Origin of the sequence: Fluviispira multicolorata (assembly GCF_009208585.1) — a bacterium.
Classification (GTDB): domain Bacteria; phylum Bdellovibrionota_B; class Oligoflexia; order Silvanigrellales; family Silvanigrellaceae; genus Silvanigrella; species Silvanigrella multicolorata.
Map to the genome: position 1 here is coordinate 346,029 of NZ_WFLN01000007.1, position 57,671 is coordinate 403,699.

54 protein-coding genes (2 of these 54 cut by a window edge) are annotated in these 57,671 nt (G+C 32.5%); 28 read left to right on the plus strand and 26 right to left on the minus strand.

Features of this window, described 5'->3' with window-relative positions:
* From GCL57_RS10540 to GCL57_RS10550, 4 genes are all read left to right on the plus strand, one after another.
* Window positions 1-293: the 3' portion of a cupin domain-containing protein gene (locus tag GCL57_RS10540; RefSeq protein WP_152213307.1), read on the plus strand. 22 nt of this gene lie to the left of the window's left edge; 293 of the gene's 315 nt are visible here — the last part of the coding sequence; the start codon falls outside the window, past its left edge; the stop codon is at window positions 291-293.
* A 309-nt stretch (window positions 294-602) separates the two neighbouring features.
* Entirely contained in the window at window positions 603-2,744 is a 2,142-nt protein-coding gene (gene ccoN / locus GCL57_RS10545; RefSeq protein ID WP_152213308.1) for a cytochrome-c oxidase, cbb3-type subunit I, read from the plus strand.
* A complete protein-coding gene (locus tag GCL57_RS14815) occupies window positions 2,741-2,899 on the plus strand; it encodes a hypothetical protein (RefSeq protein ID WP_161597706.1) in 159 nt (52 codons plus the stop codon). Before ccoN ends, GCL57_RS14815 begins: the two co-directional genes overlap by 4 nt.
* The gene (locus tag GCL57_RS10550; protein ID WP_152213309.1) at window positions 2,889-3,467 is read left to right on the plus strand and encodes a cytochrome c; all 579 of its coding nucleotides are present in this window, start codon (window positions 2,889-2,891) and stop codon (window positions 3,465-3,467) included. The genes GCL57_RS14815 and GCL57_RS10550 overlap by 11 nt, the downstream gene beginning before the upstream one ends.
* Here the strand turns inward: GCL57_RS10550 and GCL57_RS10555 are convergent.
* A complete protein-coding gene (locus tag GCL57_RS10555) occupies window positions 3,464-4,141 on the minus strand; it encodes a sulfite exporter TauE/SafE family protein (RefSeq protein ID WP_152213310.1) in 678 nt (225 codons plus the stop codon). The two genes, GCL57_RS10550 and GCL57_RS10555, sit on opposite strands and share 4 nt — an antisense overlap.
* Between GCL57_RS10555 and GCL57_RS10560 the strand changes: the two genes are divergently transcribed.
* From GCL57_RS10560 to GCL57_RS10570, 3 genes are read left to right on the plus strand one after another with little or no spacing between them, the layout of a single operon-like run.
* The gene (locus GCL57_RS10560; protein WP_161597707.1) at window positions 4,122-6,584 is read left to right on the plus strand and encodes a heavy metal translocating P-type ATPase; all 2,463 of its coding nucleotides are present in this window, start codon (window positions 4,122-4,124) and stop codon (window positions 6,582-6,584) included. The two genes, GCL57_RS10555 and GCL57_RS10560, sit on opposite strands and share 20 nt — an antisense overlap.
* The gene (gene ccoS / locus GCL57_RS10565) at window positions 6,572-6,823 is read left to right on the plus strand and encodes a cbb3-type cytochrome oxidase assembly protein CcoS (protein WP_152213312.1); all 252 of its coding nucleotides are present in this window, start codon (window positions 6,572-6,574) and stop codon (window positions 6,821-6,823) included. Before GCL57_RS10560 ends, ccoS begins: the two co-directional genes overlap by 13 nt.
* A gap of 11 nt (window positions 6,824-6,834) precedes the next feature.
* The gene (locus GCL57_RS10570) at window positions 6,835-7,200 is read left to right on the plus strand and encodes a response regulator (RefSeq protein ID WP_152213313.1); all 366 of its coding nucleotides are present in this window, start codon (window positions 6,835-6,837) and stop codon (window positions 7,198-7,200) included.
* A gap of 7 nt (window positions 7,201-7,207) precedes the next feature.
* Here the strand turns inward: GCL57_RS10570 and GCL57_RS10575 are convergent, their stop codons facing one another.
* Window positions 7,208-7,510, minus strand: coding sequence for a rhodanese-like domain-containing protein (locus GCL57_RS10575; protein WP_152213314.1), 303 nt, complete (start codon window positions 7,508-7,510; stop codon window positions 7,208-7,210).
* Between the two features lie 148 nt (window positions 7,511-7,658).
* On the opposite strand from GCL57_RS10575, the gene GCL57_RS10580 reads away from it, so the two are divergent.
* The 4 genes from GCL57_RS10580 to GCL57_RS10595 all read left to right on the plus strand — a co-directional run bounded on the left by GCL57_RS10580 (window position 7,659) and on the right by GCL57_RS10595 (window position 10,683).
* Complete coding sequence (locus GCL57_RS10580) at window positions 7,659-9,332, plus strand: ABC1 kinase family protein (protein ID WP_152213315.1); 1,674 nt, start codon at window positions 7,659-7,661, stop codon at window positions 9,330-9,332.
* 6 nt (window positions 9,333-9,338) lie between these two features.
* Window positions 9,339-9,758 (plus strand): hypothetical protein, encoded by a 420-nt coding sequence (locus tag GCL57_RS10585; RefSeq protein ID WP_152213316.1) that lies wholly within the window; start codon window positions 9,339-9,341, stop codon window positions 9,756-9,758.
* A gap of 61 nt (window positions 9,759-9,819) precedes the next feature.
* On the plus strand, window positions 9,820-10,314 hold the full coding sequence (locus GCL57_RS10590) for a hypothetical protein (protein ID WP_152213317.1): 495 nt from the start codon (window positions 9,820-9,822) through the stop codon (window positions 10,312-10,314).
* Window positions 10,315-10,335: 21 nt separating this feature from the next.
* The gene (locus GCL57_RS10595) at window positions 10,336-10,683 is read left to right on the plus strand and encodes a histidine triad nucleotide-binding protein (protein WP_152213318.1); all 348 of its coding nucleotides are present in this window, start codon (window positions 10,336-10,338) and stop codon (window positions 10,681-10,683) included.
* 6 nt (window positions 10,684-10,689) lie between these two features.
* Here the strand turns inward: GCL57_RS10595 and GCL57_RS10600 are convergent, their stop codons facing one another.
* From GCL57_RS10600 to GCL57_RS10610, 3 genes are read right to left on the minus strand one after another with little or no spacing between them, the layout of a single operon-like run.
* A complete protein-coding gene (locus GCL57_RS10600) occupies window positions 10,690-11,982 on the minus strand; it encodes a vitamin K epoxide reductase family protein (RefSeq protein ID WP_161597708.1) in 1,293 nt (430 codons plus the stop codon).
* A gap of 20 nt (window positions 11,983-12,002) precedes the next feature.
* On the minus strand, window positions 12,003-12,791 hold the full coding sequence (gene deoC / locus GCL57_RS10605) for a deoxyribose-phosphate aldolase (RefSeq protein ID WP_152213320.1): 789 nt from the start codon (window positions 12,789-12,791) through the stop codon (window positions 12,003-12,005).
* The gene (locus tag GCL57_RS10610) at window positions 12,788-14,698 is read right to left on the minus strand and encodes a hypothetical protein (RefSeq protein WP_152213321.1); all 1,911 of its coding nucleotides are present in this window, start codon (window positions 14,696-14,698) and stop codon (window positions 12,788-12,790) included. The genes deoC and GCL57_RS10610 overlap by 4 nt, the downstream gene beginning before the upstream one ends.
* Window positions 14,699-14,823: 125 nt before the next feature.
* On the opposite strand from GCL57_RS10610, the gene GCL57_RS10615 reads away from it, so the two are divergent.
* A complete protein-coding gene (locus GCL57_RS10615; RefSeq protein ID WP_152213322.1) occupies window positions 14,824-15,147 on the plus strand; it encodes a hypothetical protein in 324 nt (107 codons plus the stop codon).
* A gap of 6 nt (window positions 15,148-15,153) precedes the next feature.
* Here the strand turns inward: GCL57_RS10615 and GCL57_RS10620 are convergent, their stop codons facing one another.
* Window positions 15,154-16,122 carry a lysophospholipid acyltransferase family protein gene (locus tag GCL57_RS10620; RefSeq protein ID WP_152213323.1) on the minus strand — a complete coding sequence of 323 codons (969 nt, stop codon included), beginning with the start codon at window positions 16,120-16,122 and terminating at the stop codon, window positions 15,154-15,156.
* Between the two features lie 67 nt (window positions 16,123-16,189).
* Between GCL57_RS10620 and GCL57_RS10625 the strand changes: the two genes are divergently transcribed.
* Complete coding sequence (locus GCL57_RS10625) at window positions 16,190-16,531, plus strand: hypothetical protein (protein WP_152213324.1); 342 nt, start codon at window positions 16,190-16,192, stop codon at window positions 16,529-16,531.
* Here the strand turns inward: GCL57_RS10625 and GCL57_RS10630 are convergent.
* The 4 genes from GCL57_RS10630 to GCL57_RS10645 form a co-directional block, all read right to left on the minus strand.
* Window positions 16,528-17,397: a fatty acid desaturase family protein gene (locus GCL57_RS10630; RefSeq protein ID WP_152213325.1), complete on the minus strand. Its 870-nt coding sequence runs from the start codon at window positions 17,395-17,397 to the stop codon at window positions 16,528-16,530. The genes GCL57_RS10625 and GCL57_RS10630 overlap by 4 nt on opposite strands.
* Window positions 17,398-17,633: 236 nt before the next feature.
* Window positions 17,634-19,010, minus strand: coding sequence for a flagellar hook protein FlgE (locus GCL57_RS10635; RefSeq protein ID WP_152213326.1), 1,377 nt, complete (start codon window positions 19,008-19,010; stop codon window positions 17,634-17,636).
* Window positions 19,011-19,038: 28 nt separating this feature from the next.
* A complete protein-coding gene (locus GCL57_RS10640) occupies window positions 19,039-20,517 on the minus strand; it encodes a flagellar hook assembly protein FlgD (RefSeq protein WP_152213327.1) in 1,479 nt (492 codons plus the stop codon).
* Between the two features lie 38 nt (window positions 20,518-20,555).
* Window positions 20,556-22,766, minus strand: a complete 2,211-nt coding sequence (locus GCL57_RS10645; protein ID WP_152213328.1) for a flagellar hook-length control protein FliK — start codon at window positions 22,764-22,766, stop codon at window positions 20,556-20,558.
* 414 nt (window positions 22,767-23,180) lie between these two features.
* Here GCL57_RS10645 and rpsL point away from each other — a divergent pair, with 414 nt between their 5' ends.
* The 7 genes from rpsL to GCL57_RS10680 all read left to right on the plus strand — a co-directional run bounded on the left by rpsL (window position 23,181) and on the right by GCL57_RS10680 (window position 28,250).
* Complete coding sequence (gene rpsL / locus GCL57_RS10650; protein WP_130609868.1) at window positions 23,181-23,594, plus strand: 30S ribosomal protein S12; 414 nt, start codon at window positions 23,181-23,183, stop codon at window positions 23,592-23,594.
* 147 nt (window positions 23,595-23,741) lie between these two features.
* A complete protein-coding gene (gene rpsG, locus GCL57_RS10655) occupies window positions 23,742-24,215 on the plus strand; it encodes a 30S ribosomal protein S7 (RefSeq protein WP_152213329.1) in 474 nt (157 codons plus the stop codon).
* Between the two features lie 374 nt (window positions 24,216-24,589).
* Window positions 24,590-24,937, plus strand: coding sequence for a hypothetical protein (locus GCL57_RS10660; RefSeq protein ID WP_152213330.1), 348 nt, complete (start codon window positions 24,590-24,592; stop codon window positions 24,935-24,937).
* Window positions 24,938-24,955: 18 nt separating this feature from the next.
* Entirely contained in the window at window positions 24,956-26,290 is a 1,335-nt protein-coding gene (locus tag GCL57_RS10665) for a hypothetical protein (protein ID WP_152213331.1), read from the plus strand.
* A 51-nt stretch (window positions 26,291-26,341) separates the two neighbouring features.
* Window positions 26,342-27,175, plus strand: a complete 834-nt coding sequence (locus GCL57_RS10670; protein WP_152213332.1) for a hypothetical protein — start codon at window positions 26,342-26,344, stop codon at window positions 27,173-27,175.
* Between the two features lie 7 nt (window positions 27,176-27,182).
* Entirely contained in the window at window positions 27,183-27,686 is a 504-nt protein-coding gene (locus GCL57_RS10675) for a hypothetical protein (RefSeq protein WP_152213333.1), read from the plus strand.
* Window positions 27,687-27,854: 168 nt separating this feature from the next.
* The gene (locus tag GCL57_RS10680; protein ID WP_152213334.1) at window positions 27,855-28,250 is read left to right on the plus strand and encodes a VOC family protein; all 396 of its coding nucleotides are present in this window, start codon (window positions 27,855-27,857) and stop codon (window positions 28,248-28,250) included.
* Between the two features lie 298 nt (window positions 28,251-28,548).
* Here the strand turns inward: GCL57_RS10680 and GCL57_RS10685 are convergent, their stop codons facing one another.
* Window positions 28,549-29,793 carry a dicarboxylate/amino acid:cation symporter gene (locus tag GCL57_RS10685; RefSeq protein ID WP_161597709.1) on the minus strand — a complete coding sequence of 415 codons (1,245 nt, stop codon included), beginning with the start codon at window positions 29,791-29,793 and terminating at the stop codon, window positions 28,549-28,551.
* A 773-nt stretch (window positions 29,794-30,566) separates the two neighbouring features.
* Here GCL57_RS10685 and GCL57_RS10690 point away from each other — a divergent pair.
* Entirely contained in the window at window positions 30,567-31,850 is a 1,284-nt protein-coding gene (locus tag GCL57_RS10690) for a GAF domain-containing protein (RefSeq protein ID WP_152213336.1), read from the plus strand.
* A gap of 27 nt (window positions 31,851-31,877) precedes the next feature.
* Here GCL57_RS10690 and secA read toward each other — a convergent pair whose 3' ends face one another.
* Window positions 31,878-34,412, minus strand: coding sequence for a preprotein translocase subunit SecA (gene secA, locus GCL57_RS10695; protein WP_152213337.1), 2,535 nt, complete (start codon window positions 34,410-34,412; stop codon window positions 31,878-31,880).
* 189 nt (window positions 34,413-34,601) lie between these two features.
* Here secA and GCL57_RS10700 point away from each other — a divergent pair, with 189 nt between their 5' ends.
* Window positions 34,602-34,970 carry a hypothetical protein gene (locus tag GCL57_RS10700; protein ID WP_152213338.1) on the plus strand — a complete coding sequence of 123 codons (369 nt, stop codon included), beginning with the start codon at window positions 34,602-34,604 and terminating at the stop codon, window positions 34,968-34,970.
* Window positions 34,971-34,979: 9 nt separating this feature from the next.
* On the opposite strand, the gene GCL57_RS10705 is transcribed toward GCL57_RS10700, so the two are convergent.
* A complete protein-coding gene (locus tag GCL57_RS10705; RefSeq protein ID WP_152213339.1) occupies window positions 34,980-35,720 on the minus strand; it encodes an ABC transporter ATP-binding protein in 741 nt (246 codons plus the stop codon).
* A gap of 20 nt (window positions 35,721-35,740) precedes the next feature.
* The gene (locus tag GCL57_RS10710) at window positions 35,741-36,496 is read right to left on the minus strand and encodes an ABC transporter permease (protein ID WP_152213340.1); all 756 of its coding nucleotides are present in this window, start codon (window positions 36,494-36,496) and stop codon (window positions 35,741-35,743) included.
* Between the two features lie 69 nt (window positions 36,497-36,565).
* Between GCL57_RS10710 and GCL57_RS10715 the strand changes: the two genes are divergently transcribed.
* The 3 genes from GCL57_RS10715 to GCL57_RS10725 are packed head-to-tail and all read left to right on the plus strand — an operon-like array spanning window position 36,566 to window position 39,778.
* The gene (locus GCL57_RS10715) at window positions 36,566-37,882 is read left to right on the plus strand and encodes a lytic transglycosylase domain-containing protein (protein ID WP_152213341.1); all 1,317 of its coding nucleotides are present in this window, start codon (window positions 36,566-36,568) and stop codon (window positions 37,880-37,882) included.
* Window positions 37,879-39,441 carry a M17 family metallopeptidase gene (locus tag GCL57_RS10720; RefSeq protein WP_152213342.1) on the plus strand — a complete coding sequence of 521 codons (1,563 nt, stop codon included), beginning with the start codon at window positions 37,879-37,881 and terminating at the stop codon, window positions 39,439-39,441. Before GCL57_RS10715 ends, GCL57_RS10720 begins: the two co-directional genes overlap by 4 nt.
* Before the next feature lie 46 nt (window positions 39,442-39,487).
* Window positions 39,488-39,778 (plus strand): hypothetical protein, encoded by a 291-nt coding sequence (locus GCL57_RS10725; RefSeq protein ID WP_152213343.1) that lies wholly within the window; start codon window positions 39,488-39,490, stop codon window positions 39,776-39,778.
* Between the two features lie 423 nt (window positions 39,779-40,201).
* On the opposite strand, the gene GCL57_RS10730 is transcribed toward GCL57_RS10725, so the two are convergent.
* Both GCL57_RS10730 and GCL57_RS10735 read right to left on the minus strand, forming a co-directional pair.
* Window positions 40,202-41,182 (minus strand): tetratricopeptide repeat protein, encoded by a 981-nt coding sequence (locus GCL57_RS10730; protein WP_152213344.1) that lies wholly within the window; start codon window positions 41,180-41,182, stop codon window positions 40,202-40,204.
* Between the two features lie 120 nt (window positions 41,183-41,302).
* Entirely contained in the window at window positions 41,303-42,292 is a 990-nt protein-coding gene (locus GCL57_RS10735; RefSeq protein ID WP_152213345.1) for a polyprenyl synthetase family protein, read from the minus strand.
* A gap of 159 nt (window positions 42,293-42,451) precedes the next feature.
* Between GCL57_RS10735 and rpmG the strand changes: the two genes are divergently transcribed.
* Window positions 42,452-42,619, plus strand: coding sequence for a 50S ribosomal protein L33 (gene rpmG / locus GCL57_RS10740; RefSeq protein WP_152213346.1), 168 nt, complete (start codon window positions 42,452-42,454; stop codon window positions 42,617-42,619).
* 50 nt (window positions 42,620-42,669) lie between these two features.
* Here rpmG and GCL57_RS10745 read toward each other — a convergent pair whose 3' ends face one another.
* The 3 genes from GCL57_RS10745 to GCL57_RS10755 form a co-directional block, all read right to left on the minus strand.
* Complete coding sequence (locus GCL57_RS10745; RefSeq protein WP_152213347.1) at window positions 42,670-43,779, minus strand: sensor histidine kinase; 1,110 nt, start codon at window positions 43,777-43,779, stop codon at window positions 42,670-42,672.
* 18 nt (window positions 43,780-43,797) lie between these two features.
* Window positions 43,798-46,467, minus strand: coding sequence for an endopeptidase La (gene lon / locus GCL57_RS10750; protein WP_152213348.1), 2,670 nt, complete (start codon window positions 46,465-46,467; stop codon window positions 43,798-43,800).
* Window positions 46,468-46,563: 96 nt separating this feature from the next.
* Window positions 46,564-48,270, minus strand: coding sequence for an aminotransferase class V-fold PLP-dependent enzyme (locus tag GCL57_RS10755; RefSeq protein ID WP_161597710.1), 1,707 nt, complete (start codon window positions 48,268-48,270; stop codon window positions 46,564-46,566).
* Window positions 48,271-48,487: 217 nt separating this feature from the next.
* On the opposite strand from GCL57_RS10755, the gene GCL57_RS10760 reads away from it, so the two are divergent.
* The gene (locus GCL57_RS10760) at window positions 48,488-48,823 is read left to right on the plus strand and encodes an HU family DNA-binding protein (RefSeq protein ID WP_152213350.1); all 336 of its coding nucleotides are present in this window, start codon (window positions 48,488-48,490) and stop codon (window positions 48,821-48,823) included.
* An 8-nt stretch (window positions 48,824-48,831) separates the two neighbouring features.
* Here the strand turns inward: GCL57_RS10760 and GCL57_RS10765 are convergent, their stop codons facing one another.
* A complete protein-coding gene (locus GCL57_RS10765; RefSeq protein ID WP_484489479.1) occupies window positions 48,832-49,317 on the minus strand; it encodes an integration host factor subunit alpha in 486 nt (161 codons plus the stop codon).
* Window positions 49,318-49,426: 109 nt separating this feature from the next.
* Between GCL57_RS10765 and trpS the strand changes: the two genes are divergently transcribed.
* Window positions 49,427-50,479 carry a tryptophan--tRNA ligase gene (gene trpS, locus GCL57_RS10770; RefSeq protein WP_161597711.1) on the plus strand — a complete coding sequence of 351 codons (1,053 nt, stop codon included), beginning with the start codon at window positions 49,427-49,429 and terminating at the stop codon, window positions 50,477-50,479.
* A gap of 64 nt (window positions 50,480-50,543) precedes the next feature.
* On the opposite strand, the gene pyk is transcribed toward trpS, so the two are convergent.
* The 6 genes in view from pyk to GCL57_RS10800 are tightly spaced (at most 41 nt apart) and all read right to left on the minus strand, a layout consistent with a single transcriptional unit that may run on beyond the window.
* Window positions 50,544-51,992, minus strand: coding sequence for a pyruvate kinase (gene pyk, locus GCL57_RS10775; RefSeq protein ID WP_152213353.1), 1,449 nt, complete (start codon window positions 51,990-51,992; stop codon window positions 50,544-50,546).
* Window positions 51,979-52,209, minus strand: coding sequence for an exodeoxyribonuclease VII small subunit (locus tag GCL57_RS10780; protein WP_161597712.1), 231 nt, complete (start codon window positions 52,207-52,209; stop codon window positions 51,979-51,981). Before GCL57_RS10780 ends, pyk begins: the two co-directional genes overlap by 14 nt.
* A gap of 41 nt (window positions 52,210-52,250) precedes the next feature.
* On the minus strand, window positions 52,251-53,702 hold the full coding sequence (gene xseA, locus GCL57_RS10785; RefSeq protein ID WP_152213355.1) for an exodeoxyribonuclease VII large subunit: 1,452 nt from the start codon (window positions 53,700-53,702) through the stop codon (window positions 52,251-52,253).
* The gene (locus tag GCL57_RS10790; protein ID WP_152213356.1) at window positions 53,699-55,729 is read right to left on the minus strand and encodes a hypothetical protein; all 2,031 of its coding nucleotides are present in this window, start codon (window positions 55,727-55,729) and stop codon (window positions 53,699-53,701) included. The genes xseA and GCL57_RS10790 overlap by 4 nt, the downstream gene beginning before the upstream one ends.
* On the minus strand, window positions 55,726-57,462 hold the full coding sequence (locus GCL57_RS10795; RefSeq protein ID WP_152213357.1) for a hypothetical protein: 1,737 nt from the start codon (window positions 57,460-57,462) through the stop codon (window positions 55,726-55,728). The genes GCL57_RS10790 and GCL57_RS10795 overlap by 4 nt, the downstream gene beginning before the upstream one ends.
* Before the next feature lie 6 nt (window positions 57,463-57,468).
* Window positions 57,469-57,671: the end of a DUF1343 domain-containing protein gene (locus GCL57_RS10800; RefSeq protein ID WP_152213358.1), read on the minus strand. Its footprint extends 1,063 nt past the window's final position; only the last 203 of its 1,266 coding nucleotides appear in the window; the start codon falls outside the window, past its right edge; it ends in the stop codon at window positions 57,469-57,471.

Consider the following 57,671-nt stretch of genomic DNA (forward strand, 5'->3'; position numbering starts at 1 on the left):
TAAGAAAAGATAAAAACATATTTGTTGTCAAACTTAATTTACAAGAAGGTGATTTTATTCCTGAGCATAATTCTAAAGCAGTGGTTACAGCAATTGTAGTGAGTGGTGAAGGCGAATTTAAGATTGAAGAAAAAACTGTAAAATTGACTTCCGGTGTTTATTTAGAAATGATGCCTTTTGAAAATCACTCCATACGTGCAAGCAAGCCCCTTGAATTGGTTGTGCATCATATTCTTCTTGATGAAATTCATTCCCATAATGATGAAAAATTATGCAGTATGCAAAATGCTTAGTTATTTGTTATTTTAAAAATACATAAGTAATAATTTAAAATAACATGATAAATTAAAATTAATTTATATATTTATGAAAATTTTTATTTATCATATTAAATTAAATTTTAAAAATTATATTATAAAAAATAGAATGTAGTTATTAATGAGAACCATTCTCATTAATAATGTCATAATTTCGTCAGTAATGACAATAATAAATCAAAATTAATCCCGATACATCCTTGAAATAGGGATCCAAATAAATAAATATAAAAAAGTAATTATAATTTTCTTTTTATTTTTTAAAAAGAATTGTGGGAGAGTCCGATGAGTTTAGAACGGTTTCGATACGATGATGATATTGTTAAAAAATTTATAATTGCAACAATTATTTGGGGAATTGTTGGAATGTTTGTTGGAGTTATAATTGCTATACAGCTTTTTTTTCGACCATTTAATTTTGACACTCCTTGGTTAACTTTTGGAAGATTGCGTCCATTGCATACGAGTGCAGTCATTTTTGCTTTTTGTTTAAATGGGGTTTTTGCAGGTATTTATCATTCATCACAGCGTCTTTTAAAAACAAGAATGTACAGTGATTTCTTATCAAAGGTACACTTTTGGGGATGGCAATTTATAATTGTCTTAGCGGCTATCACTCTTCCTCTCGGACTAAGCACATCAAAAGAATATGCAGAGCTTGAATGGCCAATTGCTCTTTTAATTGCTCTTGTATGGGTGATTTTTGCATTTAATTATTTTATGACCATAGCCGTGCGTAGAGAAAAAGTTTTATATGTTTCTATCTGGTTCTATATTGCAACTATTATTTCAATAGCACTTCTACATATTGTAAATCATATCTCTTTACCTGTTTCATTATTTAAAAGTTACAGTGCATATTCTGGTGTTCGTGATGCACTTGTTCAATGGTGGTATGGACATAATGCAGTTGCTTTTGTTCTAACCACACCGTTTTTAGGATTAGGTTATTATTATATTCCCAAGCTTGTGAATCGTCCTATTTATTCGTATCGTCTCTCAATTGTACATTTTTGGTCACTCATTTTTATTTATATGTGGGCTGGTCCTCATCATCTCCAATACACAGCTTTGCCTGAATGGTTGCAGACAGTGGGAGTTGTCTTTTCTGTTATGTTATTAGCTCCTTCTTGGGGAGGAGCAATTAACTTTATTTTAACTATTAAAAGTGCTTGGAAAGAAATGAAGGATCACCCTTCTACCAAATTCTTTTTTGCATCTACAATTTTTTATCTTATTGCCACATTTGAAGGTCCTCTCTTATCTTTTAAAGATGTTAATAGAGTCGCTCACTATACGGATTGGATTATTGCACATGTGCATGGTGGTGCACTTGGATGGAATGGTTACCTTATTTTTGCAATGTTCTATTGGTTAGTTCCAAAAATATACAAGACAGATCTCTACAGTAATAAATTAGCAAATATACATTTTTGGATCTCACTTGTTGGTATTCTTGTTTATATAATTCCAATGTGGATTGCTGGTATATATTTAGGAATTGTACGTGAAAGTATTACAGACGGTGTGCTAACATATCCTAATTATATGGAAATGGTAAAGAGCATTTTACCTTATCATTATTTAAGAGCTATTGGCGGATCCTTATATCTCGTAGGATTTATTATTGGATCCTATATGCTTTATAAAACCATTAAAAAAGCTGGTAAGGTACCAGACACAGAGGTTGAAGCCGTCCCATTTTCTAATATCGAACATAACAAAAATGCTTTTGGATCCTTACAAAAAGCCGCCGAGAATTTAGGACTTGTTATGGGAATGCTTTCATTGGTAGCAGTTTCAATCGGTGGAATTATACAAATACTACCTCTTTTAATCACTCACTCTACCGAAGAGCGAATTCCAACTCTTAAACCTTACTCTCCTCTCGAACTTGAAGGCCGCGATATTTATATCCGTGAAGGCTGTAATAACTGTCACACTCAAATGGTCAGAACCTTTAAAGAAGAAGTTATGCGTTATGGACCATATTCTAAAGCAGGTGAATTTGAATATGACTTTCCACATCTTTGGGGGTCCAAACAGACAGGTCCTGATTTGCACAGACTGGGGAAAAAATACGGAGACCTTTGGCACTATAATCATATGATGGATCCCACCACAATGACTCCAAATAGCACCATGCCTAAATATGATTGGCTCGCAAAAGATCTTCTCGATACCTCGTATACAAGCGATAAAATGAAAGTCATGGCAAAATTAGGTGTGCCCTATTCAATGGAAGAAATAGAAAATGCACTTGAATCATTAAATAAACAAGCGAGCAAAATTAAAAATGGTCTTTCTACGCAGGGCGTAAATATCAGTTCGCACTCTGAAATAATTGCTCTTATAGCTTATTTACAAAGACTTGGAATTGATGGCAAAGAAGCTGAAGAGGCACATAAAGAAGGGAATAAAAAATGATTCGTGAATTAGCAACGGATCATTCAGATATTTTGCTTACGGGAATAGTTTTTGTGGGAACATTCCTGCTTTATATTATTTGGATGATTTGGACATCTATTATCAGTAAAAAGTATATAAAACATTGTGAGGATTTGCCAAAAAATGACGACTGAAAATGAAGATAAAAATAAGAAAAAAGAGGTAAAATTTATCGATCATGATTTTGATGGTATTAAAGAGCTAGATAATCCCATTCCTTTATGGTTTCATTGTTTATTTTATGGAACTATAATTTTAGGTGCAGCTTATTTATTATATTATCAAATTTATAAAGGAGGCAACACTCTTAAAAAAGACTATTTAGCTTCTATGGAGCAAAACTCAGGTGAAAGTCCAAAAGGAGAGAATGTTCCATTTGATTATAAAAATTTCTTGCAAGATAAAGATAAAATTAAGAGTGGAAAACAAATATATGCTTCGAACTGTGGTTCATGTCACGGAATGAGTGGTCAAGGTGGAGTAGGTCCTAACTTAACAGATGATTTTTGGATTGCAGGTGACACGTATGCAGATGTGCAAAAAATTATTGAAGAAGGTGAGCCTGCGAAAGGAATGCCTGGCTGGAAAAGTATATTGGGTGATAAAAAGATTCAAGATCTTGTTATTTATATAGCATCTATACAGGGGACAAATCCACCAGGAGCTAAAAAGGCCGAAGGAAAAGCGGGTAAGTTACATTAATGACAATTTACTTTGTGTTCTGTAACGTGTTCATGTGAATGAGAAAACAAATCTCTAAAAACACCAGCACGCATTAATGCAAAAAAAGCGACCATTAAAAGTAACAAAATTGAAATATATTTTGCAAGGGAAGCATTTTTCTGAGCAAGAAATACAAAAACACCTTTTCCTCCAAGTAAAACTGGGGATGTTACTAATGAAAAAGTGAGCATTCCAAGTCCGCTGATAATGGGGTTGGAATACGAAGCACACATAAGAATTGCTGCATATAAAAAACCACAAGGTAACAATGCGGTGATTATTCCAAGTGTAGCTGCTTGAGATAAAGGAGAATATCTCATTATTTTATGAATGATTTTTTGAGTCATTACAGATTGATTGTTAGAAGATTTTCTTAATAGGTAAAGAATTTGGAGCAAAGCTAATACTGCAACTATCCAAGCAATTTTACTTGCAGATAAACCTAAAAATTTTTCAAAAAAGACTAAGCCAAAAAATCCTGATAAAACACCGATAGTTGTGTAAGATATTGACCGAAAAGTAAAATATTGCCAGGTCTTTTTATGACAAGCGGCAACCATCGGAGAACACATCCCAAGGCAATGAAGAGATCCTGAAAAGCCAAAGATGGCAACCGATGATAAAGGAACTATAATGTTTAAAAAATCACTCATAAAAAACGACTCCCAATATGAACAAAACAATTCATTAATAGCACAGAATATGAATGATCATGAAGTAGATATCGGAAATAAATTACCTGAGCTTTGCTTACACTGCCAAAATTCTCTTATAACAAAAAGAGTAAAAAATTCTTTTTGCTGTAAAGGTTGTTACTCGGTATATTATTTTTTAAAATCTCATGACTTAAATAAATATTATGAAATAATGAAATTAGTAGGAAAACATCCTACGCAAGTTGATGAAGTAAATGATTCTCATTTTCTAATCTTTCGAGATGAAAGTCTTAATTCTATTTTTAAAATTAAAGATGAAAAATGGGGCTTTTTTGTTCCTGAAGTTAAGTGTGCAGCCTGTATCTGGTTAATAGAAAAAATACTTTCTAGAGATTCAAATATTTATGGAGTTTCGGTGAGTTTACTTGAAAGAACGGTGAGTTTTTCGTTTAAAAATGAAAATGAAAAATCATTAGAACAAACAGCTCGTTTGCTTATTTCTGCAGGTTATGATGTTTTACCGCTCCCCTTTTTATCTTCTAAAGAATTTCGTTCAAAATATGAAAAAGAAAGAATTAAAGACATTGCTGTTGCTGGTTTTGCTTTTGGCAATGTAATGATATTTGCGGCAAGTTCATATTTTGGTCTGTATTTTGGTATTGAAACTCATATTAATAAACTTTTTATTATCTTAAGTATGATTATAACGGTACCAACGGTAGTATATGCAGGAAGAAGCTTTTTTATAAATTCAGTAAGAGCACTTAAAAATAAAATTGTGCATATTGATATGACAATTTCTTTTGCGCTCATTGTTTCTTTAATTGTGAGTATTTATGAAACTATAATGAACTCTGGTAAGGTTTATTATGATACAATTACAGGTCTTATTTTTTTATTACTTGTTGGCCGGTACTTTCATGAGAAGTCAATAAATAAAGCTAAAGAACTTGGTGAGTCTATAAAAAATATTTTACCCACTGAAGCTTATACCATTAAAAAAGGGGATATTCTTATAGTTCCAATTGGAAAAGAATTTCTTGCAGATGGTCGTATTATTGAGGGAGAAACAGAAGTAAATGAAGCTTCATTGAGTGGTGAAGAGTATCCAGTGGTGAAAAAAGTTTCAGATTTTGTTTTAGCTGGTTCTCAAAATATTTTAAAACCCGTAAAAATTATTGCTGAAAAAACAGGAACAGAAACTTGGATTTCATCTCTCGAAAATTTAATTGGAGCTGCAAAATCAAGAAAGTCGCATATTGAATCTGTGATGGAAAAAATCCTTCCCCATTTTACTTATTTTACGATTTTTTCTTCTTTTATCGCATCTTTTGTCTGGTATTTTATTGATAAAACACAAGCACTTGATGTTTTTGTTGCGATTCTTATTATTTCTTGCCCCTGTGCCTTAGCCTTAGCGACTCCGCTCGCCATGTCCTCCGCCCTTAAAAAATTATGGGAAAATGGAGTTATTGTTAAAAGTTCTGAAACAATAGAGACAATTTCTAAAATTAACACACTTATTTTTGATAAGACTGGAACTTTAACTGAAGGAAATTTAAATATAATAAATCATATTTGTTTAAATAAAGATAAATTCGCTTTAAAAAGTCCTGAAGAAGAAGAAATTTTAAATGCTATTGCGCAAATAACTAAACATTCTTTACATTTAGTATCTAAAGCGATAACAAAAAAGTATTTAAAGTCAGAGTTAAATATATCACTCACAGATATAGAAGAATATGCTGGAAAAGGAATGCTTGCATTCTTAAATGGAATTGAAATTCGTATTGGAAAAGCAAGTTTTGTTGGTTTAAAAGAAGATAATTCTTCCAGCGAATTTTGTACATATGCTAAGTACGAGCAATTTTTCTTTAAATTTATTTTATCTGAAACAATTAGAGTGGATGCTAAAGAGTTTATTCAATATTTGGATAAAAGAAATATTGAATCTTATATTTTATCAGGTGATAGAAAAGAATCAGTGAGAAAGATTGCCGAAGCTTTAAATGTAAAAGCTGAAAATTGTTTTTCCTCTTTATTACCATTTGAAAAACTTGAGTACCTCGAAAGTCTACAAAAATCAGGCCGGTATGTCATGGCTATAGGAGATGGTGTAAATGATGCCGCCATGCTTGCTAAAGCTCACGTTGGAATTGCTGCGCATGGAGGGGTGGATATTGCTTTACATTCATCGGATCTTTTTTTGCGAAAACATGAGATGAGTCTTTTAAAAAAGACATTTGAATACAGTAAATATGTTAAAAGAACTCTTATTATCTTATTTTCAGTAAGTTTATTTTATAATGGAATCGTTGTTATTTTGGCTTCGTTAGGCTTTGTCAATCCATTATTTGCAGCACTTTTTATGCCTTTTTCTTCATTAACTGTTTATTTCATAGTTTTATTTCGTAAAGGAAATAAAATATGGCGATTATAATGTATTTAGCAATTTTTATGCTTATTGTGGGTGGAGTCTTTTTAATTGTTTTTTTACTTGCAGTAAAAAATGGACAATTTGAAGATCTCGAAACTCCTGCACATAAAATTCTCCTCGATGATGATGTTTTAGATGATGATCCTTGCGCAGACTCCCCTGACGTATCTGACTCGAGAAAGGGGAAAGCTAAAGTAGAAGCAAATAAATCCGATATTTACAATCGGATGTCTAAAGGTTAGAGGTTTTCTTCATGGCAAAAACTATTTTGATTGTAGATGATGCAATAACCGTGCGTAATCTTGCAAAATATGCTCTATCTAGAGGTGGTTACAATATTTTAGAAGCTGAAGATGGATCTGTTGGCTTGGCAGTGACACGGTCAAATAACGTTGATCTTATAATTTCTGACTTAAATATGCCTAAAATGAACGGACTTGAACTTGCAAAAGCAATAAAATCCGATCCTAAAACACAAAATATCCCAATTTTTATGCTTTCAACGGTCGCAAGCCAAGAGGTGGCTCAACAAGGCAAAGAAATTGGTATTATGGTATGGATTGTTAAGCCTTTTGTCCCTGATAAACTTCTTGCAGCAGTTAAAAGAGTCTTAGATTGAATCAGTGTTAGAATAGATCTTTTAATTCTTCATATCCCCCTGGATTTGCATATCGCGTCTTTTTTAAACCCTTATGAGTCAAAAACATTTCAGCTTTTTCAGCTCTTCCACCTGCTTTACAATAAATAAAAACCTCGCTTTCTGAAGGTATTTCAAGGTATCTAAATTCTAAATCAGGTAAAGGTATGTGAAGACATCCAGGAAGTGAGCCTTTTTGCACTTCATCATCATTGCGTATATCAAGTAAAACTCGTTTATTTTTATCCGCGTTTTTATACATTTGAGCAAATTCTGTGCAATTTATTTTCATAAAAACCTCATTTGTGAATTATTCTAAAGCAGTATTATTTTTATTTCTTTAAATGAATTCCTTAGAAATAAAATAACCAGTGTATTATAGATGAATCGAGGTGCGTAAGCGATAAAAATACCTCACTTTGAAAATAGAAGAGGTTCGTATGCCTTCAAGTATTTTACAAAAATTTAGAAATATTGGACGACTCACACATATAGTGAATATTCTCGCACGTTATGGCTTTAAAAGAGAAATACAACGTACGGAACTTGGCGATCTTATACAGCCTGTTGCGGGTGAAAATTCCCTAAATGATAATATCAACAACGCTTCTCATTCTATTGCAAAAAGGCTTGCGTTGGCCTTTGAAGAATTGGGACCTACCTTTGTAAAATTAGCGCAAATTCTGTCAGCAAGGGAAGATCTTCTTCCTAAAAACTATATTGATGAGTTTAAAAGATTGCATGATAGAGTAAAACCTATCCCTAAAGAAATTGTTGAGAAATGCCTTACCGATGAGTTTTCTGAAGAAATGTTATCTGAAATTGAGCATTTTGATTACTTGCCTATAGGTTCAGCAAGTATAGGGCAGGTTCATCGGGCTACCCTTAAAGATGGTCGGAATGTGGTTTTTAAAATTCAGCGTCCTGATATAAATTTGGTCATTTCAAATGATATTGCAATACTTATGACAATTGCTTCTTTATTAGAGACCGCTATGCCTGAATTGCGACTTCTCCGCCCAACTATTATTATTGAAGAACTGCGGCGTTCTTTATTAAATGAATTAGATTATTTGCGAGAAGCATCAAATACAGAAAGAATGAGAGTCTTTTTTAAAGATCATAAGGATATTGAAATACCGCAAATATTTTATAAATATTGTACCTCAAAAATACTTTGTATGAGCGAAATAAAAGGTACCAAATTAACTGGTAAACTAGAAATTAAAAATACAAAGGCACTTGCTCGTATTGGTGTTGAAGCTTTTCTGGATATGACTTTTAAACTCGGTGTTTTTCACGGAGATTTGCATCCTGGTAATTTTATTTTAATGGATAATGGAAAATTAGCTATCCTTGACTTTGGACTGACAGTCAGGCTCAAACGCGATATTAGAAATACAATGGCATTTATGTTTTATTCTTTATCAAAGCAGGATATCGAAACCTGTGCGCGACTTTTTATTGATTTAACTGAGAGTGATGATTATACTTCAAGCGATCATCTTGAAACAGAAATAACAGAAATTCTCGATAATATTATCACTCTTCCTGCGCATGAAATCCATTTAGGAAAAGTGCTTATGCGTATTGCAAAAATAGCCGCAAGCAAAGGCGCTCCCATGGAAAGAGATTTAATCCTCTTTTTTAGAGCTCTTATTGTACTTGAAAATTTTGGGCGCAGTATGAATGCTAAATTTCAAATTCTTGAATTTTCAACTGAATATGCAGAAAAAAACTCTTTGTTTCATTTTGATAAAAAGTGGTTTGAACGCAATATTGGGCTTGCAATGCATGATTCAGGGGCATTTATCAAAGATTTACCAATAACGCTCAGAGTTTTGGCGAAAAAACTTCAAAGCGGATCCCTCGCCTTTCAGTTTAAAAGCGAGGATATTATATACTTAACCCGAGAAATCGATAGAGCATCAAATAGATTAAGTTTAGCAATTTTAATTGGTTCCATAGTATTGGGAAGCAGTATTGCTACTTACGGAAAACAAGGTAGACTGTACGACTCTCTAGCCACATTTGGATTGGTTGGCTTTGGAATTGCAGTGGTGCTTGGTCTTTGGCTTATTCTGGGAATTATTCGTTCAGGACGTTTTAAGTAGAGTTATATGCTTCAAGAATTTTGTGTTGACATATGGTTTTGTTATGGAAGTTTCTCCTATGGATTTGAAAGTGAAATCCATGCTTATGGAGAAAACGAATTGGCATTGTCTTTGCAAACACAGAATGAGGAGCAAGGTGAACAAATTGACTCGTTTTTTGAACAGGTCGTAGATAAACCCAAAGGTCTTTTAAGAGTTGAGCTGCGTATATTTGGCCCTGAAAAAGTGTTTAAAAGGCATAAAATTTTGGGTCCTATCCACTTATTCACTGATATTGTGCCAAAACAGATTCCATTTGAAGGAAAATCTCCTCTCTTAAAATTTGTTTCGGTTAAAGGCATTTCTCCTACCAACACAGAATACTGGCATAAACTTGTCCGTCAAATTTGGAATCAAGGGCAACAAAAGGCTTCGCAAAAAAGATAGAATGTAAATACAATTATGCTTTTTTTATAATTGCATTCTTTCTTTGCTCGGAGGTTATGCCTTGCGACAGAAAAAACTTATTTTAAGTGTACTATTCATTTTCGTATTTGTTACATTTTTTATTTTTGCAAAAATAAATGCAGAATCCGCACATGAAGTTAAAAAAGTGAATGGTGAAGAAGTTTATGTGCCAAAAGATGAAGATAAAACTTTAAAGAAAATGACTCTTCCTGCAGGAAAAAAGTCAGAAATGCATTCCGAAAAAAAGACTGCTGAGGAAGACAAAAAAGATCCACATGGAACGATGGTCAATACCCAATCTATGTCGAGTCTTGAGAAAGCTAAAGAAGAAGCAGGACACATGGAAAAAGATAAGCATGAAGAAATGCATGGTGCTGCAGCTGAAAAAAAAGAAATGAACGGAAAAGATATGTCTAAAAGTAACAAACTAACGCAATTTGATGAAGAACCATTCGATATTTATAGACCTAAAGGTTATATTTGGTTTGCAGCAGTTTTTGTGGTACTCCTCTTTGTGATATTTGTTTTTACTTAAATTTTTTAGAGAGATATCATAATGAGCCAAAAGACAATTTTTGAAAAAATTTTGCAAGGTGAAATTCCTTGCAAACCAGTTTATGAAGATGAATATACATATGCATTTAATGATATTAATCCTCAAGCTCCTATTCATGTTTTAGTTATACCTAAAACAAAAATAGTAAATGTTGCTTTATCAAATGAAAACGATATCGAGCAGATGGGGCGCGTGTTATATGCGGCAAAAAAAGTTGCTGAACTCACCGGAATTGCCCAATCTGGATATCGCCTTGTTATGAATAATGGTGAAAACGGTGGGCAAACTGTTTATTATATGCATTGCCATGTCTTGGGAGGAAGATCACTTGCATGGCCTCCAGGTTAAATTCTTTTAATTTTTTAGCATTTGATTAAATGAATTTGCAAATGCATCAATTGAATGTGCTCCTGTATATTCTTCGCCGTTAATGAAAATCATTGGCGTACCTTGAATATTTAATTGATTTGCAATATGCGCATCATCTTTAATTTTTTGTAATTCAACGTTACCTTGAACGCATTGAGTGAATTGATCTGAATTGATTCCAAGTAATGCAGCTTCTTTTGTCAGTCCATTGATAGAAAAATTTTCAGCTCTTTGTGCATCTGACCAAAATTGTCCTGAAAATGCCCAAGATTTAAATTCCCAAAATTTACCCTGTTGTCCCGCACAACGAGTTGCTTCGGTTAAAGTACAAGTGTATTCAAATACTCCTGCCGATGGGATATAAGGATTGCATTTATTACTGATTGGAAAAAAACGATAAATATATAAGACTTTATTAATTCCCACAATGTCTTGTGCTTTCATAATAGCCTCAGTTGCTATGCGGCAATGAGGGCAGCCATAATCAGAAAACATTTGGACAATAACCTTAGCAGAATCACTCCCTCTTCTATAATCTTCACCATTGCCAACAAAATTAGTTTTATTAAATGTTAAAAGTGATCTTTTAAGATCATTTAAAGTAGCTGTTTGAGTGTCAGTTTGGGATGAACTATTTGCTGTACTTTGAGTTTCTGCTTTTACCTTTGAGGCTTCTTGAGGTTTAAAATAGTCAACAAGTAAAGGAGCTAATAAACCTGATGCAAGTGGAGGAATCCCTAAACATAAACAAACAGCCATCAATCTTGTCAATGCATCGTGTTGTGATTTTTTTGTTTCATTTTTTAATTTAATATACTGTAAAAGTTTAGTTACGAAATAAACAACAATGAGAGCATGGATAACACTACAGGTTGGACAAGTAATTTGTAAAACAGTGTATGAAATATAAGCTAAGATAATTACGACAGTAATACCAATAGAAGCAAGAAATAATTCAACTGTAGCAAGCCATTTTTTATTAATATTTGCTATGCGAGGCATAATAGATGCTGATAAAAGAATTGCAAAATATGTCATTCCGTAAGCTCCTAACGGAATCGAAGCAAATTCGCCATAAGAGCTACCAATAACAACGGAACAGCTTACTTTTGCATTAAAGTCACACATAGCAGCGCCTGAAGAGTTCATTAAAAGTTGTATATGAACTATGAGTGCATAAAGAGAAACTCCAAATCCAATAATTGATATTATTATTGAAATGGGATTTAGTTTTTTTATAAAATGAGAATCAGTTTCTTTTTTTATAACATTTTCCATTACAAATTCCTGTTGCATAATTAATAATTATTTGAATTAAGTTTATCTTGTAGAATCTCTACTGCGCCGCTTGTGCCTAGACGTGTTGCTCCCGCTTTTACAAGATTTTTTGCATTTTTAAGGGTGCGAATACCACCACTTGCTTTAATTCCAAGTAGAATTCCTGTTTCTTTTTGGTGATTTTCAATTGCGCTTTTAATTATTGATATGTCTTCTATTGTCGCACCTCTTTTTGAAAAACCTGTTGAAGTTTTGATAATATGAATACCGCACTTTGCAGCTAAATATGAACATTTATAAATTTCTTCATTATTTAGTAGAGCTGTTTCAAGGATTACTTTTACAACTTTTGATTTAGCAATTTTTACAATTTCAAGAAATTCTTTTTCTAAATCAATAAAATTATTATTTTTTACAAAAGTAACATTCTGAACAAAATCAATTTCATCAACATGATTTGCTACAGCATGTTCAACTTCATTGATTTTGCTTTCTGTTGTTGAATAACCTAGAGGAAAAGAAATCACCGTGCAGATTTTTGTTTTGTTTTGAGTATTACTAAATATTTTTTCATGTGAATTATGAATAAATTTATAAACAAATGGGACATAATTAGGTGGAATACAAATGGCCCTTAAATTAAAATCAAGAGCTTCTTTACATAGACTTTCCACTTGAAATTGCGCAAGGTCTTGCTTGAGCAGTGTAGAATCGATCATATCTGAAAGTAAATGACCTTCTTTTTGAGTAAGATAATTTTCTCTAGATATATAGTCTTTTTCAACTTCAATATGACTGTATTTTATCATTTTTGTTGCTCCAAATGGCAAATCCCATCTCCAATTGTATCAATACAATAATCTCGAGTGATCACAAGAGGTAATGTATTATTAGAAGCATTTAAAAAATCTGGCAAGAAATCTTCGCCCCATGCGATCCATCTCACTGTAAATGCACCTTTTTCACTGGTCGTTTCTTCAATGCTTTGAGAATAAGCTTTTGAAATATCACCTCGATCAAGAATCCAACGACGGTGTATTTTACCATTAATATACATTTCTACAATGTTTGTCGAATTCCATGCAGGAATTACAATTCTAATACGAAATCTTTGTTGAATAAAACTTGATAAAATTCCTCCATTTCGAGTTAAGGGTATGGGCTCAAATATCTTAAATAAAGTACCATTTGATGCCTGTATATTTGACATTGATAAAAAATCTTCTTCAAGATTTTTATTTGTAAATTTTGTAAAAACGGAAAACGGAACAGCACCTAGTGCAAGACTTTGTTCTCCGACAGCACCAAGTGGTATGCCAAAGTATTCAAAGTCTTGTGATAAATTTCGGATTGATGTGATATAATCAGAAATAATTAAGGAATTTACTCCCAAATAATAATCATCAAGTGAAGTTTTTTTTATTTTATTTAATTGATTAATAGAGTATTTTCTTCCTAAAATACTTGTGAGATTATTATTTGAATTTTGAAATAAAAATTGAAATTCTTTCAATTTTTCGGATTTGAGTTCTTCATTAAAATAATCATCTCTTATATTAATAGGGGATGTAACTAAAAAATTATTAGGAAATGAAAACGCCCAACTTTGAAAATCTTTTGAATCTAAAATTGAAAAGGGATAAAAAGTAGGATCAAAATAATAATTTTGTGCTTCATTTTCAAAAATATCATCTTCAGTTTGTCCTTCATTTGGAAAACATGTGAAATCATATACCTCATCTGGTTTTAATTCAATTGTTTTGAGACAGACCATTTTGTTCTTGCGAAAAACGGCAACTTGATACGATGAAGTTTCTAATTTAATTTTAAAAGGCATTTTTCCAATAAGTATTGAGCTTTTCATATACTCGTCCACACCCATTTTTTTTGATTGGAAGTTTCCTGCGATAAAAAGATCGTTATTAATTTTAGAGGGAATTAAAAAACCACTTTCATTAAACTTATCTTTTAAATTAGTCCAAACATTTGCAGAAAGACTTCTTCCAATGCGAAGAAGGTCACCTTCGTAAATTCCATCTACTCTAAGTGGTTCAATTGCAATAAATGAGTTTTCTGAAAATGCCACGGTTTGCTCTGAAGAGTTAGGAATAGACTCTTTTTCATTGCGCAGTTGACCAAAACCACTGGAAATTCGAAATGTCTTTTGTGAGACAAAGCATTTCGCTTGGCCATAAACATTGAGTTTTAACATTGCAAAAGGTCGTAAGGTTTCGGAGTTTAGGAGAAAAAAAACCTCTCCGGCGTCTTTGCTTGGATCCACGCTATCAGAATTAAAAGTAACAAGTTTGAGGGGGCCTTTGTTAGCGGCACTGCTCGTTTCATTTATTGAATCATTGATAAAGCGGCAGGATCCTTCAAGAGGAGGCAAAACAGGATCGTCTCTTTCTTGCCAATATGCCACAAGAAAGTCTGAGGGTTGAATTTGAATGTGAGATTCAGTGGGTAAGATGATAGGGGTCCAGCCAAGGCCATTGACGACATAGGGGTTTAAATCTTGATAAGAAAATTGAAGTGTTGAGCTTGGGGTGTTGATCATATAAAAGGGAGTGGAAATTGAGTTGAGTATTTTTTTTGAATTATCTTTAGTGGCTACACAGCTATTTATAAATAATATTAAAATAAAATAGCTCATAAAATGTGGAACGAAATTTCGCAATAAAAGCAAGTGTTTGTGGAATTTTTTAATTAAAATCATATAATTTAATGATCCATATCAAAGAATATTTTCTGTATCTCGTTTAGCTTGCAAGACTTCAAGGTGGAGTATTCCATCCAAGATCCTCTCTTACAAGATTTTTCTCAAATATTTATGAGGTTACTATGTTAATACGCAATAATTCTAAATTTTTACTTACAAATGAGCAAGAAAGCGCAGGGGCAAAAGAAACTGTACAGACTCCCGTTTCTGACCTTGCAAATGGTGAGAGAATTGAAAATGGTATGCGTATCAAGACTTTACCTCCTAGCGTGATTAAAGATATTGAACAAAAAAATATTGCGCGTCGCCTTGCTGGTCTTTCGCCTATTCATGTCAGAGTTCGCCGTTGTTTAACCTGCGGCTCAATGTTTGAATCGGCTGGAAATCGCACCTGTGGGTGCTCGAGTCGTGCTGCAGGAACAATTGCTGGACGTGAAATCATATAACTTTTGTTAATTGCTGCTGGGTTCTCTTGACCATTTCTTGTAATCCCAGCACCATTGACTTGGATTCTGACGGATTTCGTTTTCAATCCAGTTAACAAAATAAGACATTTCAATAGCCGTGTTCTTTTCTCTTTCCTTTATCTTTTCAAAATTAAAAATTTCTGCAGGTATTAATTCATCCATATTTATTTCTTGAGATGAACTTTCATTTTTTAAATGAGCGTTTATGCCAGCACGAAATTTTAAAATTAAAAAGCCAGGTATTATTCTTTTTGCGACCACATAAATGACTGCCATATTTTGATTGAGGCACATTCTTAAGCCTGATGAAGGAAAAGCAGAATATTTACCAAAAAAATTAATAAATAATCCTCCTTTTTTTGGTTTTTGATCGATGAGCATACAGATGGATGCTTTATTTTTTACAATAATATTTTCCATATGTGTGAAGAGCTTGTTATCAGTCCAAATAACGTCTAATCCAGGACTTTTTCTATACCAATATAATATCTTATTTATAAACTTAAAATGAGAGGGTTGCGCTAAAGCATAGACTTTTGTTTTTTGATTTTCGGAATAAATTTTAATAACGGGTAATGAATACATTTCAACGTTTGCCATATGTGGCAATATAAAAACACATCCTCTGTCTTGGCTTAACGGATGTGTTTTTAATATTAAGGATAAGGCTTCATTAAGATATTTATCTTGCGTTACAATGCATATATTTATACTTAAAATATTAAAAATAAAAGCTTCGATAAAGTAAAATACATAATTTATATATATAAGCGCAATATAATAATTTGCTTTAATTCCATTAATATTTAATCTTTCCGACAGGTTTTGCTTTGCAATACGGGTGGGAAAGATTGGAATAATCGATAAAATGCCGCAAAAAATAAATAATATTATATAAATAGGGCTTAGTAATAGGTTAGCTAAAATTAGAATTGTAAATTTCAATTTATTCATTTCTTAAAGCCTTAGGCAAAAAATACCGATTCATTGAGGGCAAAAATACCCATTGCGGGAGCAGTCAATGATTCCTCCGATCTTTGATCGCACACCTTATAATGTTGAATACTATAAAGATGGCGAGAAACAAACTATTCGTAGGGTTCCTCCTGCAAAACTTCATGATATGGTGGCAGGGGATGAAGTGACTATAAATCGGAAAAAGGGGGATGATTGGGATGCGGGAGATAATGTTGAAATCAAAGCTATTAATCCAAAGCAACCTAATACTTTAACTCTCCAAAAAGAAAATGAGGATTATACTTTTTTAACATATGATGATGTTGATTTAAAAACAAAATCTATGCAGCATTTAATCAATGAAGGCAAAGATCCCTATGGAAGTCAATATTTGCTTTGGCCTTAACAAATATGATGTCTTCTCCGCTGATATTCGTTATCATTTTTCATAATTTCGGCATGCTTTTTTGCCAATTGAGTGGTTGGAACAGATGGGTGTAAATGATGAACTAGGTGATAGCAGTCGGATCTTGGAAAAAAAATCCAATTTAAGAACGAAATTGAAAAGATATGATTTCGTGATTTAAATTCTACTTTCTCTTTGAAATATATAGCACCATGATCAAGATAATCAGATAAAAGTTTTAACATTTGATAACTAGAAAGAAAGGGTATGATAAGAAAGAAGATTAAATTTATGAATCCAATTATAAAGCCTAAAAATAATAAGAAAAAAGAATAATAGAAGATTTTATAGAGTTTTGAATAATTAATATCTTTAAAAATATTATTTACTTTTGATAATAAAAACCAGCTTTTTGGTGAAAATATAATAGAAAAAATATTTATCAATTTAAGATTGTCTTTTTTAAAAAGACCTATCTTTTGTCTTTCCTTAAAATCTTCATCTCTTAGAGGATCGCCTAAAAATCGATGGTGCGAAAAGTGATCTTTTTTATAGGAATTAAAGTCTGAAAAATCAAGAAAACATAAGAATTTCCCTATTTTTATGTTATCTTTTCTTTTGGGAACAAATGTGTTATGTGAGCATTCATGAATAATGTTTCCAAGGGCACGCATGCGTGTGCCTATGAAAAATATGCTAAAAATTGCAATTATTATTTTAAAGATCCAGTGCCCATTATAATTATTAAAAATGTAAATTGGGAAGAGAATTAAAAATAATTGCCATGTAATTACAAATAATCCAATATATAGATTTACGCATGCTGAGTGTGAATGTGAATGAGTGAAATTTTCTTTTGTAATCATAAAAAAACCAATAATAATAGACCTAAAATAATTGTAATAGCGATTCTTTTATAAAGAAAAGATAGCTACCCAAAAAACAATTTATACCTAATAAAAAAAAATCAAAATGTCAGCATTTTCTATTTTGTTTTCTAAATTAAGCATAAGTGTTAGGAATTATTATTACAAGATAAATTCTTTGACCCTGTCTTCTGATTTCTTAATGAATACATGACCAAAGAATCATATTAATTTAATTATCTCTTAAGATTAATAATTTCTTCTAACATCGTATCTGTCGTCGTAATAGCTTTTGAGTTCGCCTGAAAACCACGTTGAGTTAAAATCATATCCACGAATTGTTGAGCAAGATCTACGTTTGATTCCTCTAAGCTCGCTGAATAAATACTTCCTCGAGATGATGTTTGCGGTAGACCTATACGCGCTTCTCCGGCTTTAGGTGTAGTTATCCAATTGTTACGTCCGACTTTTTGTAAACCATGATTGTTTGGAAAAGTAGCAAGCGCCATGGCTCCAAGGCGTCTTTCCAAACCATTTGTGTAAGTTCCACGTATCATGCCATCCAAATCAATTTTAATGGTTTTCAAATAACCCGCTTCATAGCCATCTTGAGAGTGGAAGGAAATACCTGATCTTGCAGCAATACTTGTAGACCCTTGTGCTCCAAGGACATAATCTTCTTCAATAGTTGGGCCAAAGTTAAATTGAAGTTTTTGAGGGCGTGCTCCATTGACGAATTGCACGTCAAATGCGTCTGTTTTACTCACTATATCAATGCCAACGGGAATTCCTGCTTTTGTTAAAAAGGGTAAAATAGGTTTGCCATCTTCGTCGAATTCGACACGTCCATTTGCAATAACTGCCGGTAAAACTTTTCCTCTATCATTGCGCTGTGGATCTGTTGAGACTTCCTGGCCATCCACAGTGGCATACCAATCCCAAGCATTTTTATCTTGATCTGGAGATTTAACGTAATAAATAACTGCTTGGCGCCCATAGCCAAAGTTGTCAAAAATTGTCACTGCACTGGCAAAATTTGAGGTGTCCAGTGGGCGTGAAAGATCAAATTCATCGAGAGGTGTTCTATCTCTCACATCTAGATTTGCCACTACATTTACTATTGAAGTTGCTCTAGGAGGGAGCACGTTGCTAATAATTTGCAGGTCTGACATTTTTACACTTAACCGATTGTTGCTATCAGGGTCAGGCATGAATCCCTGTACTCGACTGCCCGTTGGATCTGTTAATTTACCATCTCGGTCAAAGCGAAAGCTCCCTTGGCGCGTGAAAAACATTCCATTTGATTCTTTCACTTCAGCCATTTCATTTTTTATAATGAAGAAACCCTCACCTTGGACACTTAAGTCAGTAATTTGACCCGTATTTGTCAGAGCGCCTTGATTAAAGAGCGTTGTAATATTTCTGAGTCGAGAACCACGGCCTAATTGCGAACGCTCATTTAAAGTAACGGCAAACATATCTTCAAATTCAGCTCTGTCTGTTTTAAATGATTTTGTGTTAGCGTTGGCGATGTTGTTGGCAACAACTGACATTCCGTCTGCGTTGGAGCCTAATCCCGAAACTGCACTAAATAAGGCATAATTTATTGGCATGACACATGTCCTCTTTCAATAAATGAATTCAGTAAGCTCGACCGTTGATTCCTGCCACCGGGGGAGGTCCTCCATATTTTTGCGGAGAAATTTGTGGAGGCATATCCGCTGATTTCTTTTGCATGTCTGATCTTGGAACAGGATTATTTGGAGATGTAAAAACCTCTTTTGCTCCTGCATTGTCAACGGATTTTGGTGCTTGACGTGGCATAAGTCTTTGCGGCTCCCCATTTGGTGGAGAATTTAAATTAGTCATTTGCGGAGGCATTTTTAGAGGAGGCGGAAAGCTTTGTGGATTGGGTGCATTCTGCATTTGTGGAGGCATCATGCGTTGCTGTTCAGCCATATTTTGTGGACTGGGTGCATTCTGCATTTGTGGAGGCATCATGCGTTGTTGTTCAGCTATATTTTGTGGATTGGGTGCATTCTGCATTTGTGGAGGTATCATGCGTTGCTGTTCAGCTATATTTTGTGGATTGGGTGCATTTTGATTTTCAGGCATTCCATTTAAAGTTGGGATTTGTCCTTTATTTTGTTGAGGGTTTTTATTTAAAGGATCGTCTGCTTTTTGAATACCTTGTTCATTATATAATTTCTGTCCAATTGGATTCGTTGGTTTTGTTACCTTAGTTAATTCTTCTGGGTTTCTAATAGCAACTATTTTGCTTGGATCAGCTGTACCTAAATTCGTATCTAATTTCCCGCCGCTTAAAATATCTGTAATTCCTTCAACCTTAGCGACATAAGAAAGTTTTGTGGTCATTGGCTTACCTTCATCAGTCGAAGCAAGCACATTAAATTTATAATTTCCTGGCACCACAGGAGTTCCTTTGTCATTCAATCCATTCCATGTAATTTTATGTGCGCCCGCTTGTTTTGGACCAAGTGGAATACTTCTAACTAATTTTGCCTGTTCATCTCTAATTTCAACCACAGTATTTCCTGCAGGTGAATCAAGTTCAAATTTTGCACTTGATATTTTACCATCTTCAGTTATTTTTAATTGATCACCTTGCAGTTCAATGTCTTTTCCTAAATATTGAGATAATTTCTCTGCTTTAGAGTCATTTTGCATTTTCTTCATTTCTGTTAAAACTTTATTAACTCCCATAAGCTGTTCAACGGTATTAAATTGTGCCATTTGGGAAGCCATTTCAAAGTGTTCCATTGGCTTACTTGGATCTTGGTACTTTAATTGAGTCACAAGTAAATTTAAATAGTCATCTCTTTCAAGTTTATTTTTTGCTTTATCTTGTTTTTTCCCAGTTACTTTTTCGAGTTGCTGTCTAAATTCTCGATCATTTTTTGTTTCACCGAGGCGAAAGTCACCACTTGCAGCCGCTTTTTCTTTTTCAAGTTCAGCTTGTTTTTCAAAGTTTGACTCTACAATCATTTTTTCAAAATTTGGTGAGTCTTCTCCTTTTTCAACTTTTAGTCCACTTTCTTTTGGTGGCTCTGCATTTCTATCAGGTACTTTAACTGGTCCTCTTGTTTCTCCAAGTATCATATTTCACTCCATTTGTAATATTAATCATAATAAAACATTTAAGCTAAAACTTTAATAGATCCATTTGCACCACGTTGAATATTTGTTAATGAATTTTTTTCCACTTTTTTAAAGTTATCAGTCTTATTGCTGCTACTAGTATTTTGATAAGGATTTATTTTTAAATCATTTTCTTGATTCTGGAAAAATTTTTGATTGTTTTGATTTGTAAATGAATTTGTGAAACCTTGGTTTGCATTTTGATTGTTTGAGTTATTATCTGAATTATGATTTGATTGTTGTTGAGAGCTAAAATGACCGCCCGAATTTAGGTTTGATTGAGAAGATTTTTCTGTAATAGATACCTTTATATCTGTAAGTGTAATATTTTGCACTTCAAGAGATTTTTTTAGAGTGTCCGTTCCGTTTTCAATTATATTTTTTAATTCTCTATTTGAAGTTTTAATTTCCATAGACACTGAATTGTCTTTTTTCATTTGGATATTGAGTTCAATTTGACCAAGCTTATCATCCTGAATTTGAACTTTTGCAGTTCCACCACCTCTTGCTTGTAATTGTTCTGAAAGATCAATTGCTTTTCTAGTTGCAACGCTCACAATGGGTGCTGAAAAGTCAGCCTTGCTTTTTTCAGAAACAACGATAGGTGTTTTTTCTTGACTTGAAATATTCTTTTCTAAAGAAAATGTTTTGTCATCAAGATTCTTTTTATCTTCTGAAAATTTCTCTTCTTTTTTAAATGAATTATCAGAATGAGACATTTGCATTGAAGACTCGTTGCGCTTAAAATTATTTTCTTTCGGCAGTTCTATTTTACTTTTTTCAGTGAGTGTGTCTTTGTTATCTTTTAAGTTATTGTCAAAAATTTTCTTTGTCACTTCTTTTACTTCGGGTATTTCTTTATCAGATTTTATTTCTTTCTTTGAATCTTTTTCTATAGTTGTTATGCTCTGATTTTTCTCGTCATTTTTAAGAGTTTCATTTTCACCTAATTTGGGTAATTCAAGTTTTTTTTCTTGCGCTTTATTTTCTTGTGGTAAAATTTGTATTGTAACAACTTCTTCAATATCATATGTTGCAACGTCTGCTTTTACTTTTTTTGGATTAATTGTTATAACTTGTAAGTTATTGTCAATTTTAGGAAGTATTTCTTCGCTTGTAAAATCTATATTTTTATTTTGAAAATTATCTTTTAATATACTGAATAAATTTGGTTTTTCAGGTGAGGTCTCTGCTTTAATCAATTGGGGTTGAACGATCACTTCCTCTTGTTCAAATAAAGCTTTTTTAATATATAAACTTTCAGATTTATTTGGATCTTTATTGTTTTGAATAAGACTTAAAGATTGAATATCTTCAGTTTTACTGTTTATATGATTTTCAATTATCTGATTTTTTTGAACATCATTTTTTGATTCAAGTACGGATTCTTTTTTACTAAGAGGAAGGATTTTTTCATTTTTATTTATTATAAATTTGCTGCTTTCATTATCTTTATTTATTTCATATTCTTCAATATTTTCTATTTCAATTTTAGTATCAGGAAAAAAATCTTTAACTGCATCTTTTAATTTTTCTAAATTACTTGTGCTTTTTATAATAACGTTAAGCTCTTCATTTTCAACTATACTTAGATTGATGCTATTGCTTTGTGGTAAAATATTTTTTTCTACATTTACGACTCTATTCTGATTTTCTTCTAAATAAATATTTTCATTTTTTAGCAAAGGTAGGATTAAATTTTTATTATCAAATAAACTTGTTTCATTGAGATCTAATTTGTTTTCATCTTTTTTTAAAATAGGTATAGCTTCATTAAAAAGTGAAAAATTTGGTTTTTGAAACAATTCTTCTATCATATTGCTTGCAACTCGAACCCCATCTGATTTTGGAGTGACCATTTGAAAATTTTCATATTTTTGGGTGGATGAAAAGAAAAAATTTGGAAAATAAGAATAATTTGGGATGATTTCGTCTTCTTTCTTTTCTTTTATATCACCTTGTTTGGTTAAATTTTGTTTTTGGGGGGAAGATGTATTTTCTTTATCTCTGTCTTTATCTTTATCATTCACTTCTGTTTTTTCGTTTTCTTGGCATGACTTATCGAAAAACTTTTTAAAGGATGAGGTTTCTTTATCTGAGTGAGGAGCATCCATTTTAGGCTTTTTGAGTTCGTTCGTTTCTGCTTGATTTGTTTGAGGCGGACTGGGATCTGGAATAAAAACATCTGTACGTACAAGTCCTGAAAGCATGAAGCCGCTCCTTTTTATTTTCTCTTGAGTTTTGCTTCTTCTTATGAACTTTAGCGCATTATTTTTATAAACTTGAGCTTAAATCTTGCATGATTTTACTTTTCTGGCTTGGGAACTTCAGTTTAAATATGTCAATAATTCCTGAGGCTAAAATGTAGTTTAAAAATCAGTAGATTTTAAATACCCTTTGTAAATTAAACTATTGGGGTCAAGAGACGGCTTTTCTAGCGCACTTTTGCAGTGTAAATGTTTAACTTTATAAGGACTTTTGACCTATAAAAAAAGGTTGACTTTGACAGGGAAGCTCACTAATGTGTGGAGCTTGCAAAAAGGCGACTTTATGCACACTTTTTCTTGTGCCAAATAGAATAAGTGTAAGGAAAACAGACGGATACATACAAGGAAAGGTTTCGTATGCCAACTATTAACCAGCTTGTCGCGAGTGGTCGTACACCTAAGGCTTATCGCAGCAAGTCCCCAGCACTTAAAGAGTGCCCACAACGTCGTGGCGTTTGTACACGCGTTTATACAACAACACCTAAAAAGCCGAACTCTGCAATTCGTAAAGTTGCAAAAGTCCGTCTTACAACAGGTATTGAAGTTATTTCTTATATCCCAGGTGAAGGCCACAACCTTCAAGAACACTCCGTAGTTCTTGTTCGTGGCGGTCGTGTAAAAGACTTACCTGGTGTGCGTTACCACATTGTTCGTGGTGCACTTGACACAACCGGCGTTGCAAAACGTCGTCAATCTCGCTCACTTTATGGCGCAAAACGTCCTAAGGGAGGCGCTGCGGCTGCTGAACCTGCTAAAAAAGGTAAAAAGTAAGTAACAGTTTACATTATAGGTGAGATTTGTTGCTCCCTGCCTGCAATATGGCCAACACGACAAACAGAAGCAAACAGTGTGTTCTGCTTTTGAGTAAAGGTTTCAAAGAAACTTTGAAGTTTCTCTTTTTTAGAAGGAATTTAAACTATGGCACGCAGACGCCGCCCGATAAAACGCGAAGTACTTCCAGATCCAGTATTTAGTGACACACTTGTTACTAAATTTATCAACTGTATGATGGAAGATGGCAAAAAAAGCGCAGCTGAGAAAATTTTCTACGGCGCAATCGAAATCGTAACTCAAAAAGCACAAGATGAAGAAGCAATTGCTGTATTCAAACGTGCTCTTGAAAACCTCAAACCACAAGTTGAAGTTCGCACACGCCGTGTTGGTGGTTCAAACTATCAAATTCCTGTAGAAGTCCGTCCAGAACGCAGACAAGCTCTTGCACTTCGTTGGCTTATTTCTTACTCACGCTTACGCAATGAAAAATCCATGCGCGATAAGCTTGCTGCTGAAATCCTCGATGCTGCAAACCGTCGTGGTGCTGCTATCAAGAAACGTGAAGACGTTCATAAAATGGCAGAAGCAAATAAAGCATTTGCACACTACCGCTTCTAATTTTAAACATCTGCAACCAGTTTGTTTTTCCTTGCAGTTTTTATTTGGCAAAAAAGGCTCCGCTTTGGCGGGGCTTTTTTTTATTCTTTTTCAGAATCACTATTTTAAAAATTCTCTATTACAAATAATAAAATGACAAGGATGTAAAATAATTACTTTTTGTAAATTTATAAAAGTCTATATTTTAGTTATTTATTTTACAAAAATATTATTAGTAATATTATATAAAATAAACAATAAATATGTCTTATAATAAATTAATTTTGTAATAATTTATTATTTTTTACTTGAATTTTAAAACACAATATTTTAAAGAATACATAATTTAGTTTTGTTTCAGAGTAATAACGCTGTTTAATGTAGGAGTTGTCACAATGACTAAAAATGCTAAATTGACATTGCTTTTTTCTTCTCTTTTTCTCTCAAGTTCAGCTTTTGCGGGTGGACCTAATATTGTAAATAAATGTGCTTTTAAAGGAATAAATCATCCAGAAAACTCTAATGCCGTTATGTTTGATGAAGAGTGTGCAAATGCTTATGTGCTTCCGCCTGAAGTCGGTAAGGTCACTGTGAGTGCTGTTCAACAGAATTTAAATTTAGGCTTTTGCTCTACATTAAAAATTGATCAAAACTCAGTTAGACAGAGTGCTTTAATTAGAGAAAGCATACGTTTAAAAATAAATAATATGAGAAAAGAACTCGATCCTTTGGAGAAGGAATAAGAAAATCTTTTTAAAATATTGTCCACTAAAAAATTTGAAAATGAAGAAGCTTATAACAAATTTGAAGCGATAAAAATTAAAAAAGCAATACTTGGTATAGAGTTGGATACAGCAAGAAATAAGTATGAAGATTTGCTACGGTCTGAGCCAAACTCTCCTAAAACGGCTGAAGCTAAAAAACTTTTAGATACCCTTGTAGAAGATTATAGAACATTATTAGATTTTGAATACTATCCCGCAGAAAAAGAATTTAATAGAACATACAGAGAAGTTAAATTAGCTTCAGAGCAATACGACTATATTTTTAATAGATTTGAGGAATTATTAAAACCGTTGCAGAGCTTGCAAACAACAGCAGACAATATTGCAGCTGCTGCTCAAAATTCATATCAAAGATATGCTGTGCTTGAAGGTCTTTCAGCAAATCTCTTATTCAACGCAGATACAACAAATTTGGTGCAAAAATATCAAGAAATGAATAAGAATTTAAATATAGCGTGGCAGCCTATGCTCATAAAAAATGCGTTCTTTAATGCTTTCCTAAAAGAAAGTGATACTACGCCTGATACTACTTTTTCAGTCCTTATTGATGCTTCTATCCCCGGAGTGAGCTATCAAATGCTTAAAAATATAGATCCAAAAACTCCTTTACCTTTATTAAACGAAAAAGAGAGTAAACAAGATGAATTTTTCGGAAGTGCATCTGGTAGAGTAAAACTCAACCTTTTAGGAGGATGCACATATTATGACAATATCAATCAACCAGTGAAAGAAAATGATATAAATAATATTTCTGCAAATATGACTTTGAATGTAAATTATACGTATCAAGTGAAAGGGAGAAGATCTTTTTCAGCAAAATATCATTTGTCTAACTTATACAGCAAAATCGAAAGTAAAACGAGTTCAAGAGGGTGGTTTTCTACTTCATCCGCTCATTCCATAGTAGAAAATAACGAAACTTCTGATTGGTTTGAAATTAAATTTGATGGAGACAATGGAGAGTTTCAATACACGCCAAGAGAACAAAGTGATATTACGTTAGAACAAAAGAAACTCTTGTTTGATCGAGTTCTTATACTTTCTGCCAAGCAAAATGCAGGCTCTACTCCTCCAAGTATAATTCAACCACCCATTTCTGGGATTTTATATGCTGCTGGTAGGCTTGATAGATGTAATTATTATTACTGTCAGGTAGGTTCCTTTTTTATAGGCACAATTGGCTCAATTTTTGGCGGATCAAATGCGTCTTCTTATTTTAGATCTCAAGCAAACTTTTGGGCTGAAGATAGAGTAAGTGGTTACCAAATTTTAGATCGCTCAAATAAAGTAACATTTACAAGTAAATTATAATCTGTTATTGTGCTTAGAATAAAATCTAAGCACTCTTAAAAAGGTTAAACTATGTCAGTAATAAAAATAATGGTTTTTATCTTTCTCTTAGTTCAAACAGTGTCTTGTGGAACAAAAAATTCTGAGAAAAAAACAGATATACAAGATGCACCAGATGACTCTGTGCAAAAACCTGATCCCACAGAAAATATTTCAAAGAGTTATAAATTTGAAATGAATATACCTAATGCCAATGAACCTGTGCTATTAAAAGTTAAAACGCATAAATACGGTGCCGATGTCACAGTCGAATCTTTTCCAAAACAATTTATAGGTTCTTTAGGTTTTAAAATAGATATTATAAATTTTTTCTTTGATAGAAAAAAAGGTGTTAATCGTAATGATTGTGATGATGTAAGAAAATTCGCTCTTATAGCTAAAAATCGTGCTAATGAAACAAATAGGAAATATGTAAGAGGAGCTAACGTTACGATTGATTTGGATTCACAGATGAATTTTCTCAAAGCAGGATTTGACACTGCTGTGAAAAAATTTATAGCAGTTAAACTCGGAATTGATTGGAGTAAAGTCTATTACAATAATAAGTTCACAATAACTGATCTTACTTATGATATACAATATAATATAGATGCATTATCTAATATTATTGATGAAAAAAATGAATTCAAAAAAAGTACTGATAATTTTATCAATAATACAATGAAGTATGATGGGGCTACTTCTGTGAACAATAGATTTGCAGATCTTGTCTGTGATTTATATTTAGGAAATGCCAAGCTGAGTATGCAATTTATAGGAAGATATAATGAAGAAAATAAAGGAGATAATGATTATGCAGCGCAAGTTAGTTTTGATAATATTAAATCAATAAGTGAAAGTGAATGAGATGAAAGTGTTTAATAAATATACTGCGATATTTGGGATTGTCTTTGTTTTATTATTTTTATTTATAAATAAATTTTTCTTTAGTAGTGAAAAAAGTTCTGAAATAAATGTATCTCAATCAGAAAAAAATAAAATAGTTAGTATTAAAAACTCAGTTGAACCTAGCATTAAAGATAATAAAACAAAGGAAAGGCAAAATATAGCTGAAAATAACAATGTGTTCGAAGATCAAGTCAATAACTCAATGCCTAGCGGTATTTTAGAAGCAGAACAAGAAGTGAAATTTTTAGAAAAGAAGCTTAAAGATGAAAATGCAGTAGAAAGACTCAATAGCAATTCTATCAGCGATTCGGATAGACAGAATTATCAACAAATATACAAACGGCTGAGTTTGCTTTCTAAATATATTATGGAAAAAAAATACGAAGATTTATCTTTAAAAGTCACTGAATATGAAAGGGAGCATGATAAAAATCTTGAAGAATTAGGTTTAAAAAAAGAAATTAATTAAAATTTCTATTAAATAAAGACTCACTCTTTAGTCAGCTCTTAGCAAAGAATCATATTCATTCCTGAAAAAGGATATAAAATTTAAAAATGAGTATTGCCTGTTAGTTTTATGACATAAGATTTCTCTTTTTATGATATGATAAAAGCAAAATTTTAAGAGCGGTGTCATATGCATAAATCTTTCTTTGTCAATCTTCCAGTAACTGATTTGGATAAATCAAAAGAGTATTTTAAAAAAATAGGTTTTTCATTTGAAGCAAGTTATACCTATGAAAATGCTCTTTGTTTGGTTATTGGAAAAAATTGTTATGTTATGCTTTTTAGTCAAACTGTCTTTAAAAAATACATAGTCAATGATCTTTGCAATACAGCTACACATAGAGAAAGTTTTATTTGTATTTCAAAGACAAAGCAAAGTGAAGTTGATGATTTTGTCGATAAAGCAATTGAGGCGGGTGGATCGGAACACAGTCTCATACTTGATAAACAAGACTATAATTTTGTTTATTCCAGAGGGTTTTGTGATTTAGATGGCCATTTGTGGATGGTTGTCCATTTTAAATAATTTTAAAAATCTTTATTTTTTTAGTAAAAATTAATAATTTCTTTTTTTAAAGAAATTTTTTTGGCGACGGTTTATTTACAATTAAAAGTGTAATCAATACTTAGGACAAACTCACTCATCCAAAGAACTTGATCTGCGACTTGCACCGTTTGGTGCTGCGGTCTTTTCAGCTCACTTATATCCCCGACTTTAGAAGTCGGGGTTTTACGCTCGTTTCTGATAAAAAGGAATATTAAATAATTTTGCAACAGCCTTTTTAAAAGAAGACTCAAAAAATAATTGTAATTGTGTTCCGTAGTCATCTTTTTTTTGTTAAATAAATTTGTATTATTTTTGTGCAAACAAGGTGTCCCCAAATATTAACGGAAGTTCTTACTCTTCCTAGTATTGCATCAATTGGAAATAAAATTGCAACTGAGGTCGAGGGTACAGATATTGTTTTTAATACTGTAACAGTGGCAATAAAGCCTGCATTGGGTATTCCTGTTGTGCCAAGGCCTGTAATAACGGTTGTTATATATATTATGAAAATATTAAAACCAGATATTTCAATTCCTAAAACTTGAGACACAAATAAAGTTGCAGTGGCAACATAAAGCGCTGATGATCCGAGATTAAAAACAACAGTTAAGGGAAGAGCAAATTTAGCAGTGGCTTCATCTATTTTTTGTGATTCAGCCGCAATCAACATGACTGGTAGAGTTGCTAAGGAACTTGCAGTAGCAAAGCCAGTTGAAACAGAGCCTATGGATTGCATTAAAAACGAATTTGCATTTTTTCCATATATGATTCTTAAAATGAGAAATTGAAGGACGCATAAAATAAGACAGCCAGCTAAAAAGATAATAAGAAATTTTAAAATACCAAGCATATCTTCAGATAAATTTCCTTTTAAAAGCGATGATGCCACAGAACTGCCAATAAGAGAAAACATAGCAATAGGTGTGACTTTCATAACGACAGAGATCATTCCCATAAGAATATCTTTAAAACCAGCACAAACTTTAAGAGCGATTGCAACAGAGTTCTGTTTAAGAAGATGGAGAGCTACAATAGAAAAAAAGATACCAAAAACGACAATGGGTAGAATTTGTGAACGAATTGCGACTTCACCTAAATTGGCTGGAAACATGCTTAGGATAAACTCAGAAAAACCTAAATTTTCAGAGGTGCTTTTTAAGAGATCTTGGACATCGTGTCCCATGAGGCTTGGATTTACACCTAAGCCAGGTTTTAAAAAGAAAGCTAAGAGCATTCCGATGAGAGCTGCAGAACTTACGTTTATAATAATAACGAGAATGGTAACTTTACCAAGAGTGCCTAATTTGGTGATGTCTCCCATAGAAGTTATTGCGCTTACAAGTGCTAAAAAAATAAGTGGTAGAACGAGCATCATGAGAGTGTTCATAAATATTTTGCCAATCCACTCGATTGACGTTATAAAGTTAGGAAAATAATAACCGCAAAGGCCGCCTAACAAAATAGAAAATAAAAGAATAATTAAATTCCAGTCTAATTTACTCTTAAATAACTTTTTGACCATATGTTTTCCTAGATCTAATGAAAATAGATGAAAGTTTATTAAGTTTTTAATTTTAATAAACTTAGCATAAACTCTCAAATATATAATTGACCTATTTTTATAAAATGTCAAACACATCAAACTAACAATTATTATTTTTTAAGAATTCCTTCATAAAGTATAATAAATACTTCTTTGTATTTGATAATTAAAGTGAATTTTAAGATTTTAAGTATTTTTTAAAATAAAATCAGACTTAACAAGATTCTAAAATAATTATTGCGAAATGAAATTTTGAAATAAATAATTTATTTTAGAAAAGTAAATATTTTTAGTGTTATAAGTTATGGGTATATCTGCTGAGGAAGATTTTTTAATTTAATATCTCAATAAGGTTGTCAAAATATGAATATGCTATTATAATAGCTTTAAGCAAGATTGTTAAATAGGATAACTTTCCTAACTGCAATTCTTTCTTAGTAAAAATATATGGTTTCAAGTGTAATATAATTTTTTTTAATTATCCTTATTTTTAACAATGTTATGAACATATCTAAAATATTGATGCTATTTATAATATTATATCCTTTAAATCATTGCTCTTAGGTCATATTAATTTTAGAAAGTGAATATTGTGAGAGTTAATTTATTTTTTTACAATAAAGGCTTGTGCCTACACTAAATTATGTTTAATGGGATTAGTTTAAAAAAATAATTAAATTTAAAGCGCAATGTGGCTATTAATTTTATAATTTTTAATAAAATAATAGCAATTTCATTTTCAGGACAAAAAAATGAATAAAAATTTTCCTAAGAAAGAAAAGGCTCATTTAATTCCTATAGATGAAAAAGAACGCCTTGAAGTCCTTAAGAATTATAATTTAATCCAAGAAGTTTTTGGATCCGAATTTAGAGAAATTATCTTTTTAGCCAGTGAAATCTTCAAATGCCCGATATCTGCAGTTACTATTGTCACTGAAGACAGTGTGCAATTGAAGTCAAGTATCGGATATTCTATCAAAGAAGTTCCTAGAAATCTTTCCTTTTGCAACTATACTATATTGAGTGACGATATTTTTTGTATTCAAGACACTGCTAAAGATCCACGTTTTTCAGAATGTCCTGCTACCAAAGAAGGTGGAATTCGTTTTTATATTGGAGCACCCTTAATCTCTCAGTCTGGTCATAGAATTGGAGCTCTTTGTGTTCTAGGGTATAAGCCAAAAAAAGTAAATAAATATCAAAAGATTTCGCTTAAATACTTATCTAATTGTGTTGTGCGTCTCTTTGAACAAAAGCAAAATAGTCTAATAGCAAAAGTTTCAGAGCTTAAAGTATTAAAAGAAAAAAAAGAACTTTTTTTTAAAAATGAAAAATTATTTTTGTACGAGCAAAACTTGTTTTGTAATATTCTTTCTGTTCAAGTTCTAAATGAAGTAAATCGTTCTTTAGCCGATATTTATATAAAATCAATTAAAGTATCTTCTATGATTAATAAAGAAGATTTTAATAGAATTGTAACAATGAATGATGTTGAAATGATTTCTGAAAAGAGTTTTAATACTGCTAAAAAAATTAATTCTATTAAGCTATTTTTTAGAGATTTAAATCAAAATACAATGCAATATTCAAATGTTAATAAAATATTAGAGACAATTAACATATTTTTCATAGATAAAATTAAAAATCACGATATCCAGTTTAATATTACTTTAGACATTGATCCCCAATTTGAGTTTGAATGCAGACCTGCTTCAATTGTCTATGTACTCTTATATTTGCTAAATAATTCTATTAAAATTCTTAAATACAAAAAAAATAAATGGATTCAGCTTTCCTTAACCGAGTTTGCTGATAGTATTGAATTTTGTTTTGCCGATAGCAGTGATCGTATGGAACGTGGTTTATTTAATAACGAAGAAGACAAAGTTTCTATTCAATCAGGTAATAAATTTTACTTTATCGATTTAAATCTCTTGACTAAAGTAATTGATAAGCAAGGTGGTTATTTAAAATACGATAAAGCATCTGACAATACAAATATTGTTTTTGTATTACCTAAAAAAGCAGTTTCTTGAGTTCTTTAAAAAAATAAGAGTAGCAATTTAAATGGTATTTAAATTGCTATAAATAGCTTTTTTGCGTTCAATTTCTTCTTTTTCTTCGAGTTTATTTTCAAAAGCGTCTTCAGGATCTTGATGTTCAGCTTGTGAATTTTTGAGTTCAAGTCTTGCTTTTCTTTCAACTTCTGCTTTTGCTTCAGCAATAAATTTTTCAGCTAAATTAGGTTGAACTCTGAAAATCATTTGTAAAGTATCTTGTTTGATTGCACTGATAAGTCTTTTAAAGAGTTCAAATGCTTCATTTTTATATTCTTGTAATGGATCTTTTTGTGCGTATCCTCTTAATCCAATACCATCTTTTAGGTGATCGATATTTAATAAATGATCTTTCCACCAAGAGTCGATTGTCTGGAGCATAACCCAGCGTTCGATATCACGCATTTGATCTTGACCAAAAAGATTTTCTTTTTCTTCGTACTCAGTGATTAACTTTTTACTGATGAGTGCATAAAATTCATCTCTGCCAATTTCAGAATTTTGTCTTTCAGACTCTGTAAATGGAATAGCTTTATTAAAATTACGAAATAGAATTCGTTCTAAATTACGATAGTCCACAGTCACCACTTCCCCGGGTAAACCGGATGGAGGCGCAAAGTCATCGCAAATGGTGCGAGCAAATTTTTCGATAGGATCGCCTACCAAAATTTCTTTTACATTTTCTTTACGTAAAATCCGCATACGAGCTGCGTAAATTGCTTTTCTTTGTTGATTTAAAACGTCGTCATATTGGAGAAGTTGTTTACGAATGTCATAGTTAAATCCTTCCACTCTTTTTTGAACTTTACCAATAACATTGGTTAAACGAGGGTCATGAATGGCTTCATCACCTACAAAGCGTTCCATAATAAATTGGTTTGCTTTGTTATTAAAACGGCGCATAAGCTCATCTTCCCAAGAAAGAAAGAATTTACTTGCCCCTGGGTCACCTTGACGACCTGAACGCCCACGCAATTGATTGTCAATACGTCGGCTTTCATGACGCTCTGTCCCGATAACATAAAGACCACCTAATTCAGCCACACCTTCACCTAAAATAATGTCGGTACCACGTCCAGCCATATTGGTTGATAAAGTAACATGGCTTTTTTGACCTGCTTGGGCAATAATATGTGCTTCTTGTTCGTGATGTTTTGCATTTAAAACTTGATGTTTAATATTTTTCTTTTTTAATAGCTCGGAAAGTAATTCGCTTTTTTCAATACTGACTGTTCCCACCAAAATAGGTTGCCCTGTTTTGTGAATTTTTTCAATTTCATCTGCAACAGCATTAAATTTAATTGTCTGCTTTAAAAATAAGACATCATCGTGATCTATACGGATCATTTGTCTATTTGTCGGGATAACAACAACATTTAATTTATAAATATTGTGAAATTCAACTGCTTCAGTGTCTGCCGTACCCGTCATCCCTGAAAGTTTATCATACATTCTGAAATAATTTTGTAAGGTAACTTGTGCGAGAGTTTGATTTTCTGCTTGAATTTGGACATTTTCTTTACCTTCTAAGGCTTGGTGCAAACCATCTGAAAAACGTCTTCCGTGCATGAGTCGACCCGTAAATTCGTCCACAATAATAATTTGTCCATTTTGCACGATGTAATGATCATCTTTGCGGAAGAGAACGTGTGCCCGTAAGGAATTGTTGCATGCGTGGACCAGTTCATTGTGCTCAGGATCGAAAAGATTTTCGATATTTAAACGTTTTTCGACTTTAGAAATACCAGCTTCTGTCAGTGCGCAGGAACGGGATTTTTCATCTACTGTGTAATCAATTTCTTTTCTGAGACCACGAATGGCATTGTTTGCAACAATATATTTGTCTGAAGATGTGTCAGATGGGCCACTTATTATGAGCGGAGTTCTTGCTTCATCAATAAGAATAGAGTCGACTTCATCAACAATGGCAAAATGATGTCCACGTTGACAGAAGTCTTCAAGACGAACTTTCATATTGTCACGTAAATAATCGAAACCAAGTTCGTTATTTGTGCCGTAAGTCACATCGCACGCATATGCATCTTGGCGTTGAGTGTCATTCATGCCAGAAAGGATACAACCCGTAGTAAGTCCTAAAAAGCTATAAAGTCTACCCATTTCTTCGGACTGGGTGGATGCTAGGTATTCATTAACTGTAACAACATGTACGCCTTTACCTGAAATTGTATTTAAATAAACAGGAGCCGTTGCTGTTAAAGTCTTGCCTTCACCTGTGCGCATTTCTGCGATTTTACCTTGGTGAAGAACATATCCACCAATAAGCTGAACATCAAAATGTCTTTTGCCAAGGCAACGTTTACTGGCTTCACGAACTGTTGCAAAAGCTTCGGGTAGGAGAGAGTCGAGAGTTTCTCCTTTATTGTAACGAGCTTTGAATTCAATAGTTTTCGCTTTAAGTTCGTTGTCTGTGAACTGCTGCATTTTGGCTTCAAGCATATTTATTTTTGTAAGGATAGGCGCAGTGTTGCGCAATTCTCGATCGTTTTTGGTTCCAAAGAGAGACTTGAGAATATTTAACATGACTAAGAATTTATCCTTTCAACAAAGTAAACACATACTAAACCAGAGGCCTTTTATCACAGCTCTCAGGTCTGTGCCAATTTTAGAAACAAGGTGCCAATTCTTTCCTCTTATTTCAAGTTAAATCCTTCCGACAAGGGGAGAAGTTAGAAAAGTGCCTTTGCTGATTTCTATTTGGAAGGGGAAACAATGGCCAACATACCTCAAGAAACATACGAAGATGTGGTAGACGATGGTCTTGACACATATGCGCTTGACCTCGAGTCCCCTAGAAATGTAACGGATGATAATGGATTAAATGTCAATCTATCAAAACAGATTGAACAAATCTTCGACACTATGACACGTATTGGTGGTGAAGTTTGTAAATTAAGAGCGGAAATGGATGGACTGCTTGATCAAAATGCAATGCTGGTGGATTCTTTTCATAAATTAAAAGATGTCTTAAATGAAAAAGGTTATTTAGATTTAGATGATTTTCAACTGGCATGCGATGTTTTTGATGAAGCAAATGCAAAAACAACTGGAAGTCAGTTTGTAAAAAAGATCTCTCATTAATAAATTTATTTAATTTATATTTCTACCAAGGATTGATAAAATATCTTCTTCCAGATTTTTATTTTCATGTAAAATATCATCACTCGTATATGTTTTATAAACTTCTGCAGGAACACCACTTAAAACATTTATTTCTTTTGATAATAAAAGTGCTTCACGGACGTCATGGGTTACAAGAATTGCATATTTACTAGTTTCTTTAATTTTTAGAAGCAGCCATTCTTGTAAAATACGCCTTGTATGAGCATCTAAGGAAGCAAAGGGCTCATCTAATAAAATAGCTTTAGTATCTAGTACAAGTGCCCTAGCAAAGGCAACCCTTTGAGCCATTCCTAAAGAAATTTCATCGGGAAATTTTAAGGCGTGCTCATCCATTTGTACTATTTTTAAAGCATTTAATGCTATTTCATTTTTTGTTTTATTTTCTTGAATTTCTTTTTTTTTCGAAATAGCTAATTTTATATTTTCTATAATATTTTTCCATGGAAAAAGAAGTGGTGTTTGTGGCACCATTGAAAATAATGTTTGTTTAGAATTCCAATGATTAAAATTAAATTCATTTTGGTTATAAAAGATATTTCCATGAGCTCCTGTTTCCATACCCATGAGTACACGTAAAAGAGTGGATTTTCCGCAACCAGAAGCTCCAATAAGTGTTGTTATTTGCCCTTCTTTTAAAGAAATATTTATATTTTTAATAACGGGTATTTTATTTTCATAGGAGTATTTATTTATATTTATTTTGATCATAATATGAATTACCTATCAATTTAATGCTTTGCTGTTTTCCAGAAAACCACTTTTTTTCTAATGAGAGAAACTAAAGATGTACTTGTTATGCTAATAATAACTATGATAAGAACGGCTGCAATCATTTTATCTGTTCGATATGTAGCTTGAGAACGTAACAAATAAACGCCGAGTCCACTTTCACTTCCCATAAGTTCTGCAAGTGCCGCTGATCCAAACGAATAACTTACGCTTATTTTAAGAGCATTAAAAAAACCGGGAAGTGCATAGGGAAGATAGATATGAATAAATGCATTTACAGGTTTGATATAAAGCATTTCAACGACAAGATGATATTCTTTTTTTGCTTCGAGAAGATCATTTTGCAGCACAAGTGAAATGGGAAAAGAGCAAGTTAACACTACTAAAATAACTTTCGGTGCAATTCCAAGTCCAAACCAAATCATAAGAATTGGGGTAAAAACAAGATAAGGAATACTTTGAGAAATAATTAAAAGGGGAGAAATAATGGAGTGAAATAGTTTTGAATTAAAGGAACAAATTGAAAGAAATAAACCTAATAAAATTGCTAGAATAATGCCGATAAGCCATTCGGTTAGAGTTGTATAACTGTTCTGTAAAATAGTTTCCCAGTCAGACAGTAAGACGTCTATTACCTGTGATGGGAGTGGGATAATATAGTTTGGTACGTTAGTTTTTTGCAATATCAGTTCAAGAATGAAAAGCAATAGCAAGCCAAAAAAGACTGGTAAAAACCACTTGAATATGCGAAACATACTTTGCCTTTCATGCTGTTGTTTTAAGCTTGAAGCAGTTTTCTGCTTCTTTCTTTCCGAGGATTTAATATGTTTCTGAAAAATCTGCAAATGAACCGAAGGTCTGTTTTCTCTACTCTTATAATAATTTCGCAGGTTGCCTTTTTTGCAAGAACATTCGCGCTTGATCTTAAAATTGATTTACCGCCTGATGAAGGTTTGCAGCCTGTGTTGTATTATAATCCAATTACAAATCAAAAAGCAGAAAGTGAATTAAAAAGAGCTCCTAAAAGTGCAACTGAAAATTCTAAAAATAATCAAAATAATAAAGAAAATAGAATTGTCATTTCTGCCAATTCTATTAATCAAAATAATAATAATTTTGATATACCGCCTCCGCCACCCTCTTTAGAAATAAAAGCAACGAAAAAAAATACAAAGTTAAGCTCGTTGCAAAATAAAAGGCAAGTTAAGGATTTTACTTCAACAAAGAAAATCTCTAAAATTGAAGAAAATTTTCCAATGATACCATGTATTATTCACAATGTAAATTTTTGGAAAAAAGTATATACAGAAATCGACTCAAATGAAGCATTTATTCATGATAAAGAGTCTCTTAATCGTGTTTATGCAAAAATTAAAATTCCACAAAACCCACAAATCAGAACACAGTTTGTTAAAAATGAGCGCGAAAAATATATAGCTCTTCTTGACAGTCTTTCTAAGAAATTAAAAACTCCAAAAAAATGGACTTTCCAAGAAAAAAAGATCGCAAAGTTATTTAATAAAGGTGAGTTGACTCAAAAAAATCTATTATTAGCGAAAGATAATATTCGTTTTCAATCGGGATTGAAAACGCAATTTGAAGAAGGAATTCAAAGAAGTATAAATTTTATGCCTACAATCTTTCCTGAAATTAAAAGCAGTGGTCTCCCCTTAGATTTAGCTTATCTTCCTCATGTTGAAAGCAGTTTTAATTCTAAAGCGGGTTCTAAAGTGGGTGCTATGGGGCTTTGGCAAATTATGCCCGGTACCATGCGTCATATCGAAGGAGATGAAGCTGTTAGCAAACGCACTGATCCTAAAGTTTCGACTCGAGTTGCAATGAAAATTTTAAAAGCAGATTATGAAAAAATTCAAAGCTGGCCGCTTACTTTAACTGCCTATAATCATGGGGTTAATGGTGTGTTGCGTGCTATTTCTGAAACAGGATCTCGTGATTTGTGCAAAATAATAGATCACTATGACTCTCCCTCATTTAAGTTTGCCTCCACTAATTTTTATGCACAATTCCTTGCAGCTCGTAAGGTTGCTATGCAAAGATACCTTGTCTTAGCTAAAAAAGGAGATTCTCGTAAGGTGCTTAAACGCACACTTCTTAGTTCACAAGGTGGAAAATTAAAATGAATTTTTTTTCGGGATGGCTATTAACGTCTGCATTAAAAGTAGATTTATTTTCAGAATCTGAATTTAATGCGTGTGCAAAAGAATCAAGTGGTATTTTAATAAATGTTTTAAGTGAAGCTGAATTTTATAGTGACTCAGCTTTATACATGTTTGCTCGTAAATTATTTGGAGAGTTTAAATTAAAAACTCTTTATCCTTATAGTTCGAATGGAAAAGAGTTTTTTTTTGTTGTCCCCACAGATGAGCCTAAAAAACTCTCCCATGAAAAACCAGGAAAAGCTCATATTGCGAGTTATATAGGCTCAATATTATCAAATCAATTAAATTCATTTACGAATCAAATAGAAAATCAAAGTGTATTTTTAGTTTCACTTTCTCAGGATATCAAAGAACTTATTATAGGTGAACATTCAGAGTTTATAATTGGTCTCATTCAAAAATCTATTTCAAACAAAATCAAAAAAACATTTACTCAAAGTCTATCTCAAAAAAGAATTGTTTTATCTGAAAGTCTTTTTTCTTTTGAAGAATATAAACGCGCTTTAGCAATTTCAGATGCAATGAGTTATACTAGAACATTTGTAAATATGCCCCCTAATTCACTGACTCCTGAAACATATGAAGTTATATTACGGTTTCTTGTGAAAAGTGAATGTGAAAAAGCAGGATTACCAAACCATATACAAATTGATATTTGGGATTTTGCTAAATTAGAAAATGAAGGCTGTGGCTTAATTTGTGCGGTTGGGAAAGGGAGTGCCATTAAACCACGCCTTGTTAAGTTAACATACTCTCCTAAAAAAACGGCTCAGAAAATTCCTCATGTTGCTTTAGTCGGAAAAGGAATCACATTTGACTCAGGTGGATATGATATTAAACCTTCATCGTCTATGCGCAATATGAAAAAGGACATGGGAGGATCGGCCGCAGCTTTAGGGATTTTCTTTGCTTGTGCACGAATGAATTTAGCAATGCATTTAACTTGTTGGCTTCCTTTAGCAGAAAATATGGTTTCAAGCCAAGCAATGCGACCTGGGGATATTTATAAAGCAAGAAATGGATTTCAAGTTGAAATTGAAAATACAGATGCCGAGGGGCGCCTTGTTTTAGCCGATGCCGTAAGTCTTGCTTGCGAAGAAAATCCTGATTGGTTAATTGATTTAGCAACGTTGACAGGAGCTGCGCGGGTCTCTTTAGGCAGTATGGTCGATTCTTTATTTGGCAATCATCCAGAAACCAATGAGTTACTTCATTCTGCTGGACTTGAGACAGGTGATTGGGTTTGGCCCATGCCGTTGCCCCAGGAGTATGAGTCTTATTTCGATTCAAGCGTCGCTGACTTTATGAACAGCAGCACTTCAGGTTATGCGGGTTCGATCACTGCAGCTCTTTTTATTAGAAAATTTGTAACAGTCGCACGTTGGAACCATATAGATACTTTTATGTGGTGTGATAGACCCAATGGACTTTGGTCTGAAAGTGGCCCTACTGGAAAATGTGTCAGGCTAGTGACTAAAGCGATTGAAAATTTCATTTCAAAAAGTCAAAAACTCTCTTAATATAAAATAATTAAGTTCTTTATTTAAAATTAGGAGTCGAAGTTTTATGTCAGATACGCAAACTCCAGAATCAATTGTAAATATGGTTAGTTTGCGTTTGCGAGAGTTAATACATGATATTAATAATGCTCTTTTTGTTACAAAAGGTTTTTTAGAAGAGTTAGGCGAAGACGTAACAGAAAAAAAATATTTAGATCCAAAATTCGATCATGAAAACTTTGTGGATATGATTTCCACAATAACCCGTAACGTAGAAAAAATAGATCAAAATTTAATTAAACTTCGGAAGTTTGCAAAAGAAGAGGTTTTTGAAAAAACAGGCGTTACAAAACAGTGATGTTTATTATGTTCTAGCAAATAAAATAAGCCGCCGTTTTGTTCGGAAACCGGCGGCTTCGTCGTCTCTCGGTGGAGAGAATGTGATAGGTACAATGAGAAAGGACAATGCTAAGGCAAGAGTTCAAAAGGAAGGTATTTATTCTTTTTTTAAGGAAGGACAAAAATAGTGTCCGAACGACAATATTCTTGGGTTACCTTGTAGGTTTCCATGCGAAAGTCATATCATGATCTTAGTTAAAGTGCAAGAAAAACTCACTTCTTTTTCTATTTTCAATTCAAAATAAAGGAGAATTGGCAAGTAAAAATCAATAATTATAGATACTTATTCTGCGTACTAGTGATCTGAGATATTTTAATCAGATTCAAGTTAATGAACCAATATTCATTTATATCCTAGATAATTCAAGCATAATTGTTTATTTCACTTTGCATCGCGCATACGCAACATTCCTTCACGAGCATTTTGTGCATCATTGCTTTGTGGCGCAAGGGTAATCACCTCTTGATAAAGATCAGTAGCCTTATTTTTTTGATCCATTTTTTCATAAGCTTTTCCTTCTATCAGTTTGGCATGAGAGAGTTCAGAACTTGCTGGATATTTTAAATAAAATGACTTTAATTCGTTAAATGTGTTGTTGTATTCACGCATTTTAAACCATGCTTCAGCAGCTAAAATATATGATTTTCCACCATCATCGTAATTCGGGAAATTTTTTTTCATATCTTCAATGGTAACAATTGCTTCTCCAAACTGAGCTTGTTGAATTTTAATTTCTGCATTTGCTAGCATTTGAGATGGACTCAATGAATGCGCTGTTGGTTGATTCATTTCCGTTTTAGGAGATTCGGGTGTAATAGAATTTTGTCTTTCTTCAAAAGAATAGCGACTTTCAAGTATATCAGGTAACATAGACTGTCCCGTTGCGCTGGATGGAGACTTGTTTGCTGGATTGAGATCCTCAAAAATTCCGGAGCGCAATCCCCTTTTAATTATTTCAATTTCTCTTCTATTTGTTGAAATTACTTCGCTTAGACTGAAGACATCGTTACGCAGTTGAGTTATCATTTTTTTTGATACTCTATTGTCTTGAATTAAATCTGTGACTTGAAAAGAAAGTGTTTTATTTTCTTTTTCCAGTTTTAATATTCTTTTATCTTGCTCTTTATTAATATTTTCAATACTATCAATTGTTTCAACTTTTGCAAATTGATCAAAATTTGGCAGTTCAGCAGCTTTCTTTACAATTATATTACCATGTTCATCTGTTTCAGCATTTGCATCTGTTTCGGCTTGTTTTCCTTCTTCGAGCGCCGCTTTTTTTGGAGCCGAAGCACAAGAATACAAGAAAAATTCAAAGATAATGATGATAAATATATAAAAAAGAGATTTGCTTCTAATCATTATTTCTTTATCTCCCAATAAATAATCACTTTTGCAAAGGACAATTTTTTTTATTTTACAACATATTTTATTTAGTAAGGATGAATTATTTGCATTATATATTAAAAATGATTTGGGAATTTAATGAGAGCGCGCAAGAAGAATGTTAATGTGTTCTATGAGTGAGATTTTATATTCTGAAAATTCATTTTTATAATTTACAAATAATTCATTTGCAAAGATATCTTCTATTTTTTGTAATGCGGCTTCTGTGTATTTTTGAGAAAGTTCAGTGGCCTTGTCCATTCCTAAAAGAATGGGAGCTGTTAGTTTAAACTGTGCTTCATCTTTACCCGCTGTTTTTCCAAGTTCAGCACTCGTTTTTGTTTTATCAAGAATATCATCAATAATTTGGAATGCGAGACCAATGAGGATGCCCGCTTCTCTCATCTGTTCACGCATTTTTTTGAACTGAACAGGATTCACTTCTAAATTTAAAGCAGATAAACCACAGATAAAGCCAAGTTCTAGACTTGCACCAAGCAGTTTACCTGTTTTGTTTCTATGAACTATTTCCATTTGCTCCCAAGTGACTTTCTCATTGCCCGTTAAAGCAATATCAAGCCATTGCCCCCAAACCATCCCCTCAGGGCCAGCTCCTTGTGCAAGTGCTTGAACCAAAAAGGTTGTATAATGCTTGTTTTGTGGTTGAACATATTGGGTTTCTGCTAATAAAGCAAAAGCTTGAGTGAGTAATCCATCCCCTATGAGAAGAGCCTTTGCCTCACCGTAAACCTTGTGAGTGGTTGGCTTTCCACGCCTTAAATCGTCATTATCCATACAAGGTAGATCATCGTGAACCAACGAGTAGGTATGTATTTTTTCCACTGCGAGAGCGGCTTTAAACGCTGTTTTAAGGCCTTCTGCGCCTCCAAATGCCCCTGAGGTTAATAAAAGTAAGAGAGGACGGATTCGCTTTCCTCCCGCCTTTAAAGGATATATGTAAGCATTTGATATTTCTGATTTAATATTTAAGCATTGAGAATTTGTTTCTAAATTAAGGATATAGTTCTCAAGTTCATGATTAAATTCCTTCAGAAGAATTTCAATATTAGCGTTATTTTTAAGCATTTTTTACCTCTACCTGTAGGAGTCTCTTGCTCGTAAAAGATTTTTCTCTAACATATAGTCTCAGAAACTGCTTGCAAAAAGACGAATTTGTTTGTAGGGTTTGCGCCACTGCGTTTTTTTAACGCGTACATGAAAAAAAGAATCTAGGAGTCAATTAAAATGCGCGATATTATTAAGCTAATTTGTAGCGGTGACGGAAAAATTTCTTGTTCTGGTAATAATCTTTATTCCACAACAAAAAATAAAAAAGCTTCTACAAAGAAGCTAGAACTCAAAAAATTCTGTAAATATTGCCGTAAGCATACGCTTCACAGAGAAAGCAAGTAATTTGCTTTTTTGAAAAAAACCACTTTATTTTTAGTAATAAAGTGGTTTTTTTATTTCTCATTTGCTTTTCTAAGCGGAAATTTAAGAACAAAATCGGTTCCTTCATTTAAAATTGAATCCACTGAAATCGTTCCTCCATGCTGTTTTACGAGTGAATAAGTTATGGAAAGTCCAAGTCCAGTGCCTTCACCAACAGTTTTAGTCGTAAAAAAGGGATCAAAAATTTTATTTATTATATTGGGGTGAATTCCACTGCCAGTGTCTTTTACTTTAATACAGACGTGTTCATTTTCTGTATATTTTTCAATTTCAATAACGCCTCCATTTTTCATTGCTTGTATGGCATTTGAAATTAAATTTAAAAATATTTGTCCTATTTGTCCTGCATTGCCAAGAATGGTATCATTTTCCTCATCAATTATTTGCCAAACAATTGTTATGTTTTTTTGGTTCAATAGTCCTTTTGCTAACTTAACAGTTTTTTGAATCTCTTCTAAAATTTGAATTTCATTTTTCACTTCAATTTGCGCTTCAAGGCGCGCAAAATTTAATAAATTTTCAACAATTTCTTTGCATTTTCTAGCCGCAATTTCTATTTGCTCTAAATCTTCTTTATGAGGATTATCTTCAGTCATTTCAGATAAAACAATTTGAGTAAATGCGAGAATGCCTGCTAAAGGACTATTGATTTCGTGTGCAACTCCTCCTGCAAGTTTTCCAATTGCGACGAGTTTATCTGAATGAGCTAATGTTTTTTGTAAGTTTTTTTGTTCTGAAATATCTCGATAATGAACAACAAAACGGCTTAAATTACTATTATCTTTTGGTGGAACGTAATGAGCTTTTATTTCAAATTCTTTTTCTTGAATGAGATCTTCGCTCGTCCATTTTGTTTGAGTTTCTTGTGAATTGATTTTTTGGACAAGACAGTGTTCGCAAGGGGAGTCTCTTTGTGCAAATATTTTATAGCACTTTTTACCCGGCACTTTTATAATATTATTAATTTCCTTATTCTCTACCATATAAAAGTAAGCTTTATTTTGTCTTATTATATTATAATTATTATCGATGAGGACAAGCGGATCTGCAATAGCGTCGATCATTGAGAGCCATTGCTGTTTGAGATCTTCCATGAAATTATAATTATTTTTGGAAGTCATATTTCAAATTCAATTTCTTCAATGATGAATGAGTGGTTGAATATTCTTTGAGCTTGTAACTCCTGCTAAAGCGAGTGCCTGAGAGTTTTTCAAACGGGTCTCTAAAGCGTCATTATGTTCCCAAGCAATTGCATGTAATAAAACTGTGTCCATGTGATCGACGGTTACAATTTCAAGATCTTCTAAAATATTTTTTGGTATTTCAAGGAGATCTCTTTCGTTTTCTTTTGGAATAATGACCCGCTTAATACCACCTCGGTGCGCAGCTAATAGTTTTTCTTTTAAGCCACCTATGGGTAGAACACGGCCTCGGAGAGTTATTTCTCCGGTCATGGCAACTTCACGGTTAAATGGTTTCTTTGTGAGTGCACTGACCAAAGCAGTAGCCATGGTTATTCCCGCGCTAGGGCCATCTTTTGGTATAGCACCTTCAGGAAAATGAACGTGGATATCTATTTTGGAATAAAATTCTTCCTCTAATCCTAGAAATGCGGCTCTTGAGCGTACATAGCTGAAAGCTGCCTGTGCAGATTCTTGCATGACATCGCCTAATTTTCCGGTAATTTTTAGATTTCCTTTTCCACTCATGACAGCGACTTCTGTAACTAATAAGTCTCCACCTACCTCAGTATAGGCAAGGCCTTGGCCAATTCCTATTTCATTGTTGAATTCTTTTTCACCAATGCTATATTTTCTTGGTCCAAGATATTTTTGTACAAGCGCAGCATCAACAAGTGGAGCTTTTACTCCATCGAGGGTCAAGAGTTTTGTAAGTTCAGTTGATGGGTCTTTTGTGCTTATTTCTTTTGCTGAACTTTCTTTATTAACTGTGGCTTCTTTTTGTGCACCCTCTTTTGCAATTGTTTCTTTTTGTGTACCCTCTTTTGCAATTGTTTCTTTTTGTGCACCCTCTTTTACGATTGTTTCTTTTTGTGAACCTTCTTTTACGATTGTTTCTTTAGTCTGTGAAGATGTTTTTACAATTGGTTTTTTATTATTTTTTAAAAGGTCACGCGCAATTTTACGACAGACACTCGAAATTTCTCTTTCTAAATTTCGCACTCCTGCTTCACGCGTATAATAACGTACCAATTCCTCTAAAGCTGAATTGTCGAATTTTAATTCAGATTTATCGAGTCCATTAGCTTTAATAGATTTTTGTATGAGATGTTGTTGTCCTATATTAATTTTTTCTTGTTCTGTGTAACCACTTAAGAAAATAATTTCCATACGATCGAGTAGAGGTTTTGGCACGCCACTTAAATTATTTGCAGTTGCAATAAAGAGAGCTTGTGAAAGATCATAATCAAGGTCGAGATAATGATCATTAAAAGCATGATTTTGTTCTGGATCGAGAACTTCAAGCATTGCGCTCGAAGGATCTCCTCTAAAATCTGAACTCATTTTATCAATTTCATCGAGTAAAATAACTGGATTTCCGCTGCCTGCTTTTTTGATTGCATTTAAAATTTTACCAGGCATTGCTCCAATATAAGTTCTTCTGTGTCCACGAATTTCAGCCTCATCTCTGACTCCGCCAAGAGCAATTCTTGAAAAAGTTCTTCCTGTTGAGCGTGCAACGCTTTTAGCAAGACTCGTTTTACCAACACCAGGAGGTCCAACTAAACAAAGAATAGGACCTCTTATTTTATTAGAAAGGCTTGTTACAGCTAGATATTCAAGAATTCTTTCTTTTACTTTTTCTAAGCCAAAATGATCTTCATTCAAGACTTCTTCTGCATAGTTTTGGTCTTTTATAGTATTTGCGTAATCTGCCCAAGGCAACGATAAAACTGTGTCAATATAATTTCTAACTACAGTTGCTTCTGCACTCATTGGACTCATGCTACGTAATTTTTTTACTTCTTTTTTAAGTTTTTCACGTGCTTCATCGCTTAATTTCTTAGCTTTAATTTTACTTTCAATTTCTGCTATCTCTGTGCGAATATCATCTGCATTGCCAAGTTCTTTTTGAATGGCATTCATTTGTTCATTTAAATAATATTCTTTTTGAGTTTTTTCCATTTGCCGTTTAACACGGGCTCTAATTTTCTTTTCAACTCTTAATATTTCAATTTCCGATTGAATTATGCTGAATATTTCTTCGAGTCTTTTTGCAGGATCAACCGTTTCTAATATTCTTTGTTTGTCAGCAAGTTTTAAATTTGCCAATTGAACAACGAGAGTGTCTGCAAGACGACTTTCATCTTCGATGCTTGAAATTGAAAAGACCATTTCTGGCGGAACTTTTTTATTGAGTTTAACATAAGTGTCAAAAGCTTGTTTAACAGTGCGCACTAATGCTTCATTTTCAGCAGAACGACCGGAAGGTTCTAGAATTTCAGTGACTTCAACAACAAGCATTTCGGTTGATTCGGTGTATTTAAGAATGCGTCCTCTTTTTTTACCTTCAACAAGTATTTTAACTGTGCCATCAGGAAGTCTGAGTAATTGAAGTATTTGTGCAATTGTTCCAAATTCATATATTTCTTCAGGGAGAGGATCGTTAGATTTAGGTTTTTTTTGTGCCGCTAAAAAAATTTCTCTATTCCGCGCCATTGCATCATCGAGAGCTTTAATACTTTTTTCTCGACCAACAAACAGTGGGACAACTGTGTGTGGAAATACAAGCAATTCCCTCAAAGGCAAGAGCGGTAAGGTTCGGCTTGTTGTCTTTTTATCAGCCATATTGAGCTTCTCCTTTGCGGTCTTGATTATATGTATACCTTCTCAATCTATTCTATGCCATCTTAAGAGTTTGGCAATACTAAGAGTCTTAAGTCTTTAAATCAGAAAATCACTAAAGAAACGAATGGCCTGGGCCTCTTCATTCATAATTCTTTTACGGATTTTTGCAAAGAGCTTATTTCCTAACTCTTCTTGCTCTCTCAGAATTTCGGCTAGAGTTTCATTGTTCGTGAGTGGGTGGAAAGGCACTGCGCGCAGTACGACAATTTCCTGACTTTTCCAAACTGTTTGAAGGGTTGTTCGTGAAATAAAACTTTTTCCATTTTTTCTCTGTTCTTTTTGTAGGTTAGTATTTATTTTATTGAGTGCAGAATTTACTTTTTTTGTGACTCTTATAAAATCTTCTTTTTTACCAAAGGAGTGATTTTTTAATTCCGCTAAAAATTTTTTGTTTTCTGTAACATGAATTTTTTTTGCTAATACCATGCGCATCTTTAATTCTTTTGGAATATATCTATAGGTTATGATGCTTGTCTCGGGTTGGCTTGTTACTTCAAAGGAAGGATGTTCAGAAGCTAATTTTGCAAGCAAAAAAGCATTTTTTATAGCATTCTTTATGAGAAGATCATATCCTTCTTGCCCAAGAACTTTTAAAGTAAACCATAACTTTAAAGAATCAAATCGTCTACTTCCTTCAAGAGTTGTTCTTCCAAGATCTACACTTCCATCGCGAATAATATAGTTTGCTGTATGACGAATTGTATCCAGTGAATTTTTGTTTTTAAAGAGTACTGAGCTATGTGACAAGGTTAAATAAAGAAATTTATGTCCATCAATAACAACAGAATCAGCATTTTTTATTCCTTTAACTATTTTTTTATGGGTTTTGCTTAAAAGAAGAGCGCCTCCCCACGCCGCATCTACATGAAACCAAATGTTATTATCTTTGCATATTTTTGCAAGACTGGAGAGATCATCTACATTTCCGGTTTCTGTGCCAGCTGCAATACCAATTATTGCGATGATTTTTACTTTTTCAACAGTTAATTTCTTAATTATTTTTTTAAGTTCAGAAAGATTGATTTTATTTGTAAATAGGTGACAAGGAACGGAAATTACGTTTTCCTCACCAATTCCCATTATAGCGCAAGCTTTTTTAATAGAATAATGCCCGCGCTCGCTTACTATTACAACAGCTCTTTTGCATTTTTCTTTTTGATAAGATAAATAAATACCTTTTTTATGAATATTAGGAAATGCTTTATTACGTGCAGCAACCAAGGCAGTAATGTTGCCTACTGTTCCGCCGCTACAACAATTGCCAATTGCTGTGTCTGAGTTTTGTAGAACTTTACTATAAAAATTTTCACTTCTGTCATAGATAAGTCGGTGTAACCAACAAAGCGTTTGCCATTCTACATATGTTGCAGAGAGTGCTGTTTCAATTTTTACGACATTTTGGTTGAGAGCGCTTATTATAATATCACATATTAAGAGAAAATTAGGAGTTGCTCCTGTCATATGACCAATAAAATATGGGTTTGAGACACGGACAGAGTTTTTAATAATATTTTCAATAGTTTCATTTAAAACTCGAGCTATACTTTCACCTTTATTTGGGATTTTTGAAGAATTAAATATTTTAGAAATTTCGCTAGGTGATTTGTCTGAATGGATTTTAAATCCATCACGATTCTCTAAGAAATCAAGCACTGCACTAAGTGCCGTAGCTATCCATTTTTCGAATTCTTTATCATTTGTTGAAGGTTGGAAATATGTAGAAATGAGTGAAGAAATAATCATATTTATTTCAATCCTAAAAAGGTGACAGAAAGACATGTACGATCATTCTTAATATATGATTCTTACTCTTTCGGACATATCATTTGTCTATAAAAAAACTTTTCGGCATTTTGTATCAGATTTTTTTGCTGCAAATCTTGCATTAAGCAGGAATGAAATGTAAGTAGAAATTTCCGAGTATTCGGGTTTTTAATTAACACATGGAGTTATTTTTATTATGGCTAAAAGCAAAAGCACATTAACTACGGTCCCAACAAGTTCAATTATTGCGGATGTGTCCGCACGTTTTGAGCAGCTTCCAAAGAAAATGACTAAAGAAGTTATTTCTGCATTTCTTGAAGCAATTGAAGAAAATGTTGCAGGTGGGCATAAAGTTCGTATTGATAAAGTAGGAATTCTTACTTGCAAAGATCGCGCAGCTCGTAAAGGTCGTAATCCTCAAACGGGTGAAGAGATTAAAATCCCTGCTTCTAAAAAGATCAGTTTCCGTGTTGCGAAATCTTTGAAAGAAAGAGTTGGAGTTGCTAAAAAAGCAACGAATAAAAAGAAATAATATTTCTTTTATTCGTTGTAATCATCGTCTGCGCCAGCCATTACAAGCTTGCTATCGTCTAGATCAGCGTTATTTACTGCCTCTCTGAGCTTTTCAGATGGGTGGAATGTAACAACTCTACGTGCAGAAATTTCTATTCGCTGTCCTGTGTGCGGATTCCGTCCAGGACGGCTTCTTTTTTCACGGACAACCCATTTTCCAAATCCGGAAATTTTTACTTCTTCTCCATTTTCTAGTTTAGATTTAATGGACTCTAAAATGGTTTCTACCAAGTTTTTTGCTTCTTGCGAAGAAAATTGAGTCCTGGAACGAATTAATTCAACAATCTTATCTTTGGTTAGAGTCATATTCACCCTCTCTAAAATAACTTGATAGAACCTTTGTAGTTCTATTTTTTCACATTTTTCTGTACAAACACAATCCCCATCAGTGTCAACTTTTCTCCTGTGGTCAATAGCCCTTACGATAAAAATAAGGAAAAAGGAAGCCTTTATTGCTTACCATTTTTATTTAGAAGATGCACTCAATTGTTTTTAAAAATTAGACATGATATTATTTCAGCTTGTTTTTACTGTTGTTTTCGATATTAGGAGTTCCCGCTCAATGAAAGAATCTACACAAATAACTAAGAATAAACCCACCCAAAAAACTTTGGAAGGGCGAAAAAGATTTCTAACAGGTGTCAAAGCTACAGGCCAAATACACCTTGGAAATTATTTTGGTGCAATAAAACCTATGATGGAATTATCCCAAAATATAGAAAATGAAGTTATTTTAATGTGTGTTGATTGGCATGGACTTACAAATCGATCTAAAATTCTGCTGCCAGGGGAATTGAGTCATTCAATTATTTCTCTCTACTTAGCATTGGGATTCAATCTAAAAGGCAATTCAATCATTTTACAGAGCGATTTCCCGCAAATTCAAGAGAACTCCTGGTATCTGTCTTGCTCAACCGCTGCAGGTCTTTTAGAGCGCTCTCATGCATATAAAGACGCTATTGCAAATGGTAAAGAAGCGACTGCAGGTCTTTTGTATTATCCTGTTTTAATGGCAAGTGATATTGTTACATTTGATTCTCAATTTATACCTGTTGGAAAAGATCAAAATCAGCATCTCGAATATGCTTCAGATATGGCAAAGTTATTTAATAATTTAGTTGAAACTGATGTATATCTAGAAGCGCAAGGTGTTATACAAGAAACCCCAACCCTTATCGGAACCGATGGCGATCGTAAAATGAGTAAGAGTTATAATAATGATATCCCAATATTTGCGGCAAAAAAAGAAATTGAGAAAAAAGTAAAAGAAATAAAAACAGACTCCAAGGGGCTTGATGATCCAAAAGATCCAAATACATGTACTATTTTCCAAATTTTTCAATCTTTTGCTTCTGAAGAAGCCATCTCCTACATGAAAGAGCGTCTGGAAAAAGGAACTGGTTATGGATATGGACATGCGAAAAAAGATTTTGTGGATGAACATGAGAGAGTTTTTGGATCTTTTCGGGAAAAATATGATTTTTATTTAAATAATAAAAATACATTAAAAGAGCTTTTGCAGCCTGGCTATGAACGGGCGCATAAATACGCGGATTCGGTGACAGAAAGAGCGCGTATGGCATTAGGTTTAAAATCGTATAATAAACTCAAATAAAAGTTCAAAAAAATAAATATGAATTTGTAATAAAAAACCAGCTTATAATGAGCTGGTTTTTTTATTAAATAAAATCGTTCTTAGTCATACGATGAACTTTTAATGTATTACTTGGTAGCATTTGAGTAACAGGAATTCCGCCTGTAATTAAAATGAGATCTCCTTCTTTTACAAAGTTTTCTTTTGCTAAATACCTAGAAATTTCTGAAAATGCAGTGTCTGAATCGTAAAATATATTATTTAAAACTCCAATTACACCTCTCACTAAACTTAATTTACGAACAACATCAGGACGTGGACTAAATGCAATTACAGGAGTGTCTGGACGGTATTTTGCAACATAACGAGCCATGCTGCCTGTAAGAGTTAAGCAGACAATTGCAGTGGCTTGCATTTTTTCTGCAAGTTCTGCAGTCGTGCGTGCAAAAACTTCGGCAGTTGTTTCGTTTTCAGAAGGCCTTAAAGAAACTGACTCAATAGGTGCGACACTTTTGCTTCTATCAACACGATTCAGAATGTCACGCATGGTTTGCACGGCAAGCTCAGGATATTTTCCTGAAGCGCTCTCACCTGAGAGCATAGTTGCATCGGCATGATCGTATACTGCATTGGCAACGTCGCACACTTCTGCTTTTGTAGGTCTTCTGTGTTCAATCATTGAGTCAAGCATTTGTGTTGCGACAATAACAGGTTTCCCTTTGTTAAGTGCTGCTTCAATAATTCTTTTTTGGTAAGCAGCCACATTTGCAAAGCCACACTCAACGCCAAGGTCACCGCGAGCAACCATAATACCATCAGAAACTTCGCAAATATCATCAATAAATTGAACAGCACTGAGCATTTCAACCTTAGTGATAATCGGTATTTCAGAGCCAAGAGCACGTAACATCATTCTTAATTTAGTAACATCTGCTGCTGTTTGGACAAAAGAGAGTGCGATATAGTCAACACCTTGTGCAACGCCAAAAAGAAGATCTCGAATGTCTTTTTCAGTTGTAGCTGGAATAGAAAGGTGACATTCAGGAAAGTTTACGCCTTTTCTTGATTTGAGAAAACCACCATGGGTAACTTCACAGTCAACATCAGATCCTCTAATATTTGTTATTTTCATAGCAAGAAGGCCATCATCTAGTAGGATACGAGCCCCTATTTTTACGTCTGTTGCAAGTTCTCGGTAATCGATAGGAAGAATTTCATCATCTATTTGTTCGGCTGCATAGCGAAGGGTTATTTTTTGGCCTTTTGTAATATGAATGCCACCATTTTTTAATTTTCCAGTGCGGATTTTAGGACCTTGTAAGTCTTGTAATATCGCAACTTGTACATTTTTTTCTTTAGAAATTTCTCTAATCAATGCAATGTTTGCGGCATGGATTGAATGTTCACCGTGGGAGAAATTAAGTCTTGCAACATTCATTCCGGCATCGATCAGTTTAGAAATCATTTCTTTTGTGCTTGAAGATGGTCCAAGTGTGCAAACAATTTTTGTTCTAGGAAGACTACTGAGATCCATGTTTATCCTCTTCTGAGTTGTTTAAGGTGTTTCGTGAATTGATAATTTGTTCGACTTGGATTTCTGTTTCAAAAAGTTGATTCTTTAATCTTTCAATCAATGAGTAAGCTTCATCGAGCTTTTGAGATAGTTCATTAATGGATAAATTATCTGTTTCCATCTTTGATATAATATGATTAGCTTGAGCTAAAATTTCATCGTAATTAGAGTTTTCCATAAATTTCTCTTTTATCATTGAAGCAGGCTTATTTTCTGCTTCTAGATTTTATCTTGTTGAAGGGATATCCCTTTCACTGTCACATCTACAAAGATATGTTCATTTGTGCAATCACTGGCGAATTCTAGTTTTAACTTTTTAGGAGGATTTTTAGAAAGGAGTTCTTTGGGAGTGATAATTTGCTCATTGTCATTGTATACGATGGCAAAACCTCTTTGTAATGCTTTTTGTGTGCTATTTTTATAAATACGCAGCATGTGTTCCAAGTTTGCTAAATTCTTTTTTTCAGATTGTAGAGTTCTTCTTGCGCAATGAGTCAGTTTATTTTCAAGGGATTTTAAAAATTCTTTTTCGCGTGCAAATTTACGTAGCAAATGACCACTTAGATTTTCCATTCGAGTAAAAAATAAATTAAGTGTATTTAAAACTGTTGAAGATAAAAAACGTGCTGCTGCTGTAGGTGTTTTTTCGCTAATACATGACACTTCATCTGCAATACTTAAATCATCAAAATGTCCAACGGCCGTAATAACAGGAAGAGAAGAATAAGCTATTTTTTTTGCAATTTCAATGTCGTCAAACCATCTTAAATCGAGTTTACTGCCGCCACCTCGACTGATCACAATGCAGTCAAATGTGGATTTATTTTTTTCAATTTGTAGAAATGCATTGCATACGTTTTCAGAAGTTCTTTCTCCCTGCATATTACAATCATAAATTGTTATACGAAATGAAATTTTCGATAATTTTAATTCGTTCATGAAATCAGAACAGGCACGACTGTTCTCTGCGGTAATGAGTGCGATATTTAAGGGAAGTTTTGGAATCTTTAACTCTCGATTTTTATCGTAAAGCCCTCGCTTTTTAAGATCTTGGACAATTGCAAGTCTTTGAAGAAGGAGATCACCTTGTGTGTATTGGATATCAATGTCTTCTATAATGGCATTGATGCGTGCTCCTTCCTTTCTAAAATCACAGCTAACGAGAATTTTTATTTTTGTTCCATCTTCTAGCATTATTTGTGAAATTTTTTCAGATAGGAATTTTTTTTTGCCAGCCCATAAAATACAAGAAATGCTTGTTGCTCTTAAACTCGACGAAATATTAATTTGAGATTCTTCACGGTCAGCTAAATCAAAAAAAGTGTGACCATTTGCAATTTTTAAGCTCGTGATTTCTCCAAAAATCGAGTATTTTTCACTTAAGTTCTTTTTTATAACCGACTCAATCATATAAACAAAATTTGAAACACTCATTTCGTTTACAGATAAGATTTCAGTATTAACTATTTGTGCAAAATGAGTTTGATTTATATGTTGCTTTTGAAATCCAAGGGAGCAAATGAAGGTGAGATTTTTTTCGCTGTTCTCAAGCCACCAATTTTTTTGGGAAGCATCCCAACGTCCACCTGACTTTTTAATTTCTTCTTTTATTGAAAAAGTGTCTCCTAAAAGGATAAGTTTATTTTCTAAAGTTTGATATGATCTCTTCATTGTTTCTCTTCGTAAGTCACAGAGTATTTGAGTGTAGGAGATAAAGTTGGGTAATCATTTGACCAAATCATAAGATCTTCGTTGTAAGCTTTGTCAACAAGACGTGGAGATGATTTTGCTTTTAACAGTGAAAAATCATTAATATTATTTAATATAATAGAGTTATTGCTTATTAGATTTGGGTTTGGATGCAACACGTATTGTCCTATGGCAATTTGAGTTGGGCTTAAAGGTTTACCGTCTTTTTGACTTTCAATCTTATACTCGTTTATAAAGTTATCGCTATTTATAAGACAACTTAACTCCCATTCATCTATATTCTGTTCTTCAACCATTTTCAATTCAACTGTAAAATAATTTTGCTTTGAGTCGTATCCAAAGCTTGTATTTTTTATGCTCTTGTTGGAAAAACATCTTAGAACTTTATCCTTGGAAAAAAGTTTAATTTTGGCAGACTTAATATTTATAAATGAAAATGATATGTCTTTTATTTGATTATGTGTTCTAAGTTCCTCAATCTCTTTTTGGTATTTTTTGATATTTTCAATTGATACTTTAAATTTATTGTTTGAGATATATTCTTCATTATTAAATATAAACGCATCTATATCTTTTGATTGAATTACAATGCTAGTTGGTAAGTTTAATGTTGTTTTCTTTTTGTCTTCTTTAATTATTCTCAACAAAATATCCATCACGATATTTTGTTGAAATTTTTTATTAGCTAGTTTGTTTTTTATTTCTTCAATAAGTTCTTGATTTTCAATGTTTGGAATTGAAATAATTAAATTTTGATTTGATTTTAAAATATTGTTATTAATGTCAAAATCATGCCCTGTAATAATGAATATGGAGATATCTTTTTTCATTTGATCAACTATATCTAAGATAGTCCCTGCACTATTTGTATCTAAACTATTCAGATCGAGTCTAATCACTTCTGTATTTGAATTTCTTATAGTGTCAGTAATAATATTTTTAATATTATATATTGAGCGATCCCTTCTGATATTTATTAGTATATTAGCATGTTGAATTTGAGAGTCCTTTTTTTCTTCTGAGAAAACATTGATTCTCAGGAGATCTTTTGATTTTTGATTGATTATATTATAAAAGTATTTTTCACGATCTCTAAATAAATCATTTGATTCATAAGTATATCCATTGTTTATGGGGGAAGAGTTTGTTTCAAGAGCTCTAATATTTTGTTCAAAATTTGAGTATGTTGGATATGATTCTTGGCTAATGAATGAATTTTCGGGTTTAAGCTTTTCCTTTAATGTTTTTAAAAATTTATCATTATTGCTAAGATTTGTAGTTAGAAACAATATTTTTTGAGAATTTGGGATGATTTTTTTTTCTATTCCATAAAAAATGAGCACACCTGATGAATTTTTTTTCCATGAAATAGTTATGGATTTTCCTTCTTTCGCATTTGGTATATTGATTTTGAGTCTTTCATTATTTTTAATTTCAAAGTTATCAAATTTTTTATTTTCATATGTAATTGTGATATAATTAGACGTTTCTGTTTTATTTGGTGGAGCACCTTTATTTTCAAAAATAAGATTTCTTTCTTTTAATGCTTCAAGACAATCACAATTTATACTTTCACCATTTGTTAAGATAATAGTATCAAGTAGAATGCTACTTTTTCTGTCATTACTATAAGAATAAGTTAATTTATTTATTAATTTATCTGAGTTTAATATTGAAATTATTCTTGGATTTGTTCTTGCATAACTATCAATTTCTTGTGAACGAAGTTTTCCTTTTTTTGAAAAGTGAAATAATTCAAATATATTTTTTTCATCTAATCTATTTGAAGCCTCAAGAAGCTCTTTATCATTTTTTGAAATTGATTTATTTATGAACTCATCTAAGTTTAGTTGATTTATTATTCTTTCTGCTTTTTCAAACCTTTTGAGAAAAATATATGCATCATCTTTAAAGAAAAAGAGAGCGGTAGGAATAATAAAAGCAATTAATATTATTATATTATTTTTTTTGAATTTTTTTTTCTTCATATTCTTTCCACTGATAATGAGAAGTATCTATCAAAATTGTTTTCATCAATAAGTAAATTTAAATCTCGTTCAAAGCTTTTTCGAATTTGATTCTCACAGTTTTTTGGATCTGTATTATATTTACCTTTTAGTATAATTTTTTTAGGGAAATCTCGTGTACTATTTTCATATAGAGCTGAAAACTCTTGCTCTTGCTTTAAATTGTTGCAAGTAAACTTTCTTTTAATAGTATTATTTAATATATTATCATTATTAAATCTACTAGTGACTCTATTATCAATTATATTATATTTTTCCTGATTTTTAATCTTTATTTCTTCTTCATACTCAAAATAAGTATTGATTTCTATATTTTTATTATTAATAAAATTATCTTTTGAAAATGTTAATAAATTAATGTCTTTATTATCAGAAGAACCACGTTTTATAAGTTTAATAATTTTGCAAAACATTTTTTCTGGTTGTATAAAAAATATTTTAATTTTGATATTTTCAGTTTCTATTGTCTCATTAATTCTTTCGATAGTTTTTATTAAATTTGTTTCGCCAATATCTTTTCTCAGAATATTAATAAGAATTTTCCGCTTTTTTTCTCCAGTATGTTTGTTTATATTTGTGTATATATCGGTCGCAGTCAAATTTGCATCGTCAGTTAAAGAGTTTAGGCAGAGAGCCTTAGGAAATTTTTTAATAATGAGTGAGTTTGGAATAAATATTAAAAATGAATTAAAATTTTTTATTATAGAATAAGAATAAATATCATTTACTTTATTATCGCAGTGAATTCCTCCATCGAAACTTCTGATCAGGCCTCCCGTACTTGATGGATTGCCAATGTTACTTATATAAATTCTTCTCTCATTATTTTTATTGTTTTGAATATACATATTGAGAGCTTCAATTCTTGAATTTGAGGGATTTTCGTTACGTATTCCTGATTCATAAGGATATAATCCCGAAAACATAGTTGCGTAATTAGCAAGGATACTATTTGATATAAGAGATATTTTTTCATCTTCAAGTTTGAAGTTTTCTTTTATATACTCAAATTCAGGTGACGATTTAAAGTTATTTATATTTGTGTCATCAGTATTTTCTAGAATGAATACAATCTCAGAATTTTCTATATTATTTTTAGATTCGGCTCGAAAATCTTTTGTTTTTTTCCAATCATATATTAGGTAAGATATTATTAATATGAATATAAATATAATTCTTATTTTTCTATTCATAGCATTTTCATTTATATTCACAAAAAATATTATAGATGAAATTATAAAAAATCCTAAAAAAATATAATTTATTATTTTTGAAATATCTATTATTTCTTGTGAATTTATGATATTTATGCCAAAAGAAAATCCATCATTTTGAGTTGTAAATAGAAAAATAATTGTTAAAAAAAATGAAAAAATTCTTTGAACTTTTATTTGTGATTTGATTAATACTATTCCACAACAAAATCTTAAAATTATAGCTGGAATCAAAGTTGCAATAAAAGCACTTAAAAACATTAGAAACATGTGAAATGATGATGGAGATATTACATTATTTATAATAATATCTTTACTAAAAAATGTTAGAAAATCTCTTTCCCAATTGATTATATCATATAAAGATTTTAATGTTGCGTAAATTATTGAAAATAAAATGAGAAAAAATAAATAGTTTTTATCTAGAGAAAATTTTGATAAATTGGACATAGAGGATTTTGAAAATTTATGTCTCGACATGAATTCCTATTCCTGGTAAATGAGATATTTCGATAAATCCTTCATAAAACTTAATTCTTCTTCTTTTATCGCTTTAAAAAGGATCTTAAGATTTTCGCTGTTACTTTGTGACTTTGCCGTTTCAAAGTGATCATACCACTCTTCTTTTCCAAGAATAAGGTTTACAGGCAAATCTTTGAAATTATATTCATAACCAGGTGATGCCCATT

Excerpts from the sequence above, each read along its gene's own strand:
- GCL57_RS10575 (WP_152213314.1), bottom strand. The coding sequence starts at position 7,510 with ATGAAAATAAATTGCACAGAATTTGCTCAAATGTATAAAAACGCGGAT.
- GCL57_RS10670 (WP_152213332.1), top strand. The coding sequence starts at position 26,342 with ATGTCAGTAATAAAAATAATGGTTTTTATCTTTCTCTTAGTTCAAACA.
- trpS (WP_161597711.1), top strand. The coding sequence starts at position 49,427 with ATGAAAGAATCTACACAAATAACTAAGAATAAACCCACCCAAAAAACT.
- lon (WP_152213348.1), bottom strand. The coding sequence starts at position 46,467 with ATGGCTGATAAAAAGACAACAAGCCGAACCTTACCGCTCTTGCCTTTG.
- GCL57_RS10710 (WP_152213340.1), bottom strand. The coding sequence starts at position 36,496 with ATGTTTCGCATATTCAAGTGGTTTTTACCAGTCTTTTTTGGCTTGCTA.
- GCL57_RS10615 (WP_152213322.1), top strand. The coding sequence starts at position 14,824 with ATGTTAATACGCAATAATTCTAAATTTTTACTTACAAATGAGCAAGAA.
- GCL57_RS10580 (WP_152213315.1), top strand. The coding sequence starts at position 7,659 with ATGCCTTCAAGTATTTTACAAAAATTTAGAAATATTGGACGACTCACA.
- GCL57_RS10625 (WP_152213324.1), top strand. The coding sequence starts at position 16,190 with ATGATTCCTCCGATCTTTGATCGCACACCTTATAATGTTGAATACTAT.
- GCL57_RS10700 (WP_152213338.1), top strand. The coding sequence starts at position 34,602 with ATGGCCAACATACCTCAAGAAACATACGAAGATGTGGTAGACGATGGT.
- GCL57_RS10780 (WP_161597712.1), bottom strand. The coding sequence starts at position 52,209 with ATGGAAAACTCTAATTACGATGAAATTTTAGCTCAAGCTAATCATATT.
- GCL57_RS10790 (WP_152213356.1), bottom strand. The coding sequence starts at position 55,729 with ATGAAGAAAAAAAAATTCAAAAAAAATAATATAATAATATTAATTGCT.
- rpsL (WP_130609868.1), top strand. The coding sequence starts at position 23,181 with ATGCCAACTATTAACCAGCTTGTCGCGAGTGGTCGTACACCTAAGGCT.
- deoC (WP_152213320.1), bottom strand. The coding sequence starts at position 12,791 with ATGATAAAATACAGTCATATTGAAGTTGAAAAAGACTATATATCTAGA.
- GCL57_RS10620 (WP_152213323.1), bottom strand. The coding sequence starts at position 16,122 with ATGAATAAATTGAAATTTACAATTCTAATTTTAGCTAACCTATTACTA.
- secA (WP_152213337.1), bottom strand. The coding sequence starts at position 34,412 with ATGTTAAATATTCTCAAGTCTCTCTTTGGAACCAAAAACGATCGAGAA.
- GCL57_RS10635 (WP_152213326.1), bottom strand. The coding sequence starts at position 19,010 with ATGCCAATAAATTATGCCTTATTTAGTGCAGTTTCGGGATTAGGCTCC.
- ccoN (WP_152213308.1), top strand. The coding sequence starts at position 603 with ATGAGTTTAGAACGGTTTCGATACGATGATGATATTGTTAAAAAATTT.
- GCL57_RS10745 (WP_152213347.1), bottom strand. The coding sequence starts at position 43,779 with ATGACTTCCAAAAATAATTATAATTTCATGGAAGATCTCAAACAGCAA.
- xseA (WP_152213355.1), bottom strand. The coding sequence starts at position 53,702 with ATGAAGAGATCATATCAAACTTTAGAAAATAAACTTATCCTTTTAGGA.
- GCL57_RS10585 (WP_152213316.1), top strand. The coding sequence starts at position 9,339 with ATGCTTCAAGAATTTTGTGTTGACATATGGTTTTGTTATGGAAGTTTC.
- GCL57_RS10660 (WP_152213330.1), top strand. The coding sequence starts at position 24,590 with ATGACTAAAAATGCTAAATTGACATTGCTTTTTTCTTCTCTTTTTCTC.
- GCL57_RS10690 (WP_152213336.1), top strand. The coding sequence starts at position 30,567 with ATGAATAAAAATTTTCCTAAGAAAGAAAAGGCTCATTTAATTCCTATA.
- GCL57_RS10680 (WP_152213334.1), top strand. The coding sequence starts at position 27,855 with ATGCATAAATCTTTCTTTGTCAATCTTCCAGTAACTGATTTGGATAAA.
- GCL57_RS10715 (WP_152213341.1), top strand. The coding sequence starts at position 36,566 with ATGTTTCTGAAAAATCTGCAAATGAACCGAAGGTCTGTTTTCTCTACT.
- GCL57_RS14815 (WP_161597706.1), top strand. The coding sequence starts at position 2,741 with ATGATTCGTGAATTAGCAACGGATCATTCAGATATTTTGCTTACGGGA.
- GCL57_RS10555 (WP_152213310.1), bottom strand. The coding sequence starts at position 4,141 with ATGAGTGATTTTTTAAACATTATAGTTCCTTTATCATCGGTTGCCATC.
- GCL57_RS10725 (WP_152213343.1), top strand. The coding sequence starts at position 39,488 with ATGTCAGATACGCAAACTCCAGAATCAATTGTAAATATGGTTAGTTTG.
- GCL57_RS10705 (WP_152213339.1), bottom strand. The coding sequence starts at position 35,720 with ATGATCAAAATAAATATAAATAAATACTCCTATGAAAATAAAATACCC.
- GCL57_RS10735 (WP_152213345.1), bottom strand. The coding sequence starts at position 42,292 with ATGCTTAAAAATAACGCTAATATTGAAATTCTTCTGAAGGAATTTAAT.
- rpmG (WP_152213346.1), top strand. The coding sequence starts at position 42,452 with ATGCGCGATATTATTAAGCTAATTTGTAGCGGTGACGGAAAAATTTCT.
- GCL57_RS10550 (WP_152213309.1), top strand. The coding sequence starts at position 2,889 with ATGACGACTGAAAATGAAGATAAAAATAAGAAAAAAGAGGTAAAATTT.
- GCL57_RS10760 (WP_152213350.1), top strand. The coding sequence starts at position 48,488 with ATGGCTAAAAGCAAAAGCACATTAACTACGGTCCCAACAAGTTCAATT.
- GCL57_RS10640 (WP_152213327.1), bottom strand. The coding sequence starts at position 20,517 with ATGATACTTGGAGAAACAAGAGGACCAGTTAAAGTACCTGATAGAAAT.
- GCL57_RS10610 (WP_152213321.1), bottom strand. The coding sequence starts at position 14,698 with ATGATTTTAATTAAAAAATTCCACAAACACTTGCTTTTATTGCGAAAT.
- rpsG (WP_152213329.1), top strand. The coding sequence starts at position 23,742 with ATGGCACGCAGACGCCGCCCGATAAAACGCGAAGTACTTCCAGATCCA.
- GCL57_RS10795 (WP_152213357.1), bottom strand. The coding sequence starts at position 57,462 with ATGTCGAGACATAAATTTTCAAAATCCTCTATGTCCAATTTATCAAAA.
- GCL57_RS10720 (WP_152213342.1), top strand. The coding sequence starts at position 37,879 with ATGAATTTTTTTTCGGGATGGCTATTAACGTCTGCATTAAAAGTAGAT.
- GCL57_RS10560 (WP_161597707.1), top strand. The coding sequence starts at position 4,122 with ATGTTTAAAAAATCACTCATAAAAAACGACTCCCAATATGAACAAAAC.
- GCL57_RS10730 (WP_152213344.1), bottom strand. The coding sequence starts at position 41,182 with ATGATTAGAAGCAAATCTCTTTTTTATATATTTATCATCATTATCTTT.
- ccoS (WP_152213312.1), top strand. The coding sequence starts at position 6,572 with ATGGCGATTATAATGTATTTAGCAATTTTTATGCTTATTGTGGGTGGA.
- pyk (WP_152213353.1), bottom strand. The coding sequence starts at position 51,992 with ATGGATCTCAGTAGTCTTCCTAGAACAAAAATTGTTTGCACACTTGGA.
- GCL57_RS10600 (WP_161597708.1), bottom strand. The coding sequence starts at position 11,982 with ATGGAAAATGTTATAAAAAAAGAAACTGATTCTCATTTTATAAAAAAA.
- GCL57_RS10685 (WP_161597709.1), bottom strand. The coding sequence starts at position 29,793 with ATGGTCAAAAAGTTATTTAAGAGTAAATTAGACTGGAATTTAATTATT.
- GCL57_RS10595 (WP_152213318.1), top strand. The coding sequence starts at position 10,336 with ATGAGCCAAAAGACAATTTTTGAAAAAATTTTGCAAGGTGAAATTCCT.
- GCL57_RS10630 (WP_152213325.1), bottom strand. The coding sequence starts at position 17,397 with ATGATTACAAAAGAAAATTTCACTCATTCACATTCACACTCAGCATGC.
- GCL57_RS10570 (WP_152213313.1), top strand. The coding sequence starts at position 6,835 with ATGGCAAAAACTATTTTGATTGTAGATGATGCAATAACCGTGCGTAAT.
- GCL57_RS10755 (WP_161597710.1), bottom strand. The coding sequence starts at position 48,270 with ATGATTATTTCTTCACTCATTTCTACATATTTCCAACCTTCAACAAAT.
- GCL57_RS10645 (WP_152213328.1), bottom strand. The coding sequence starts at position 22,766 with ATGCTTTCAGGACTTGTACGTACAGATGTTTTTATTCCAGATCCCAGT.